A 57,671-nucleotide genomic window follows, 5' to 3' on the forward strand; every position below is an offset into this window, starting at 1 on the left:
AAGCAGGCGGTGGCGGTGGCCAACAAAGTGATCAACGACGGTATTCGCTATGTAATCGGCCACCTGTGTTCGTCATCCACCCAGCCGGCGTCGGATATCTATGAAGACGAAGGGATGATTATGATTACCCCGGCGGCCACCAATGCCGATCTGACGACCCGTGGTTACCAGATGATCATGCGCACCACCGGGCTGGATTCCGACCAGGGGCCGACCGCCGCCAAATACATTATGGAAACCCTGAAGCCGCAGCGCATCGCCGTGGTGCACGATAAGCAGCAGTACGGCGAAGGCCTGGCGCGCGCGGTGCGCGACAGCCTGCAGAAAGCGGGGGTGAAACCGGTCATGTTTGAAGGGATCACCGCCGGCGATAAGGACTTCTCCACGCTGGTCGCCCGCTTGAAAAAAGAGAACGTGGACTTTGTCTACTTCGGCGGCTATTACCCGGAAATGGGGCAGATTCTGCGCCAGGCCAAACAGGCCGGGCTGAAGACCCGTTTTATGGGGCCGGAAGGGGTGGGCAACTCCTCGCTGTCGAATATCGCCGGCGCGGCGTCGGAAGGCATGCTGGTAACGCTGCCGAAGCGTTACGATCAGGTGCCGGCCAACAAAGCGGTTGTCGATGCGCTGAAGGCCAAGAAGCAGGATCCTACCGGTCCTTTCGTCTGGACCACCTATGCGGCGCTGCAGGCGCTGACGACCGGCATGGAGCGCAGCGGCAGCCAGGAGCCGGAGGATATCGTCAAGGATCTGAAGGCCAAGCCGGTGGATACCGTGATGGGGCCGCTGAGCTGGGATGAGAAGGGCGACCTGAAAGGCTTCGAGTTCGGCGTTTTCGAATGGCACGCCGACGGCACCTCGACGCCGGTGAAGTAACCGACCTTTCGTCTTTCACGTTGCAGTCTTGCCGGGGAAAGGCGCATCCCGGCGGGCGTGGGCGCGGCATGCCGCGCCCTGCACTCAACGCGCAGCCGAGGGTCCGCGTATGTCTGAGCAGTTTCTCTATTTCCTGCAGCAAATGTTCAACGGGGTGACGCTGGGCAGCACCTATGCCCTGATCGCCATCGGTTACACCATGGTGTACGGCATTATCGGCATGATTAACTTCGCCCACGGCGAAGTGTATATGATCGGCAGCTATGTCTCGTTTATCGTCATCGCCGCGCTGATGATGTTCGGCATCGACGCCGGCTGGCTGCTGATCGGCGCGGCGTTTTTGGTGTCGATCGTGATCGCCAGCGCGTACGGTTGGAGCATCGAGCGGGTGGCCTATAAGCCGGTGCGTTACTCCAAACGGCTGATCGCGCTGATCTCCGCCATCGGCATGTCGATCTTCCTGCAAAACTACGTCAGCCTGACGCAGGGCTCGCGCGATCTGGCGCTGCCGAGCCTGGTGACCGGCCGCTGGGTGCTGGGGGAAAGCAACGGCTTCGCCGCTACCGTCAGCACCATGCAGCTCACCATCTGGGTGGTCACCTTCCTGGCGATGCTGGCGCTGACGCTGTTTATCCGCTATTCACGCATGGGGCGTGCCTGTCGCGCCTGTGCGGAAGATTTAAAAATGGCCAGCCTGCTGGGCATCAACACCGATCGGGTGATCTCGCTGACCTTCGTGATCGGAGCGGTGATGGCGGCGGTGGCCGGCGTGTTGCTGGGGCAGTTCTATGGCGTGATTAATCCGTATATCGGCTTTATGGCCGGGATGAAGGCCTTTACCGCCGCCGTGTTGGGCGGCATCGGCAGCATTCCGGGGGCGATGATCGGCGGTCTGGTGCTGGGGGTGGCTGAAGCGCTGACCTCGGCCTACCTGAGCGCCGAATATAAAGACGTGGTGTCATTCGCCCTGCTGATCGTGGTGCTGTTGGTGATGCCGACCGGGATTCTGGGCCGTCCGGAGGTTGAGAAGGTATGAAACTCAATCTGCTTAATGCCCTGCTCGCCGCGGCGGTGCTGTTTGTGATGGCGGCCTTTCTGATGGGGATGCAGCTGGGCCTGGACGGCACCAAACTGGTGGTGCGCGGCGCGGCAGAAGTGCGCTGGATGTGGATTGGCATCGGCTGCGCGGTGGTGTTTGTTTTTCAGCTGCTGCGTCCGCTGTTGCAGCAGGGGCTGAGTAAAGTGAGCGGCCCGGCCTGGGTATTGCCGAGCTTTGACGGCAGCACGCCGCGACAAAAGCTACTGGCCGCGCTGCTGATCGCCGCTGCCGTCGCCTGGCCGTTTCTGGTGTCGCGCGGGACGGTGGATATCGCCACCCTGACGCTGATCTACGTCATGCTGGGGCTGGGGCTGAACGTGGTGGTGGGGCTGTCCGGCCTGCTGGTACTGGGCTACGGCGGCTTTTATGCCATCGGCGCCTACACCTATGCGCTGCTCAACCACTATTACGGCTTTGGTTTCTGGGAGAGCCTGCCGCTGGCGGGGATGGTGACCGCGGCGTTCGGTTTTCTGCTGGGGTTCCCGGTTCTGCGGCTGCGCGGCGACTATCTGGCGATCGTCACGCTCGGCTTCGGGGAGATCGTGCGCATTCTGCTGCTGAACAACACCGAGATCACCGGCGGGCCGAACGGCATCAGCCAGATCCCGAAGCCGACCCTGTTCGGGCTGGAGTTCAGCCGCAGCGCACGCGACGGCGGCTGGGATACCTTCCATAACTTCTTTGATCTGAAATATGACCCCAGCGACCGCATTATTTTCCTCTATCTGGTGGCGCTGCTGCTGGTGGTGCTGACGCTGTTTGTGATTAACCGTCTGCTGCGCATGCCGCTGGGGCGCGCCTGGGAGGCGCTGCGTGAGGATGAGATCGCCTGCCGCTCGCTGGGGTTAAGCCCGACCAAAATTAAGCTGACGGCATTTACCATCAGCGCCGCCTTCGCCGGTTTTGCCGGCACGTTGTTCGCCGCGCGTCAGGGGTTTGTCAGCCCGGAGTCCTTTACCTTCGTCGAATCGGCGTTTGTGCTGGCGATCGTGGTGCTGGGCGGTATGGGCTCGCAGTTTGCGGTGATCCTGGCGGCGGTTCTGCTGGTGGTGTCGCGGGAGATGATGCGTGATTTAAATGAGTACAGCATGCTGCTGCTGGGGGCGCTGATGGTGCTGATGATGATCTGGCGGCCGCAGGGGCTGCTGCCGATGAAGCGTCCGCAGATGAAGCTGAAAGCGGCGGATATTCAGGCGGCGAAGGAGGAGCAGCCATGAGCGCGCAACCTTTGCTGACGGTCGAAGGACTGTCGATGCGTTTTGGCGGACTGCTGGCGGTGAATAACGTCGGCCTGACGCTCAATCAGGGAGAGATTGTCTCGCTGATTGGCCCGAACGGCGCGGGCAAAACCACCATCTTTAACTGCCTGACCGGCTTCTACCGCCCGACCAGCGGCACGGTTCGCCTGCGTGAACGTCAGTTGGCGGGGCTGTCCGGCCAGGCGATCGCCCGGCTGGGCGTGGTGCGCACCTTTCAGCACGTGCGCCTGTTCCGAGAAATGACGGTGGTGGAAAACCTGCTGGTGGCGCAGCACCAGCATTTACGCAGCGGGGTGTTCGCCGGGCTGCTGAAAACGCCGGCCTTTCGCCGCGCCGAAGCCGACGCGCGTGAGCGGGCGGCGGTGTGGCTGGAGCGCGTCGGCCTGCTGGAGATGGCCAACCGTTCGGCGGGCAATCTGGCCTACGGCCAGCAGCGGCGGCTGGAGATCGCCCGCTGCATGGTGACGCGCCCTGAACTGCTGATGCTGGATGAACCGGCGGCGGGGCTGAACCCGAAGGAGACCGCCGAGCTGGATCGGCTGATTGTCGAACTGCGCAATCAGCATCAGGTCTCGGTGCTGCTGATTGAGCATGATATGAAGCTGGTGATGGGGATTTCCGACCGGATCTATGTGGTGAATCAGGGCGCGCCGTTGGCGCAGGGGACACCGGAGCAAATTCGCCATAACCCGGATGTGATCCGGGCATACCTGGGGGAAGCGTAATCATGATGCTGTCGTTTAATCAGGTTTCCGCCCATTACGGAAAAATTCAGGCGCTGCATCAGGTCAGCCTGACCATCCGCCAGGGGGAGATTGTCACGCTGATCGGCGCCAACGGCGCCGGCAAAACCACCTTACTGGGCACGCTGTGCGGTGAACCGCGCGCCAGCGAGGGAACGGTCACGCTGCTGGATCAGGACATCACCCGCTGGCCGACCTCGCGGATTATGCGCGAAGCGGTGGCGATCGTGCCGGAAGGACGGCGGGTGTTTGCACGCATGACGGTGGAAGAGAATCTGGCAATGGGCGGCTTCTTCGCCGCACGTCCGCAGTATCAGCAGCGGCTGGAGCGGGTATTCCAGCTGTTCCCGCGCCTGCGGGAGCGCCGCGGGCAGCGCGCCGGCACCATGTCCGGCGGCGAGCAACAGATGCTGGCTATCGGCCGGGCGCTGATGAGCCAGCCGAAACTGCTGCTGTTGGATGAACCGTCGCTCGGTCTGGCGCCGATCGTTATCCAGCAGATTTTCGACACCATAGAACAGCTGCGCGCGGAGGGGATGACCATCTTCCTGGTGGAGCAGAACGCCAATCAGGCGCTAAAGCTGGCGGATCGCGGTTATGTACTGGAAAACGGCCGCGTGGTGTTGGAAGATACGGGAGCTGCATTGTTAGCAAACGAAGCAGTTCGCTCCGCCTATCTGGGGGGCTGACCCCGGTGATTGCCCGGGGCGTCGGGGCGCCTGTCGCGCGCCCCTTTTCTTACCGATTACGAGATAAAAAGATAAATCATGAACGCTGAAGGACTTCTCGCCCAACGTATTATCAATGTTAAAAGCTCTGCCATTCGTGAATTACTCAAACAAAGCAAAATGCCGGGCGTCATCTCACTGGCGGGCGGCATTCCTTCCGATGCGCTGTTCGACTTCGAGGGGTTGAGCATCGCCACCCGGCAGGCGATCGATGAACAGCCGAAAAGCGCGTTCCAGTATGGCCTGACGGAGGGCAGCCCGCTGCTGCGCGAACGAATCTGCACGCTGTGTGCCGAACGTGGGGTGCAGGCGCGGCCGGAAGATGTGATGGTCACCGCCGGCTCGCAGCAGGCGCTGGATCTGGTGATGCGCACCGTGGTGAACCCGGGTGACGTGTTTGTGGTGGAAAGCCCGACCTATCTGGCGGCGCTGCAGACGCTGGAGCTGGCGGAAGCCACGGTGATGTCGGTCTCCTCCGACAGCGACGGCATGGTGGTGGACGAACTGGCCGAGCTGCTGAAAACGCAGCGCATCAAAGGGGTATACGTGGTGCCGACCTTCGGCAACCCGAGCGGCCTGACGCTGAGCGCCGCGCGCCGTGAACAGCTGGTCCGGCTGGCGGCGGAGCATAACTTCCTGATTATTGAAGATGACCCCTACGGCGAACTGCGCTTTACCGAAGAGCGCAACGCCACGCTGTATCAGGTGGCGCAACGGTTGCTGGGGCATACCGATAACGTGATTTACACCTCAACCTTCTCGAAAATCCTGGCGCCGGGCCTGCGTCTGGGCTGGGCGATCCTGCCGCCGCTGCTGCTGCAGAAGGTGGCGATTATCAAGCAGGCGGCGGATCTGCACGCCAGTGCGCTGTCGCAGAGCATCGTCGAATGTTATCTGGGCCTCGGCCGCCTGCCGGCGCAGATCGACACCATCCGTCGTGCTTACCAGCAAAAAGGCGAGCTCCTGGCCGAACTGGTGCGCAGTGAACTGGGTGAGGTTATCGACTTCGATATGCCGAAAGGCGGCATGTTCCTGTGGGCGCGTTTCCGTCAGCCGTTCAACGCCACCGAATGGCTGAACGCGACGCTGGCCAACGGTGTGGTGTTTGTGCCGGGGGAATATTTCTTCGCCAACCGTCCGGATCGTTCTACGTTCCGTCTGTCGTTCGCCACCGCCAGCGAACAGGAGATGCAGGAAGCGGTGGCGCGTCTGCGCCGTTCGCTGTAACCCTGCCTGGCGGTGCGCATCATGCGCGCCGCCGACATTAAAACGCCATCTGCACTTAACCCTGCTGTCATCCCGCCGTCACCCAATCATTATTATTTTGTCATCTGCGCATGACATGTTTGCTGCCGAACAATAATCAATTCCTTTGCGCTCAGGCGCTTTTACACCAGTTTTCAGGAGCAAGGCATGATCACCATGAAAAAAGCGGCGCTGTGCGTGGCGCTGACGCTGGCGGCCGGCGCGCAGGCGCAGGCGGCGACCGAAATTCCGTTCTGGCACTCGATGGAAGGGCAGCTTGGTAAAGAAGTGGATTCGTTGGCCGAGCGTTTTAACCAGACGCACAGCGACGTCAAGATCGTGCCGGTTTACAAGGGCAACTACGAACAGAGCCTGGCGGCGGGCATTGCCGCCTACCGTTCCGGCAAGGCGCCGGCGATCCTGCAGGTGTATGAGGTGGGCACCGCCACCATGATGGCGAGCAAGGCGATTAAGCCGGTGTATCAGGTGTTTAAAGAGGCGGGTATCAGCGTTGATGAGTCGGCGTTCGTGCCGACGGTAGCCGGTTACTACACCGACAGTCAGAGCGGTCATCTGCTGTCGCAACCGTTCAACAGCTCCACCCCGGTGCTGTACTACAACAAGGATGCGTTTAAACAGGCGGGGTTGGATCCGGAACAGCCGCCGAAAACCTGGCAGCAGCTGGCGGAATACAGCAGCAAGCTGCGTGCGGCCGGCATGAAGTGCGGCTACGCCAGCGGCTGGCAGGGCTGGATCCAACTGGAAAACTTCAGCGCCTGGCACGGCGTGCCGTTCGCCAGTGAGAACAACGGTTTTGGCGGCGCCAGCGCCAAACTGCTGTTCAACCAGCCGCTGCAGGTCAAACATATCCAGCTGCTGGAAGCGATGAACAAGAAGGGGGATTTCACCTACTTCGGCCGTAAAGATGAATCCACCGAGAAGTTCTACGGCGGCGACTGCGCCATTACCACCGCTTCCTCCGGTTCGCTGGCGGATATCAAACACTACGCCAAATTCAATTATGGCGTCGGCATGATGCCGTATGACGCCGACAGCAAAAATGCGCCGCAAAACGCCATTATCGGCGGCGCCAGTCTGTGGGTGATGAATGGCAAAGACGCCGCCACCTATAAAGGCGTGGCCGAATTCCTGCAGTATCTGGCGCAGCCGGCGATCGCCGCCGAATGGCACCAGAAAACCGGCTATCTGCCGATCACTACCGCAGCCTACGAACTGACCAGGCAGCAAGGGTTTTATGACAAAAACCCGGGCGCCGATGTGGCGACGCGTCAGATGTTGAACAAGCCGCCGTTGCCGTTCACCAAAGGCCTGCGTCTGGGCAATATGCTGCAGATCCGCAGCGTGGTGGATGAGGAGCTGGAAAGCGTGTGGACCGGTAAGAAAACGCCGCAGCAGGCGTTAGACGCCGCGGTGCAGCGCGGCGATGCGCAGCTGCGCCGGTTTGAGGCGTCTACCCGCTAATAAGCAAATGACGGGCGCCGCCGCTGCGCCCGCGTCCGGCGTGTGCGCTGACGCACGCCGGGCCCGTTCCTGCTGCTGATAAATGGGTTAATCCTATGTCTTCTTCTCGTACCGGTTTCGGCTGCAGCTGGCTGCCCTATGCGTTGGTGCTGCCGCAGCTGCTGATTACCGCGATATTTTTCCTGTGGCCTGCCGGTGAGGCGCTGTGGTACTCGGTGCAGAGCCTCGATCCGTTCGGCCTCTCCAGCCGGTTCGTCGGGCTGGAGAACTTTAGCCAGCTGTTCCAGGACCCGTATTACCTGGACTCGTTCTATACCACGCTGATTTTCAGCGGACTGGTGGCCGGCATCGGTCTGGCGCTGTCGCTGTTTTTCGCCGCGCTGGTCGATCACGTGGTGCGCGGCAGCCGTCTCTATCAGACGCTGATGATCCTGCCCTATGCGGTGGCGCCGGCGGTAGCGGCGGTGCTGTGGATTTTTCTGTTCAACCCCGGCCTGGGGCTGATCACCCATCTGCTCAGCGCGCTGGGCTACGACTGGAACCACGCGCAGAACAGCGGCCAGGCGATGTTCCTGGTGGTGCTGGCGTCAGTGTGGAAGCAGATCAGCTATAACTTCCTGTTCTTCCTGGCGGCGCTGCAGTCGATTCCCCGTTCGCTGGTGGAAGCGGCGGCGATCGACGGCGCCGGCCCGGTGCGGCGCTTTTTCCATCTGGTGCTGCCGCTGATCTCGCCGGTCAGCTTCTTCCTGCTGGTGGTGAATCTGGTTTATGCCTTTTTCGACACCTTCCCGGTGATTGACGCCGCCACCAGCGGCGGGCCGGTGCAGTCGACCACCACGCTGATCTACAAAATCTACCGCGAAGGCTTCGCCGGTCTGGATCTGTCCAGCTCCGCCGCCCAGTCGGTGGTGCTGATGCTGCTGGTGATCGGCCTGACGGTGATCCAGTTCCGCTTTGTTGAGCGTAAGGTGCGTTACCAATGATTGAGAACAGACGCGGGCTGGATATTTTCTGCCATGTGATGCTGATTATCGGCGTGCTGCTGATCCTGTTTCCGCTGTATGTGGCGTTTGTCGCCGCCACGCTGGACGACCGGCAGGTGTTTCAGGTGCCGATGAGCCTGATCCCCGGCGATCATTTGTGGGAGAACCTCAGCCACATCTGGCGGGATGGGATCGGCAATGTTAAAGCACCGTTCGGGCTGCTGCTGCTCAATAGCCTGGTGATGGCGCTGGCGATCACCATTGGCAAAATCTCGGTCTCGATGCTGTCGGCCTATGCGATCGTCTATTTCCGCTTCCCGCTGCGCAGCCTGTTTTTCTGGCTGATCTTTCTGACGCTGATGCTGCCGGTGGAAGTGCGTATTTTCCCCACGGTGCAGGTGATCGCCGATCTGAAGCTGCTGGACAGCTATACCGGCCTGACGCTGCCGCTGATGGCGTCGGCCACCGCCACCTTCCTGTTCCGCCAGTTCTTTATGACGCTGCCGGATGAACTGCTGGAGGCGGCGCGCATCGACGGCGCCGGGCCGCTGCGCTTTTTCTGGGATATCGTGCTGCCGCTGTCGAAAACCAACCTGGCAGCGCTGTTCGTGATCACCTTTATCTACGGCTGGAATCAGTATCTGTGGCCGTTGCTGATCGTCAGCGATGCCGATATGGGTACCGCAGTGGCGGGGATTAAAAGCATGATCTCCACCTCCGGCGCGCCAACGCAGTGGAATCAGGTGATGGCGGCGATGATTCTGACCTTAATCCCACCGGTGGCGGTGGTTCTTCTGATGCAGCGCTGGTTTGTGCGCGGTCTGGTAGACAGTGAGAAATAAATGGCAGGTTTAAAACTACAGGCAGTCACCAAGTCTTATGACGGCAAAAATACCGTCATCCAGCCGTTCGATCTGGACGTCGCCGACGGCGAGTTCATTGTGCTGGTGGGGCCGTCGGGCTGCGGCAAATCGACGCTGCTGCGCATGGTGGCCGGGCTGGAGCGTATCTCCAGCGGCGATATTTACATTGACCATCAGCGGGTCAGCGAGCTGGAGCCGAAAGATCGCGGCATCGCCATGGTGTTCCAGAACTATGCGCTGTATCCGCATATGAGCGTGTACGACAATATGGCCTACGGGCTGAAAATCCGCGGCTTCGGTAAACAGCATATTCAGCAGCGGGTGAACGATGCGGCGCGTATTCTGGAGCTGGGGCCGTTGCTGCAGCGCAAACCGCGCGAGCTGTCCGGCGGGCAGCGCCAGCGGGTGGCGATGGGGCGCGCCATCGTGCGCGAGCCGGCGGTGTTTCTGTTTGATGAGCCGCTGTCCAATCTGGATGCCAAACTGCGGGTTCAGATGCGTCTGGAGCTGCAGCAGCTGCACCGGCGGCTAAAAACCACCAGTTTGTATGTAACCCACGATCAGGTGGAGGCGATGACGCTGGCGCAGCGGGTGATCGTGATGAATAAAGGCGTGGCGGAGCAGATCGGCACGCCGACGCAGGTGTATCAGCGTCCGGCGTCGCTGTTTGTCGCCAGCTTTATCGGTTCGCCGGCGATGAATCTGTTGCCCGGCGTTATCAGCGTTGACGGCGGCAGCCTGCAGCTGGAGGACGGCTTCAGCCTGCCATTGCCGCAGGCGCGCCCTGCGTGGAGCGGCCGCCGGCTGACGCTGGGGATTCGGCCGGAGCATATCGTGCTGGCGCAGGATGCACGCGGCGCGATTCCGCTGACCCTGCAGACGCTGGAGCTGTTGGGGGCCGATAATCTGGCTCACGGGCAGTGGGGCGGCGCGGGGATAATCGTGCGTCTGGCGCATCAGCACTTGCCGACGCCGGGCAGCACGTTATATTTACAGCTGCCAGCGCAGGCGCTGCACTTTTTTGATACTCAAAGCGGATTACGGATGGAATGATGACCCAAGCCTGGCCTTATCCTCATATCGTCGCCCATCGCGGCGGCGGCTCTCTGGCGCCGGAAAATACTCTGGCGGCGATCGACGTCGGCGCACGCCACGGCCATACAATGATTGAGTTCGACGCCAAGCTGGCGCAGGACGGACAGATCTTCCTGCTGCACGACGACACGCTGGACAGAACCAGCAACGGCTGGGGCGTGGCCGGCGAGCTGCCGTGGGACAAGTTGGCGCAGCTGGATGCCGGCACCTGGTACAGCGCGGCGTTTAAGGGGGAACGGCTGCCGCTGCTGGCCGAGGTGGCGCAGCGTTGCCGGCAGCACGGCATGATGGCCAACATTGAAATTAAACCCACCCGCGGCGCGGACGAGGAAACCGGTCGGGCGGTGGCGCAGGCGGCGCGCCTGCTGTGGCAGGGGCAGCCCGATCCGCTGCTCTCTTCTTTCTCCGTGGGAGCGTTGGCGGCGGCACAGGCGGCGGTGCCGGAGCTGCCGCGCGGCCTGCTGCTGGAACGCTGGCGGGATGACTGGCGTGCGCTGACCGAACAGTTGGGCTGCGTGTCGCTGCATATTGCGCATCAGGCATTGACCGCCGAGCGGGTGCAGGCGCTGAAGCAGGCCGGCCTGCGGATTCTGGCGTATACCGTCAACCGCCCAGAGCGGGCGCGACAGCTGTTGGATTGGGGCGTAGATTGCATCTGCACCGATCGTATCGATCTGATCGGCGCAGATTTTTAACTTAACGCGCGCCGGCCGGCCGCGGCGCGACGGGCACCGCCGGCGTGGTGCGATCGAACGGGTTGCGGGGCTGATTGCCGTTTGGCAGCGTTTGGCTGCCGTTCGGCGTCATTTGCCGCAAGCGCTGCTGATTGTTGTCAAATTGCCGCTGCTGCTGTAGGCGGCGCTGATCCAATTGCTGATTGTTCAGCATACGTTGCTGCTGCTGTTGCTGCGCGCGCTGATTGAGAAACTGCTGCTGCCCGCTCAGCGTCGTGACGCCGTTTTCCGCCGCCGCTGAGGCAGACGCCAGCATCAGGAACACCATGCTCCAGAATTTGCCTTTCATCATTCACTCCTCCTGTGTTTTAAGCTTAACGCAAAGCGGTAAAAATGCTGCGCGTTCTATTATTGACCAGATGTAAACCCGATTCGTGCCGCATCGGGCGCTGCCATCCGTTACAATCGCTGTTTTACCGTGCATAGGAAATTCCCGACGTGCTACTGCTGGTTATTACTACCATTTTATGGGCATTCTCTTTTAGCCTGATTGGCGAATATCTCGCGGGTCAGGTGGACAGTTGGTTTTCGGTGCTGATTCGTATCGGCCTGGCGGCCGTGGTATTCCTGCCGTTTCTGCGCTGGCGCAACATCAAGGGGCGGGTGATCCTGCTGTATATGTTGGTGGGAGCCTGCCAGCTGGGCATTATGTATCTGTTCAGCTTCCGCGCCTTTTTGTATCTGACGGTGCCAGAGTTTCTGCTGTTTACCGTGCTGACGCCGCTGTACATCACGCTGATCTACGATTTGCTCAGCCGCCGGCGCCTGCGTTGGGGTTATATGTTCAGCGCTCTGCTGGCGGTGCTGGGGGCGGCGATTATCCGCTATCACCAGCTGAGCGAACACTTCTGGCTGGGGCTGCTGCTGGTGCAGGCGGCCAATATCAGCTTCGCCATCGGCATTGTCGGCTATAAGCGCCTGATGGAAGTGCATCCGCTGCCGCAGCATACCGCGTTTTCCTGGTTCTATCTGGGGGCGCTGGTGGTGGCCGTTGCGGCCTGGCTGCTGTGGGGTAACCCGCAACAGTTGCCGACCACCGGTCTGCAGTGGGGCATTCTGGTCTGGCTGGGCGTGGTGGCGTCGGGGCTGGGCTATTTTATGTGGAACTACGGCGCGACGCAGGTGGATGCCGGTACCCTCGGCATTATGAACAATATGCATGTGCCGGCCGGGCTGCTGGTTAACCTGGCTATCTGGCAGCAGCAGCCGCACTGGCCGAGCTTTATTATCGGCGGCGCGGTAATTTGCGCCTCGCTGTGGGTGCACCGGCGCTGGGTGGCGGTGAAAGAAGCACTTTAAGACAGACGCGCTGCGAACAGAATTCAATATTTTTTCGTTCGTGGCGCCGTCTTTTCCGTTATTACATCCTTCACGTTTATTTATCGCTTCAGGTTATTTCTCATATTTCTCGCTTAACTAAGTATATTCCCGTTGTTTTCTGTATTAATTCCGTTTATTTTTTTATTATTCGCGGCTAATTCGGTTTATTCCCAAATATATTTTATCTTTGGCAATATATAATGACTTAATATTCAAGGGATATATATTTGTTTGTGAATAACAATTGATGATTTTCATTCCTGACTCTGGCGGCGTTATCTGAGCGAATGAACGTTAGGCTAAAAAACAATAAAGGTGACGTATGGAATGCGGTAAACCTATTAGAATTGTGCTGTATTCGCATGATGCTGTCGGTCTGGGACACTTACGGCGAAACCTGGCGCTTTCATACAGCCTGAGCCGCGGTTTGTCCGGGCCTGTAACCGGATTATTGATCTCAGGCAACCACCATGCAGGCCGTCTGAGTCGGCCGGATAATTGGGATCTCCTGGTGCTGCCCGGTTATGAAAAACTCGGCGGTAATTACCGCTCACGTCAATTAGTGATGCCGCTGGCGGAATTGGCGGCGCTGCGCGCAAAAATTATCGCTTCCGCACTGGAGGCGTTTGAGCCGGATATTTTAATTGTTGATAAACATCCTGCAGGTTTACAGGGTGAGCTGTTGCCGGCATTAAAGACGCTGACGACAACCCGGCTGGTGCTTGGCCTGCGGGATATATTGGACGCGCCAGAAACCGCGCTGGCCCAATGGTATGCCAGCGGCAGTCATCAGGCGGTCAGAGAATATTATCATCGGATCTGGATTTATAGCGATCCGCGCATTCATTCCCCGTTTGATTCCGGCGAGTTGCCCGAAGAGTTACGCGCGATAAGCGATTTCACCGGTTATCTCGCCAAAGGGCGGCGTACGCTGGGCGAACCTGACGCCGCGATGAAAAATCAGTGGGGACGGCAGTTCCTGACCTTTGTCGGCGCAGGGTCGGACGGTTTTCCCGTCGCTCAGGCCGCCGTCAGAGCCAGGGTGCCGGCGGGGTATCAGCATCTTGTCTGCACCGGCCCTGATATGCCGGCAGAAGACGTTGCAGCCCTGCGCCTGATGGTCTCTTCGCCGGCCATCAGCGTGACATCGTTTATCGAACATGCGGCCACCCGTATCGCCTACGCTGCTGGTCTGCTGACCATGGGGGGATACAACACGCTGTGCGAAGCGTTGGCGACCGACACGCCGACGCTGGTGGTGCCGCGTCGTTCGCCGCGCCTGGAGCAGCAAATCCGGGCTCAGGTGCTGGCAGAATGCGGCCTGATCGATATGTGCCCGATTGACCGGATCACGCCGGCGTTCGTCGGTGACTGGCTGGAGCGGTGCAGCGGACGGCGCGTTGTACGGAGCAGGATAGATCTGGATGGCCTGCAGCATGTGCCGGCTCTGGCCAGCTCATTATTAACCACCAAGGAAGGAACTGCTGATGCAACGGACACCGCGCACAGGATATGTGCTGAAAACCTATCCCAAGCTGTCTGAAACCTTTATCTCAACGGAGATTCTGGCGCGTGAAGCGGCGGGAGAAACGCTGGACATCTTTTCCCTGCGCACGCCTGATGAGGCGTTGATTCATGATGCGGTGCGGCGAGTCAAGGCGCCGGTGTGTTATCCGATACGGCCGCAAACGGCGGATGCGTTATGGGCACTGCTGCGCCAGGCGCAGCAGCAGCTACCTGCGCTGAATTCATTGCTGCCCGTTTTATTCAGCCAGCCAATGGAGGTGGCGGCGCAGGCCTGCGCAATTGCATGCCAGGTGCGGGCGCACAAAATCGACCATCTGCATGCGCATTTCGCCACGGTGTCCGCCGATACGGCGGCGCTGGCGGCGCGTTTGGCGGGGGTGCCGTTCTCGGTAACCGCCCATGCTAAAGACCTGTTCCATCAGTCGGTATCTCACACACATTTGCGGCAGCTGTTTTCCCAGGCGCACCATGTGGTCGCTATCAGTGATTACAACGCTCGCTGGTTGGAAACGCGCCTGGGCGCCGCGGATCCGCACGGCGGTTTTCGGATCCGGCGTATCTACAACGGGCTGGATCTAAAAACCTTTACTTTCCAGGCGCCCAGCGCTCTGCCGGATGCGTCGCCACGTTTTATCGCCGTAGGGCGTCTGGTGCCGAAAAAAGGCTTTGCGACCCTGATTGACGCCGCCGGACTGCTGCGCGATCGGGGTGTCGGCTTTCAAGTGGACATTATCGGCAGCGGCGTGGAGCAGGCTCGGCTGCAGGCGCAGATTATGCGCCTCGGTCTGGCGCAGCAGGTGGTGCTGCGCGGCGCGTTGCCGCAGGAGCAGGTGATCCCGCTGTTGCGGCAGGCGACGGCGTTTGCCGCGCCCTGCGTGGTGGCGGAAGACGGCAATGCGGACGGACTGCCGACGGTGCTGCTGGAGGCGATGGCGCTGGGTATTCCCTGCATCGCGACGGATGTGACCGGCATTCCCGAGGCGATCCGCCATGAGGAAACCGGTTTGCTGGTGCGGCAGCATGATGCAGAGGCACTGGCGGAGGCGATGCTGCGGCTGGCTCGGGATCGGGCGTTGAGTTGCCGCCTGGCCGATGCCGGCCGCAGTCTGATCGAACGCAACTTCGACGCCGCCGTGCAGGCGCAGCTGCTGGCGCAGGCGCAGGCGGAGCCGTCGCCCGCCGGGGGGACGCACCGATGAGGATTGCCTATGTGTGTGCGGATCCCGGCATTGCGCTGTTCGGCACCAAAGGAGCCAGCGTTCATGTGCAGGAGGTCATCCGCGCCCTGCGCCGCGCCGGGCATCAGGTTAATGCGTTATGCCTGCGGCGCGGCGATGCGGTACCTGCTGACCTGGCGGATCTGCCGGTTGAGGTGTTCCCGCTGCCGCCGGGGGCGCAGACGCCCCGCGAACGCGAGGAGGCGGTGTGGCGAGCCGGCCGCCGGATGGCGGAGGCAATTGCCGTTCAGCGTCCGGAACGGGTGATTGAACGTTATTCATTATTCAGCGCCGACGTGATGCTGACGGCCAGCGAGCTTGGCATCCCCTGCGCGCTGGAGGTGAATGCGCCGCTGCTGGAGGAGCAGCGTAAATATCGCAGCCTGATCTATTACGACCGGGCGCTGGCGACACTGCAGGCGGCGGCGCGGGCGGCCAGCGTAGTGGTGGCGGTTTCTTCCGCCGTTGCCGACTGGGTGCTGCATCATGCGCCGGCCGCCAGGGTGTTGATATTGCCCAACGGCGTTAATACCGAACGTATCGTTCCGCCGCCGCGGCGCGATGCGGCAAACCCGCTGACCATCGGCTTTGTCGGCACGTTGAAGCCTTGGCACGGGGTGGAGGTGCTGCTGCAGGCCGCCGCGCAGGCGGGACGGCCTGCATGGCGGCTGTGCATCGTCGGCGACGGCCCGCAGGCCGAGAGTCTCCGTAGCCTGGCCGCCAGGCTGGCGCTGCAGGTTGACTTTACCGGCGCGGTGACGCCGGAGTCTATTCCAGCACTGTTGCAGCGGATGGACATTGCGGTCGCGCCCTATACCGCCGAGGCGGAACCCTATTTCTCCCCGCTCAAGGTGTTTGAATATGCCGCCGCCGGGCTGCCGATCGTGGCGGGCGCGCACGGGCAACTGACGGATATTCTGCTGCACGGTGAAACGGCGCTGATGTTTACCCCGGGCGACAGCCAGGCGCTCACGCGCCACCTGCTGGCATTGGCGGATGACCCGGCGTTGCGCGAACGGCTGGGGCAGGCGGCGCGCCGCTGGGCGCTGGGTCAAAGCTGGCAGCGGGTGACGGCGCGTATGCTGCAGGCGATGGCGACCGGCGTGACGCCAGGAGGACGGCGATGACGTCAGCGACAGGGCCTGAGGCGTACGCATTCGCGTCGTCGCTCGGACGGATGGTGCGCCATATGCTGCCTTACCTGCGCCAGCAGAAGAAGCTTGCCGCCGGCGGCGTACTGGCGATGTTGACGGAGGTAGTGCTGCGCGTTGCCGAGCCGTGGCCGGTGAAATATGTGATTGACGCGCTGTCGGTTTCGCTGGGCGCTCGTCTGGACGGCGATCTGGCGCCGGCGACGCTGTGGCTGCTGCTTGTCTGCGGCGGCTGTGCGCTGGCGCTGGCGATGTTGCGCGCGATGGCGAGCTTTCTGACCACGCTGGCCTTTGCGCTGACCGGCAGCCGCATCGCCACCCGGCTGCGCGCCGATCTGTATCAGCACGTGCAGCGTCTGAGCGTACAGTATCACCGTACTACGCCGCAGGGCGATCTGGTGCAGCGGCTGGTGGCGGATATCGGCCGTCTGCAGGAGGTGGCGGTCACCGCCGGCCTGCCGCTGATGGGCAACCTGCTGACCCTGGTGGCCATGAGCGGCGTGATGCTGTGGCTCAACCCGCCGCTGGCCCTGTGTGTCTTGGGCTGTGCTGCGGCGTTTGTGCTCGCCACCCGCTATTCTGCCCCGAAAATCACCGCCGCAGCGCGGAAAACCCGAAAGCAGGAGGGGGCGCTGGCTTCGCTGGCGCATGAAACGCTGGGGGCGATTGCGGTGGTGCAGGCTTATGGCCTGGAGTCGGCGTTCAGCCGACGTTTTGCCGGCGCTAATCAAAAATCGCTGACTGAAGGCGTGCGGGCGCGGCGGCTGGCCGCGGCACTGGAGCGCGCCACCGATGTGCTGGTGGCCCTTGCCGTAGGGGCGGTGTTGTTTTTCGGCGGGCTGCAGGTGCTGCGCAGCGAGATGACGCCAGGCGATTTGGTGCTGTTTCTGACGTACATGAAAACCACCATGAAACCGTTGCGCGACGTGGCGAAATATAGCGGCAGGATCGCGCGCGCCGCCGCCTCGGGCGAGCGGGTGATGCAGGTGCTGCGGCAGCAGCCCGCAATCAGCGATGCTGCCGATGCGCGGCCCTGTTCCGAACCGGTGCGCGGCGAACTGCATTTTGACCATGTCTGGTCAGACTACGGCGGTGCGCCGGTGTTGAAGGGCGTTGAGCTGCATATTCGGGCCGGCGAGCATGTCGCGCTGGTCGGCGCATCCGGAGCCGGGAAGTCCAGTCTGGCGGCGCTGGTGATGCGTCTGCAGGATCCTGCCCGGGGTGAGGTGCGCCTTGACGGGCGGCCGTTGCGCGGCCTGATGCTGGCTTCTCTGCGTGCGCAGGTGGCGGTGGTGCATCAGGAGCCGGTGCTGTTCGCCATGAGTATTCGCGACAACATCCGCATGGGCAATTTGGCCGCAGACGATGCGGCCATTGTCGCCGCCGCCCGGCAGGCCGACGCCCTGGCCTTTATTCAGGCGCTGCCGGCCGGTTTTGATACGGTGCTCGGGGAGCGCGGCGAGACGCTGTCCGGCGGCCAGCGTCAGCGTATTGCCATTGCCCGGGCGCTGTTGCGCGATGCGGCGGTGGTGGTGCTGGATGAGGTGACGTCCGGGCTGGACAGCCGGGCGGCGCAGGCGGTGCTCAATAGCCTTGACCGCTTGATTCGCGCCAGAACCACGCTGGTGATCACCCATGACTTTGACGTCGCGATGCGCTGTGAGCGCATCATCTGGCTGGAGGACGGCAGGGTGGTTGAGTCCGGACAGCGGGACGCCTTGCTGGCGGCCGATGGTCGTTTTGCTCGCTGGGGGGCAGAGCGCGCCGGCAGCCACTCGCAGCACGGAGGGGAAATAGGATGATTAATCTGGCGGATCCGCAGGCTATCCGGCGTGCGTTGAGCGATCAGGCGTTAACCCAGATGGCCGGGCAGCCCATCGGCTGCCATTACCTGCGCGTCAAGCCCGGCACCTCGGTGTGGGGAGAGATTTCGGGCGACTTCGGCGACGGCCTCGGCAGAGGCTGGCTCTATGTCCACGCCGATCCACTGAAGGCGAATAAATTCAGGCAGCGCGCTGAGCGGTACGGCCTGCCGCTGCTCGCACTGGGATCCGGAGCGATCATGGGCAGCATGGCGCTCGATCCGGTGCTGCACCGCGGCTGGCGGGTATTGCGTCGCCGGCTGTCTGGCGAGGCGACGACAGGCTGGTCGCTGCTGAAATATCGACCGGGGCGGCGGATGGTGTTGCGGGTGGAAGAGCGGCATGGCGGTTCTTCGTTGGTCAGAGTGCTGGCCCGCTGCACGCCGGCTTATGCAGCGGTGGTGAGGCTGGTTCATCAGGCAGGGTTGGGGGCGGCGTTGCAACGGATGGACACACGGCATCATATCGTCAGCCTGCAGTGGCTGGAAGGTGAAACCGCCGGGAGCGTGCCGGCCGATAGGCTGGAGGAGTCCTTGTTTGCTGTGGCCCGGCTGCATGCGCTGCACGCCGACGGCCTGGATCTGCCACATTATGACGCAAGCTGGTTCGCGCAGACGCTGGCGCAGGCTGAACGCACGCTGTGCTGGCTGCTGCCGGCGCTGCACCATCAGGTGCGGCGGTTGACGGAACGCTTATCGGCGGCTGTTGCGGACTCGCTGAACCGGCCGCCGGGGTTGGTGCACGGCGATTTTTCCGCCGACCAGATTGTGTGGCACGCCCGGCGACCGCCGCGTTTGATCGATGTCGATCGCGCCGGCTACGGGCAGCCGGTGATGGACATCGGCTCGCTGTTGGCGGTTGAGATGCTGCAGGGCAACTTACGCAGCCTGCCTGCGCTGCCTTACCCTGCGCTGTCGGCGTGGGTGGCGTATGCGCTGCTTCAGCGGGCGGCCGAACCGTATCGTTATGGCGATGAGAACTGGCAGGGTGCACTGCAGGCGCGCATTCAACAGGCGTGGGCGGTGCTGGAATGAAACTACCGGAGATCATGTTTGCTCTGTCAGGCGGCGTCTGGCGTCTGCAGCGCTGCTGGCCGTCGCTGGACGATAGTCTGCCGCCGGCGGTGAAGCGCATCATCGTGGAGGCGACGCCGATGCACGGCGATCGCAGCCGTCGTCATGCAGCGCTGCTGAGTGTCAATCCGCTCCTGCCGGAGGAGGCGCAGTGGCTGCGACTTCATCCCTATGGTCAGGATGCGGCGTTGCCGGCGCTGACGGGGCATTTACAGCACGCGCTGCGGGACGACCCCAGCGCCGTGGTCGTGGCGCACCGCAGGGGAAAGCGGGCGGTGATCCGTTCCGTCCACGGCTTTATCAAGGTGCTGCGGCCGGGGAAAGCGCCGGCGCTGGTGCATCGTCAGGCGTGCGCCGCACGCTATTACGGCGGACACGCCGTGTTGGCGGCGCTGTTGCAGCATGACGATGCGGCGTTAATCACCGCCCCGCTGGCGGGCCGGACGCTGGCCGAACTGGGAAATGACCCGTCGCTGGATGACGGTGGGCTGGCCGGTTGCTGGTTCGCCTTCGGCAGCATGATGCGCCGCTGTCAACGTGAACTCCCTGCCGACTGGTGTGGTTTGCCTCAGCATCGCCTTGAGGATGAGTGGCGCATCGTTGATGACTGGCTGATGCGCATGATGCTGTCTGGGCAGGTGCCGCCGGAGCGCGTGCTGGTTCTGCACCAGCGCAGTCAGCAGCTTTGCGGCGCGCTGGCCGGTGAGGGCGTCGTACCGCTGTCTCTGCTGCATCGTGATTTGCACGACAAACAGGTGTTGTTCACGCCGGACGGGCCGGCGCTGCTGGATTTTGACACGCTGGCGCTGGGCGATGCGGCGCTGGATCTGGGCAACGTATTGGCACATCTGCGGTTGCGGGCCTATCAGCATGCCTGGTGCAGCGGACTGGAGCCCTCGCTCAGTTTTACTCGTTTTCGTCTGGCGCGACAGGCCTTGCTGAACGGTTGGGCGCCGGATGAGGCGTCGATGGCGCGTGCGAACTTATTTACCGAACTGAGCTGGATCCGCCTGACTGGCGTTTATCAGTGGCGGCCTGCCTGGCAAAAAATGGCTAAGCATATGGTGCAGGCTGACGACCATCAGGGGCTGTAAGCCGTCTGTATCGGCGACGGGGTATGAACAAGCGGGAGAGAAGGATGATAAGGAATTCATGTTTAGCGGCAGTACCGTTGTTATTCCTTTCTGGTGCGGCTGAGGCGATAACGCTGTATGAAGAAAAGGGCACCACGCTGGATTTTTCCGGTTCAATTCGCCTGATGTTCGAAAATGCGAAGAAAACCGACGCGGGGCAAAACAGCACGCATATCAAGGATGAGAGTTCGCGTTTCGGTATTGGCATTTCACACCAAATCGACAGCGACCTGCGCGGTTTCGGTTATTTAGAGTTTGGCAACGATACCCAGTCGGCGGAGAACAAATTCAAACTGGGCAACCGCCAGGCGTATGTCGGTCTGGCGCGGCGCAGTCTTGGCGATATCGCCATTGGTCGCGTCCTGTCGCCGTTCGATAAGGTGGCGCGTTCAGACTATACCTACGAATATGGCGGCGTATTGGATTTCGGCGATAGGTATATTGGCCGTTCCACCGGCAGCTCCGATGACGGTAAAAATGACTTTATCGGCCGCGTGTCCAATTCTGTGCGCATGATGTCCGCCGAGTTTGCCGGTTTCAGCGCCGGCGCAACCTACACCCTGCAAAACGGCGATGAGATTAACGATATCAATAACGCCTACACGCTGGCGGCCTTTTTCCGTCAGGCGAACCTGCGGCTGGCCGCAGGATACGGTATGGCGGAAGGCAACGGCGAACGCGCGAAGAAACCCCAGAATTATATGGACAGCAAGGAGCGGGTGAAGGCGATCAAAGAAGAGATCTGGGGCATCGGCGCAGAGTATACCCTGGCGGATCTCGATCTCTCTCTGGCGGTTGACTACGGGCGGTTGCGCATCAAAAACGACAACCAGCGCTCGGGAGATGCGTATAAAAAAGTCAACGGGACGCCGAAGGCTGAACTGCTGGGGCTGGGAGCAAACTGGGACTGGGGCCGGGGTAATCTCTACGGCGGCTATTACCGGAAGGCGGGCAACCATGATGCCAATAACTGGCGGGAGCAGCGTTATGTGATAGGCGCAGATTATGAACTGACGAAAAAGGTCGTTACCTGGGTCGAGCTGGCCCATGAAGATCAACGCGCTGACCGGTACGACAAAGTGACTGACAGACTGCTGGGGCTGGGGCTGCGCATCTATTTCTAAAGCGCCCGGCCGGACGCCGACGATCGGGCGTCCGGCCGGCATGGGTTCAGGGCTGTGACGTCAGCGGTTGAGTGACGGGCGGCACCGCGTTGGGGCGTGCGGCGTCGCGCACGAACGGCAGATGATCGCAGGCATGCTGACGGGCGGAACGAATAAACGCTTCGGTGATCGCCTGGCGCTGTTCGCCGTCGCGCACCGCGGCGTACAGCCGGCTCCACAGGCCGTCGCCCAGGGTTTTGGTGATCACCAGCCCCTGACGTTCAAAGCTCTCCACCACCCAGTGCGGTAGCGCGGCAATGCCCATGCGCGCCGCCACCATCTGAATCAGCAGCAGCGTATTATCGACGCTTTTTAATGCCGGACTGATGCCGGCCGGCTGCAGGAAGTAACGCCAGATATCCAGCCGTTGACGCTGCACCGGGTAAATCATCAGCGTTTCATCGCTCAAATCTTCCGGTGTGATCTGCGTTTTACCGGCCAGCGGGTGATCTGGCGCCAGCACCAGACGCACCTCAAAATCAAACATCGGCGAATAGTGCAGACCGCTGCGCGGCAGAATATCGGAGGTCATCACCAGATCCAGCTCGCCCTGCTGCAGGGCCGGCTGCGGGTCGAAGGTGACGCCGGATTTAAAATCCATCACCACCTGCGGGTAGCGCTGGCGGAAGTTATCCAGCGCCGGCGTCAGCCATTGGATGCAGCTGTGACATTCGATGGCGATGCGCAGCGTGGTCTGATGCGGTTCATGGCAGGCCTGCAGCGCCTGTTGGATCTGCGGCAGCACCTGCTCCGCCAGCTGCAACAGGATCTCTCCCTGCGCGGTAAAGCGCAGCGGCTGGCTTTTGCGAACGAACAGCTTGAAACCCAGACGCTGTTCCAGATCGCTGAACTGATGCGAAAGGGCAGACTGGGTCTGATGGAGTTGGGCTGCCGCGGCGGCTAACGAGCCGGTATTACGCAGTGCCTGCAGCGTCCGTAAGTGTTTCAGTTCGATCATGAGAGTCCTTCACGGTGACAGTGAATAATTTGCGCTTGTGGTTACTACAGTACCTGTTGATTATGGATGTGTAAACATCTAGACGGCTAAGTGCCCATTTGTCCGGGCCACAATGGGGGAAAGACGATGACAATTTTGAATCACACTCTGGGTTTTCCGCGTGTTGGGCTACGTCGTGAGCTGAAAAAAGCGCAGGAAAGCTACTGGGCAGGTAACTCAACGCAGGAAGAACTGCTGGCCGTGGGGCGTGAGCTGCGCGCGCGTCACTGGCAGCAACAACGGCAGGCCGGAGTAGATTTGGTGCCGGTCGGCGATTTCGCCTGGTACGATCACGTACTGACCACCAGCCTGCTGCTGGGCAACGTGCCGGCACGTCATCAGAACCAGGATGGTACCGTCGATCTGGATACGCTGTTCCGCATTGGCCGCGGCCGCGCTCCGAGCGGCGAGCCGGCAGCGGCGGCGGAAATGACCAAATGGTTTAACACCAACTATCACTACATGGTGCCGGAATTCCATCAGGGCCAGCGGTTCAAGCTGGGCTGGACGCAGCTGCTGGATGAAGTGGACGAGGCGCTGGCGCTGGGACATCAGATCAAGCCGGTGCTGCTGGGGCCGCTGACTTACCTGTGGCTGGGCAAGGTTAAGGGTGAGCCGTTTGACCGCCTGACGCTGCTGCAGGATATTCTGCCGGTGTATCAGCAGGTACTGGCGGAGCTGGCCAAACGCGGCGTGAAGTGGGTGCAAATTGATGAGCCAGCGCTGGTGCTGGAGCTGCCGCAGGCGTGGCTGGATGCTTACCAGCCGGCGTATCAGGCACTGCGGGGCCAGGTAAAACTGCTGCTGACTACCTATTTCGACAGCGTCGGCCATAACCTAGACACCATCCGCGCGCTGCCGGTGCAGGGGCTGCATGTCGATCTGGTGGCGGGCAACGACGATATTGCCTCGTTGAACAATGCATTGCCGAAAGACTGGCTGCTGTCGCTGGGTGTGATCAACGGCCGCAACGTATGGCGCGCCGATCTGAGCCGCTGGTTCGATAATCTGCAGCCGCTGGTGGGCAGCCGTCCGCTGTGGATTGGCTCTTCCTGTTCGCTGTTGCACAGCCCGATCGACCTGAGTGTGGAAACGCGCCTCGATGAAGAGGTGAAGAGCTGGTTTGCTTTCGCCCTGCAGAAATGTGCGGAGCTGTCGCTGCTGAGCGCGGCGCTGAATGCCCCGGATGCGGATAAACAAGCGCAGTTGGACGCCTACAGCGCGCCAATCCGTGCCCGTCGTCACTCCAGCCGCGTACATAACGCGCAGGTGGAACAGCGCCTGGCGGCCATCGTCGCGCAGGACAGCGAGCGCAACAGCCCGTATCCGCAGCGCGCCGACGCGCAACGCGAGCGCTTCAACCTGCCGGCCTGGCCGACCACCACCATTGGCTCATTCCCGCAGACCACTGAAATCCGCGGCCTGCGTCTTGATTTCAAACAGGGGAGGCTGGACGGCAGCAACTACCGCACCAGTATCGGCGAACATATCAAACAGGCGATTGCCGAGCAGGAGCGCCTGGGCCTGGACGTGCTGGTGCACGGTGAAGCTGAACGTAACGACATGGTGGAATACTTTGGTGAAAACCTCGACGGCTTTGTGTTTACGCAAAATGGCTGGGTGCAGAGTTACGGCTCCCGCTGTGTGAAACCGCCGGTGATTATCGGCGATGTCAGCCGTCCGCAGGCGATTACCGTCGAGTGGGCCAAGTTTGCCCAGTCGCTGACCGACAAGCCGGTTAAAGGCATGCTGACCGGGCCGGTGACCATTCTGTGCTGGTCGTTCCCGCGCGAAGACGTCACGCGTGAAACCATCGCCAAGCAGATTGCGCTGGCGCTGCGCGACGAAGTGGCAGATCTGGAAAAGGCCGGTATCGGCATTATTCAGATTGACGAACCGGCGCTGCGCGAAGGGCTGCCGCTGCGTCGCTCCGACTGGGCCGCTTACCTGAACTGGGCGGTGGATGCCTTCAAGCTGAATGCCGCAGTGGCACGTGACGATACGCAGATTCACACCCATATGTGTTACTGCGAGTTTAACGACATCATGGATTCGATCGCGGCGCTGGATGCGGATGTGATCACGATCGAAACCTCACGTTCCGATATGGATCTGCTGGAAGCCTTCAAGGAGTTCGAATACCCGAATGAAATCGGGCCGGGCGTATACGATATCCACTCGCCTAACGTGCCGAGCGTGGAATGGATTGAAGCGCTGCTGCGCAAGGCAGCGCAGAACATTCCGGCGGAGCGCCTGTGGGTGAACCCGGACTGCGGCCTGAAAACCCGCGGCTGGCCGGAGACCCGTCAATCGCTGGCGAACATGGTGCTGGCGGCGCAGCGCCTGCGTGAAAACGCATAAGCCAGACAGCAACAGGATTGAGGGCGCTTCGGCGCCCTCAGACTGCTGACAAAGTTAGTTATTAGGGAGAGCGTGGCGATGAGGTCGTAGCGGCGTAAGCCGCCGGAGTGCCCCTCGTTACGCTAGGCCCGGGTATCTCCGGCCATCAGACGACTTTGTCATCAACTTCAGGGCGCTTCGGCGCCCTTTTTTATTATTACGGTGCTAAAGGGGATTGCGGGCTGTGCCCTCATTCGATATTGTTATGTTATAACATATTATTTGAGGTGCTTCTCATTGTTTGTTCAATCTGATGGCCCTGCGTTATTGCAATTACGGCGGCTGTCGTTGTCCATCGGCGGTAAACCGCTGCTGTCCGATATCAGTCTGAGCCTGCGGCAGGGAGAGCGGCTGGCGATCATCGGCCCTAACGGCAGCGGCAAAAGCACGCTGCTGCGTATTCTGACCGGCGAGCTGCAGCCGACGTCCGGTGACGTGCGGTTTACCGGACGCGCCCTGTCTCAGCTTAGTCGCATGCAGCGCGCCCGCGCGATTGCGCTTCTGGCGCAAAATGACAGCGCTCATCCGCACCTTACCGTCGATGAATACGTCTCTTTGGGGCGCTTGCCCTATCAGGGAGAGGGGAGCATGCGGCAACACCGGCAGATTGTCGAACAGGCGCTGCTGGAAACCCGCATGCAGGCGCTGAGGCAGCGCCGCTTTGCCCGGCTTTCCGGCGGCGAGCGACAGCGGGCGGCGCTGGCGCGCGTTTTCGCTCAAACGCCGCAGCTGTTACTGCTGGATGAGCCGACCAATCATCTTGACCCGCTGGCGCGTGCCAGCCTGTTGTCATGGGTGAAACGCAAGGGGATTACGGTGATTGCAGTGCTGCATGATTTACCGCTGGTTGCACCGTTTGCCGACCGGGTAGCGGTGATTGAACGCGGTCGTCTGGTGCGCTGCGATGTGCCGGAGCGCGCGCTGGCCGCCGACTGTATCCGCGCGGTATTCGGGTTGGACAGCTTTGTTATCCCGCATCCGCAAACCGGCCAGCCATTACATATTTTTGAAGCGCCGCCATGCGCAGGGTGAGGGTGTTTATGAGCAGGGCAGTATTGCATGCGTTATTGCTGCTGGCGTGGCCGGCGTTGGGTGCGGCGTTTCCGGTGACGGTCGACAGCTGCGGCGAACCGCTGACCTTCAACGCTGCGCCGCAGCGGGCGGTAATCAACGATTTAAACATGGCCGAGATGGCATTTGCGCTGGGGCTGCAGCCGCATATCGTCGGGCTGACCGGCATATCCGGCTGGTATCAGGTCGATGCCGAATTCAAACGTCAGCAGGGAACGATTCCCGAGCTGGCGGACAAGTATCCGTCACTGGAAACGCTGTTGGCAGCCAATCCGGATTTCTTCTTCGCCGGCTGGAACTATGGCATGAAAATCGGCGGCGAGGTTACGCCGCAGTCGCTGGCGAAATATGGCATTAAAACCCTGGTGTTGAGCGAAAGCTGCATCTGGACTCAGCGGTCACGGCCGCGCGCCAGTATGGCGCTGCTGTATGACGATATGCTGAAACTGGGGAAAATCTTCGGTCGTGAAACGCAGGCTGTCCAGTTGGTTAATCTGTGGCGACAGCGGCTGGAAACGCTGCGTCAACGTATCGGCCAGCGGCCGGCGCCCAAGGTCTTTGTCTATGACTCTGGTGAGGATAAACCTTTCACCAGCGGGAAATATGCCATGCCGACCGCGCTGATTGAGGCCGCCGGCGGCAAAAACGTGATGGATACCTTGGCGGCCAGTTGGGCGACCACGTCGTGGGAAGAAGTGGCGCGACAGCAGCCGGATGTGATTGTGCTGCTGGATTATCAACATGGGGGAGGCGCGGCGCACTTGCAGCAGTTTCTTGCCGCGCATCCGTTAATGAAACACACCCCGGCAGTGCGTCATCAGCGTTATCTGCGCCTGAAGTATGCCGAGTTGACGCCCGGGCCGGCCAATATCGCGGCGATAGAGAAACTGGCGCGCGTGCTGTATCCGGAGGTCTTTGATTGATTAACGGCAGGCTGCGCTATGTCGTAGCGATCGTACTGCTGTTGGCATTGCTGGCGGTGCTGATGCTGGTCGGTATCGCTATCGGTGCGACCCGTTTACCTGATGGACAGCTGATGGCGGTATTAGGGCTGGGCGATCGACCGGCGTCGCCGATGATCGCCCGGATCGTGTTTGAGCTGCGTGTGCCGCGGGTGTTGCTGGCGGCGCTCACCGGCGCGGGGCTGGCGCTGGTTGGCGCGTTGCTGCAGACCGCCACGCGCAATGAGCTGGCGGACCCGTTTTTATTTGGCCTTTCGTCCGGCGCGTCGGCCGGGGCCGTTGCGGTGATTACGCGTCTGGGCGACCGTCTGGGGAACTGGACATTACCCATTGCAGCCTTTATCGGCGGCCTGGTGTCCGCCATTGCCGTCATGCTGCTGTTGCGTTTGCAACAGCATAAAGGCGCGGAGCGTATTGTGATCAGCGGCCTGGCGATCTCTTTTTTGTTCGGCGCGCTGACGAATTACCTGGTGTTCACCGGCGATCAGCGTGCGGCAAGCGCGATTCTGTTTTGGTCATTGGGCGGTCTGGGGCTGGCAAGCTGGCAAAATCTTTGGCTGGCGGCCGCCGCCAACCTGCTGCTGATAAGCTTTATCTGCTTACGCTGGCGGTCACTGGACGCTTTGCTTGGCGGGGAACAGACCGCCGTTTCGCTGGGAGTCCAGCTGACGCGGTTACGCAGTGAGGTATTTCTTTGCTGCGCGCTGGCGACGTCTGCATTGGTGGCGCTAACCGGGGTGATTGGCTTCGTCGGCCTGATGGTGCCGCACTTGGCGCGGCCGCTGTGCGGCGTGCGTCATTTGCCATTGTTGCCGCTGAGCGCCGTTATCGGCGCACTGTTGCTGACCGCCGGCGATGTGCTCAGCCGCACCCTGATGGCGCCGCAGGAGCTGCCGATTGGCGTGATTACCGCCGGGTTAGGCGGCGTGTTTGTGCTGATGATTCTGTTTAAACGCTAAGTGCTAAGTCAGAGCCACCGCCGTGCCGGCGTCGTGATTGGGCCCAGCCGTTGCGCTGAGCCCGTACGCCGTTTACTTCACCCCGACCACGCCGTGCTGTACAAACCAGTTCAGCATGCGCTGCCAGCCGTCCTGCGCGGCTTCGGCGTTATAGCTCGGGCGGTAATCCGCGTTAAAGGCGTGACCGGCTTCGGGGTAGACTACGATCTCCGCATCGGCGTTGGCGGCGCGGATCGCCTGGCGCATGCTTTCCACGCTTTCCAGTGAAATACCGCTGTCCTGCCCGCCGTACAGCCCCAGCACCGGGGTCGACAGATGGCTGGCAATATCAACCGGATGCTTGGGCGAATTCAGCGTCTTTTCCCCCACCAGTTTGCCGTACCAGGCTACCGCAGCCTTGAGCTGCGGGTTATGCGCGGCATACAGCCAGGTGATGCGTCCGCCCCAGCAGAAACCGGTGATGGCCAGTTTGCTGGTGTCGCCGCCGTGCCGGGTCGCCCAGTGGGCGACGTGGTCCAGATCGGCCAGCACCTGATTGTCCGGCACTTTGCTGACCAGTTTTTGCAGCAGTTCGCCAATCTCTCTGTAGTCGGTAGCATCGCCCTGGCGGAAGTACAGCTCCGGCGCAATCGCCAGGTAGCCCTCTTTCGCCAGCCGGCGGCAGAGATCCTGAATATGCTGATGGACGCCGAAAATTTCCTGCACCACCAGGACCACCGGGAAAGGGCCCTGATGGTTAGCCGGCTTGGCAATATAGGCCGGCAGATCATCGCCCTGCGAGGGAATGGTGGTTTCCCCGGCGTGAATGCCCTGATCGTCGGTGTAAATTGTCGTATCGGCCAACGGCTCGGCGGCAGGGGCGAAGCTTCCCTGTACCGGTTCTAGTGTCATTGCGTGTTCGGTTTTCATGGCGGTCTCCATCCAAGAGAAGCGGAGCAAAGATTAACTATAGATAACAAGATGGTCGGTTGTCATCGCCGTTTTGTGGCGTTTGTCGGCTATGCTTGAGCCAGTGAAAACATGGCTCTTTGGGGTTATTAATGTGATTTAAATCACATAAAATATGTCGATCGCTGCCTGTTTCTTCCTTTGTGGTGATGTTAGTCACGAAAAATGGCGAAGATTTTCAGTAGAGTGCTTTTTTGTTCCTCCCAATAATCCTGATTTATGAGGAGTCTCGTATGTCTCAGTCTGATGTTTTTCATCTCGGCCTCACCAAAAACGATTTACAAGGGGCTCAGTTGGCAATTGTTCCCGGCGATCCGCAGCGCGTAGAAAAAATTGCCAAACTGATGGAGAACCCGGTGCATCTGGCGTCCCATCGTGAGTTCACCACCTGGCGCGCGGAGCTGGACGGCAAAGCGGTGATCGTCTGTTCCACCGGTATCGGCGGGCCGTCGACCTCCATCGCGGTGGAAGAACTGGCACAGCTGGGGATTCGTACGTTTTTGCGTATCGGCACCACCGGCGCCATTCAATCGAATATCAACGTCGGCGACGTGTTGGTGACCACCGGGGCGGTGCGTCTTGACGGCGCCAGCCTGCACTTTGCGCCGATGGAGTTCCCTGCCGTGGCCGATTTCGCCTGTACCACCGCGCTGGTCGAGGCGGCCAAGGATAACGGCGCTGTGACCCATATCGGCGTTACCGCCTCTTCTGACACCTTCTACCCGGGACAGGAGCGTTACGACACCTATTCCGGCCGCGTGGTCAGCCGCTTCAAAGGCTCGATGGAGGAGTGGCAGGCGATGGGCGTAATGAACTATGAAATGGAATCTGCCACGTTGCTGACCATGTGCGCCAGCCAGGGACTGCGTGCCGGCATGGTGGCCGGCGTGATCGTCAACCGTACCCAGCAGGAAATCCCGAACGCGGAAACCATGAAGCAGACCGAAAGCAAAGCGGTGCAGATCGTGGTGGACGCGGCGCGTCGCCTGCTGTAATCCGCTGTTTTTACGGGCCGTCGTGCGGCCCGTTTCTCCCTTCCTGCGCGTTAAATTCTGCATCAGTACGTAAGCTGCGGCGCTGCCGGCGGTAAAAAGTTTTGCGCCTTTTCAGTCATACTCCCTTGTCTGTTGCCGCAACTTGAATTATTTAGGGTATAACCTTCAGCGTCCGCCCGCTTTGTCCACTCACTGCGTTGGCGCTTTCTCAGACAATAATCAAGAGGATGTCTATGACCGCCCAAATTCTGCTCCACCCCTCGCTTGCGCCCCTGGATGGCGGCATCAACTTTCGTGATTTAGGCGGCAACAGCGCTGCCGACGGACGGCGCATCAAGCGCGGCCTGCTGTTTCGTTCCGGCTCGCTGGAACGCCTGACGGAAAACGACTGTACGTTCCTGGCGGGCGTCCCGGTGCGTTCGGTGCTGGACTACCGCGATACCGATGAGGTGCAGGCCAAGCCGGATATTTTATGGCAGGGGGCGCAGTACCACCATTTCCCTGCCAACCCGCTGAGCAATGAAGTGAACGCCAACCTGGAAAAACTCACCAGCGAGACGCTGGCGACGTTTGATGCGCGTGCTTTTATGCTGGAGCTGTATCGCCGTCTGCCGTTTGGCAATGCGGCCTATCAGCAGCTGACGAGCCTGCTCGGCAACCCGGCGGAAGGGGCCATTGTGCAGCACTGTGCGGTTGGCAAGGACCGTACCGGGGTCGGCTCTGCGCTGGTGCTGTTTGCGTTAGGCGCGGATGAAGCGACGGTGGTGGAAGATTACCTGCTGACGGAAACCACGCTGGCCGCCTTCCGCGAACAGATGCTGGATCAGCTGTCGGTACGTCTGAATGAGTCTGCGCTGGCGCAGTTTGCCTATGTGCTGAGCGCCCGTGAAGAGTTTCTGATGACGGCGCTGGGCTGTATCCGCGAACAGTACGGCAGCACCGACCGCTGGCTGGAGGCGGAGTATGGCCTGGGCGCCAGCCAGCGTGCCGCTCTGCAGGCGCACTATCTGGAGTGAGGCGGCTATCGCCGCCGCGTTTAGCCGGGGTTTAATCAGCCCCGGCGAGCATAGGATCTAACTATCACAGCGCCGTAAAGGAGCCTGTCTTTGAGTCTCAGCGACGTTATTCACTGGGTCAGCGACGTCGTGCGGCAGCACGAGGGCTGGGCCATTCCGATTATTTTCTTCCTGGCCTTCGGCGAATCGCTGGCGTTTCTTTCCCTGCTGCTGCCGGCGACGGTGATCCTGCTGGCGCTGGGCGCGCTGATCGGGGAAAGCGGCATCGCCTTCTGGCCGATCTGGGCGGCGGCGGCAGCCGGCGCATTCTTTGGCGATTGGCTCTCTTATTGGATCGGCTACCGCTATCAGGATCGCGTGGCCCATATGTGGCCGCTGTCGCGCAATCCGCAATTACTGGTGCGCGGCCATGCGTTCTTTGAACGCTGGGGCGTGCTGGGCATTTTCTTCGGCCGTTTCTTCGGCCCGCTGCGCGCGGTGGTGCCGCTGGTCGGCGGTATCTGCGCCATGCCGCAGCGCTATTTTCAATTGGCCAACCTGACCTCGGCGATGATCTGGGCGTTTGGCATTCTTGCGCCGGGGGCGTTCGGTATCAAGTGGTTAAGTCAGTGGTTTGCCTAGTTTGCGCAGCGTTGCGCATAATTGCACGGCAGATAAAATTCTGACTGGACATCCATACAGTCTCCCCTTAACGTGACGGGCAGCGGGCGCGAAGCGCCAGACGGTACGGGTTAACGGGAGGCAGGGTGGATACCAGCTTGGTGTACGGTATTGGCGGCGTGGTCATCGGCATGCTGCTGGGGTGGTTGATCGCCAACCTGAGGCAGCAGCAGAACCAGGCGCATCACGAAACGGAACTGCGTTTGCTGGAGCAGTCGCTGCAGCAGGCGCAGCAGGAGATTGCGGCGCGCCAGGAGGCGGCGCAGCGGCAGGAGCAGCAGCTGCGGCAAAACGATTTGGACCTGCGTAATCTGCACGGGCAGTTCGCCGCAGCGCGGGAGAAGCTACAACAGCTTGAACACTGGCGTGGCGAGTGCGAGCAGCTCAACCAGGAGCTGCGCGCCCAGCGCGAGGTCAACAGCATGCAGGAGGCCGAATTGCGCGAGGTGACGATTCGCCTGGAAGAAACGCGCATGGCGGCCGAAGAGAAACAGCGGCTGCTGATCAACAGCGAGCAGCGGCTGACCACCCAGTTTGAGAATCTGGCCAACCGCATCTTCGAACACAGCGGCCGCAAGGTGGATGAACAGAACCGGCAGAGTCTGGATCGGCTGCTGCTGCCGCTGCGCGAACAGTTGGACGGCTTCCGTCGTCAGGTACAGGACAGCTTTGGCCAGGAAGCGCGGGAGCGCCACACCCTGACTCACGAGATACGTAATCTGCAGCAGCTGAATGCGCAGATGGCGCGTGAGGCGATCAATCTGACCAAAGCGCTGAAAGGCGATAACAAAACTCAGGGCAACTGGGGCGAGGTGGTGCTCAGCCGGGTACTCGAGGCCTCCGGCCTGCGGGAAGGGCATGAGTATGAAACACAGGTGAACGTGCGGCTGGACCATCAGAGCCGTATGCAGCCTGATGTGATCGTACGTCTCCCGCAGGGGAAAGACGTGGTGATCGACGCCAAAATGTCGCTGGTGGCCTATGAGCGATACTTCAACAGCGAAGATGAGGCGGAGCGCGAAGCCGCGCTGAGTGAGCATATCGCCTCCCTGCGCGGACATATCCGGCTGCTGGGACGGAAGGATTACCAGCAACTGCCGGGGCTGCGCTCGCTGGACTACGTTCTGATGTTTATTCCGGTAGAGCCGGCGTTCTTGCTGGCTATTGACCGCGAGCCTGAGCTTATCAGCGAAGCGCTGAAGCACAATATCATGCTGGTCAGCCCGACAACGCTGCTGGTGGCGTTACGTACCATCACCAACCTGTGGCGCTATGAGCACCAGAGCCAGAACGCCCAGCGCATTGCCGACCGCGCGGCGCGGCTGTACGACAAAATGCGCCTGTTCGTTGATGATATGTCGGCGTTGGGGCAAAGTCTGGATAAAGCGCAGGGCAGCTATCGGCAGGCGATGAACAAACTCAGCGAAGGCCGTGGTAATCTTATCGGTCAGACCGAAGGCTTCCGCGCCTTGGGGGTTGAGGTGAAGCGGCCGATAAACCCGCAGCTGGCGCAGCAGGCCAGCGAGCAGGATCGGCAAGGCGCACAGGCAACCGATGACGCCGCCGGTGCGCTGCCAGGGGCAGAGGCAAAAGATGCTACCGACCAGACGTCGCAGGGATGAACGCTGCGGCGAGGTGGGGTATTTCGTGGGGTTCTGGTACACTCCACAACTACAAAATTGACTGAATAGCAGGCAAGACAATGGCAGATCAATCGCAGGAAACCACAGATTTCGGTTTTCGTACCGTAGCACGTGAAGAAAAACAGGCCATGGTGGCCGATGTTTTTCACTCGGTAGCGGCCAAATATGACGTAATGAATGACCTGATGTCATTCGGCATTCATCGGGTCTGGAAGCGTTTTACCATTGATTGCAGCGGCGTGCGCCGCGGTCAGCGCGTTCTGGATCTGGCCGGCGGCACCGGCGATCTGGCCGCCAAGTTCTCGCGCATGGTCGGGGAACAGGGGCAGGTGGTGCTGGCGGATATCAACGAATCCATGCTGAAGATGGGGCGTGATAAGCTGCGCGATCGCGGCATTGTCGGCAACATCAACTACGTGCAGGCCAATGCTGAGGCGCTGCCGTTCCCGGATAACTATTTCGACTGCATCACCATCTCTTTCGGCCTGCGTAACGTCACTGATAAAGACAAGGCGCTGCGTTCGATGTTCCGCGTGCTGAAGCCGGGCGGCCGTCTGCTGGTGCTGGAGTTTTCCAAACCGCTGTTGGCACCGCTGAGCAAAGCCTACGACGCCTACTCCTTCCATGTACTGCCGAAAATCGGCGAGCTGGTGGTGAAGGATCCGGAAAGCTACCGCTATCTGGCGGAATCCATCCGTATGCATCCCGATCAGGAAACCCTGAAAGGCATGATGCAGAACGCCGGCTTCGACAACGTCAGCTACTTCAACCTGACCGGCGGCATCGTCGCACTGCACCGGGGCTTTAAGTTCTGATATGGACATGCCGATGCTGTTAACCCCGCTGCTGACCGGCGTGTTGGAAACGTCGCTCAATAGCCTGCTGTTCCGCGATCGCAGCATGAAGGCCGCGCGTCAGCGTTTGGCCGGCAAGGTGCTGCGGATTGAACTGCAGGAGTTTTCTGCGCCGCTGGTGCTGATTTTCAGCGAACAGCGGGTCGATGTGCTGGGGCAATCCGAAGATGCAGCCGACTGCACGGTGCAGACGCGTATTCCGGTGCTGCTGAAATTGCGTGACCGTCAGCAGCTGTCGCCGTTGATGCGCAGCGGCGAGCTGGTTGTCGAAGGCGATATTCAGGTGGTGCAACAGCTGGTCGGGCTGCTGGATTTGGCGGAGTGGGATCCGGCAGAGTGGCTGGCGCCCTACATCGGCGATATTGCCGCACAGGGTATTACGCAGGTGATGGGCAAAGGCGCCTGTCTGCTGAAGTCCGGTCTGCAGAGCCAGCAGCGCTACGTGGCGGAAACGCTGACCGAAGAGTGGCGCGTTGCGCCGGGGCCGCTGGAAGTGGTGTGGTTCAACGAAGAAGTGGACGCCGCAACCCGCAGTCTGGAAGCCTTGTTGGCCCGCATGGACAAGTTGGAGGGTAAGCGATGACCCCTGGCGAATTACGCCGCCTGTACTTTATCGTTCGCGTTTTTCTTAGCTACGGCCTGGATGAGCTAATCCCTAAAATGCGTCTGACCCTGCCGCTGCGTTTTGGCCGGCGTTTACTGTTCTGGATGCCGAACAAACACAAGGATCAGCCGCTGGGCGAACGTCTGCGTTTGGCATTACAGGAACTGGGCCCGGTGTGGATCAAGTTCGGCCAGATGATGTCGACGCGGCGCGATCTGTTCCCGCCGCACATTGCCGACCAGCTGACGCTGCTGCAGGACCGCGTAGCGCCGTTTGACGGCGCGCTGGCGCGCAAGCATATCGAATTGGCGCTGGGCGGGCCGCTGGAAGAGTGGTTTGACGATTTTGAACAACAGCCTTTGGCGTCGGCGTCGATTGCGCAGGTACATACCGCCCGCCTGAAAACCACCGGCAAGGAAGTGGTGCTGAAGGTGATCCGGCCTGATATCGGGCCGATTATCAAAGCCGACGTGCGCCTGATGTACCGCCTGGCCGGTTGGGTGCCGAAACTGTTGCCGGACGGTCGCCGCCTGCGCCCGCGCGAAGTGGTGCGCGAGTATGAGAAGACCCTGCTGGACGAATTGAACCTGCTGCGTGAAGCGGCGAATGCCATTCAGCTGCGGCGTAACTTCGACGGCAGCCCGATGCTTTACGTGCCGGAAGTCTATTCCGATTACTGCCGCGAGAGCCTGCTGGTGATGGAGCGTATCTATGGCATACCGGTGTCGGACATCCCGACGCTGGAAGCGCAGGGCACCAACATGAAACTGCTGGCCGAACGCGGCGTGCAGGTGTTCTTTACCCAGGTGTTCCGCGACAGCTTCTTCCATGCCGATATGCACCCGGGCAATATCTTTGTCAGCTATGAGCATCCGGAAGATCCCCGCTATATCGGCATTGACTGCGGTATCGTCGGTTCGCTGAACAAAGACGATAAACGTTACCTGGCGGAAAACTTTATCGCCTTCTTCAACCGCGACTACCGCAAGGTGGCGGAACTGCACGTCGATTCCGGCTGGGTGCCGCGCGATACCAACGTGGAAGACTTTGAATTCGCCATCCGCACCGTGTGCGAGCCGATTTTTGAAAAGCCGCTGGCGGAAATTTCGTTCGGCAACGTGCTGTTGAACTTGTTTAACACCGCGCGCCGTTTCAATATGGAAGTGCAGCCGCAGCTGGTGCTGTTGCAGAAGACCCTGCTGTACGTTGAAGGCCTGGGGCGGCAGCTTTACCCGCAGTTAGATCTGTGGACCACGGCGAAACCCTTCCTGGAAAGTTGGCTGCGCGATCAAGTGGGCATTCCTGCGGTTGTCCGCGCCCTGAAAGACAAGGCGCCGTTCTGGGCGGAGAAGCTGCCTGAACTGCCGGAATTATTTTATGATAGTTTGCAGCAGCATAAGCTGTTGCAACAAAGCGTTGATAAGCTGACCCATCAGATGCAGGCGCAGCGCGTCCGGCAGGGACAGTCGCGGTATTTGTTCGGCGTTGGCGCTACACTATTAGTAGGCGGTTCCATCCTGTTGCTGGGCGGTATCGAGGTACTGCCGGCCTGGATGATGGCCGGAGGGATCGTCGCCTGGATCGTGGGCTGGAAGCGCGCGAGCTGAATCTGTTTTTCGTGGACCCTGTTTACGCTTGTCAGCGTAATGTAAAAGTCGACGAGGAACTCGTAACCCGGTTAAAAGTTGCCGTATAATGCGGCAACGTTGAATAACCCCTGTAAATCTAGAGGTAATTGGAATGGGCGGTATTAGTATTTGGCAATTGTTGATCATTGCGGTGATCGTGGTGCTGCTGTTTGGTACCAATAAGCTCCGTACGCTGGGCTCCGATCTCGGCGCATCGATCAAGGGCTTCAAAAAGGCGATTGGCGACGACAACAACACCTCGTCAACCAACACGACGGAAAAAACCAGCCACGATGCTGACTTTGCGGCCAAGCCTATCGCGGATAAGCAGCCGGAAGTGAAAACTGAAGAGTCGAAGAACAAAGAGCAGGTATAAACCGTGTTTGACATTGGGTTTAGTGAGCTGCTGCTGGTACTGGTGATTGGTCTGGTTGTGCTGGGGCCGGAACGGTTGCCGGTTGCGGTAAGAACGGTTGCGGGCTGGATCCGTGCTCTGCGTTCTCTGGCGGCATCGGTGCAAAATGAACTCTCTCAGGAGCTGAAGCTGCAGGAACTGCAGGACAGCCTGAAGAAAGCGGAAAGTGCCGGTCTGCAAAATCTGACGCCGGAGCTGAAGGCGTCGATGGACGAGCTGAAAGAAGCGGCCGACTCGCTGAAGCGTTCGTATCAGCCTGGTGCTGATGCTGAAGCCAACACTATCCATAATCCACGGACTGACGAGCCTGAGGCGACGCATGACGACGTCATTACCGCAGAGGCGGCGAACAGCGCCGCGCCGGCCGCCATTGCGAAAGCTGTGCCGCCGGAAGCGCCAGCGACCTCGTCTGCGGCCAAGGCTCCCGTCACGTCTGCTGCGGACCACACCCCGGCATCCCACTCATCTAATGGCGATCGTTAAAACATGGCTGTGGAAGACACCCAACCGCTTATCAGTCATCTGATCGAACTACGTAAGCGGCTGTTGAACTCAATCATCAGCGTACTGGTGATCTTTATTGCGTTGGTATTCTTTGCCAATGATATTTATCAGCTGGTTTCTGCGCCGTTAATCAAGCAGTTGCCGGCCGGGGCGAGCATGATAGCCACCGACGTGGCTTCTCCTTTCTTTACCCCGATTAAACTGACGATGATTGTCTCGGTGTTCGTTTCGGCGCCGGTCATCCTGTATCAGGTCTGGGCGTTTATTGCGCCGGCACTGTATAAGCATGAGCGTCGCCTGATGATGCCGCTGCTATTTTCCAGCAGCGTCCTGTTCTATCTGGGTATGGCGTTTGCCTACTTTATCGTGTTCCCGCTGGCGTTCGGCTTCTTTGCCAAAACCGCGCCGGCCGGCGTATTGATTGCTACCGATATTAACAACTACCTCGACTTTGTGATGGCGCTGTTTATGGCGTTTGGCGTGGCGTTTGAGGTACCGGTTGCGATAATTCTGCTGTGCTGGAGTGGCGTCACCTCGCCGGAAGACCTGAAGAAGAAGCGTCCTTATGTGCTGGTCGGCGCCTTTGTGGTGGGGATGTTGCTGACGCCGCCGGACGTGTTCTCGCAGACGCTGCTGGCTATCCCGATGTATCTGCTGTTTGAAGTCGGCATCTTCTTTGCCCGCTTCTACGTCGGCAAGCGACGGCCGCAGCCGGAAGAAGAGGATGAGGGTGAAGAACACCCGACGTCTTGAGTTATTGTTATCGCCAAGCCGCCCTGATGGGCGGCTTCTGTTTTGGAAAAGCCATGTTTGATATCGGTGTTAACCTGACCAGTTCACAATTTGCCAAAGATGCCGCTCAGGTGGTTGAACGCGCCCGGGAAGCCGGCGTCACGGGGATGCTGATTACCGGCACCGACCTGCCGGAAAGTGAGGCGGCCAGCGCGCTGGCGCAGCATTACCGCGACTTCTGTTGGTCCACTGCGGGCGTGCATCCGCATCAGGCCAGCGGCTGGAACGACGATGTCGCTCAGCAGATAGGCGCATTGGCCGCCAGGGAGGAAGTGGTGGCTATTGGTGAGTGCGGGCTGGATTTTAACCGCAATTTCTCTACGCCGCAGGAACAAGAGGCGGCCTTTAGCGCGCAACTGGCGCTGGCGGCGGAGCTGGCGATGCCGGTGTTTTTACACTGCCGTGATGCGCACGCACGTTTTGTCGCATTGCTGGAGCCTTGGCTGGATAAGCTGCCGGCCGCCGTCGTGCACTGTTTTACCGGCAACGAAGAGGAACTGGCAGGCTGCCTGTCGTTGGGCTTATCCGTCGGCATTACCGGCTGGGTGTGTGATGAGCGTCGCGGCCTGGCGCTGCGCGCGCTGTTGCCGAAAATTCCCGTTGACCGGTTGCTGCTGGAAACCGACGCGCCGTATTTGTTACCGCGGGATTTGCAGCCAAAACCTGCGTCGCGTCGTAATGAACCCTGTTTTCTGCCCCATATCGTCCGTCAGGTGGCGACCTGGCGTCAGGAAGATGCGCAATGGCTGGCGCAGGAAACCGATCGTAACGCCCGCCGGTTATTCCGGTTGGCATGAGTCAGGAGAAGAGTATGAGCTATGCGTTTCCGGGCACTTTCCCGGGGCGTCGCATGCGTCGCGTGCGTCGCCATGATTTCAGCCGCCGCCTGGTGGCTGAAAATCAACTGAGCGTTAACGATTTGATTTATCCGGTTTTCGTGATGGAAGGCAGCCAACGTCAAGAGGCGGTCAGCTCCATGCCGGGTGTGTCACGTATGTCTATCGATCTGCTGGTCAAAGAGGCGGAAGCCATCGCCAAGCTTGGCGTGCCGGTGATATCGTTATTTCCGGTGATTGAGTCCGCGCAGAAATCTTTGCATGCGGAAGAAGCCTATAACCCGGATGGCCTGGTGCAGCGTACGGTGCGCGCCCTGAAAGATGCGGTGCCTGAGCTGGGGATCCTGACCGATGTGGCGCTGGATCCCTATACCACACACGGTCAGGACGGCGTGATTGATAGTGACGGCTATGTGATTAACGATGTCACCAAAGAGATTTTGGTGCGCCAGGCGTTGTCACACGCAGAAGCCGGCGCAGAAATCGTCGCCCCGAGCGATATGATGGATGGTCGCATCGGCGCCATTCGCGACAGTCTGGAGCAGCAGGGGCTGATCAATACGCAGATCATGGCCTACTCTGCCAAATATGCCTCTTGCTATTACGGCCCGTTCCGCGATGCGCTGGGCTCCAGCGGCAATCTGAAAGGCGGCAACAAAAAAACCTATCAGATGGATCCGGCCAATAGCGACGAAGCGCTGCAGGAAATTGCGCAGGACCTGCAGGAAGGCGCGGATATGGTGATGGTGAAGCCTGGCATGCCGTATCTGGATGTGGTGCGACGCGTTAAGGATAACTTTGGCGTGCCGACATTCGCCTATCAGGTTTCCGGTGAGTATGCGATGCATATGGCTGCAATCCAGAATGGTTGGCTGCAGGAGCAACCGGCCATTATGGAATCGCTGATGTGTTTCAAACGCGCCGGTGCCGATGGTGTGCTGACCTATTTCGCCAAGCGCGTGGCGCAGTGGTTGCATGACGAAGCGATGCAGCGCTGACAGAGCATAAAAAGGCGCCCTGCGGCGCCTTGTTTACATCTTTTCGAACTGGCGGTTATCCAGGCTTTGCGTCACCTGTTTGTTAATCAGGTTGAGCAGCAGCATGGAGCGCGCCTCGCCGTCTGGCTCGGTATAGATAGCCTGCAGGCCCTCGAACACACCGTCGGTAATCAGCACGGTATCGCCCGGCTGCGGCGTTTCCGGGTCGACATAGGTGTCGCTGGTATGGGTGCGCAGTTCTTCGATAACCGTCTGTGGAATGATCGTTGGCAGCGAACCGAAGCGGACAAAATGGCTGACGCCGCGGGTTGCGCTGATGGTTGTGGTGTGGATCCGCTCAGGATCGAACGCCACAAACAGGTAGTTGGGAAACAGCGGTTCGTTCACCGTGGTGCGCTTGCCGCGCACAATCTTTTCCAGCGCGATAACCGGGCTGAAGCAGCCCACCGCCTGTCGTTCCAAGTGTTCCTGTGCCCGCAAGAGCTGGCCGCGTTTACAATAGAGTAAATACCAAGATTCCATAATTTCACATGCCTTTCTGTCAGCCGTTAAGCATAGCAAAAGCCATTACGGATACCTAGGCCAAGCCCCACAATCGTGAAATGGGGTTAATCAGATATAACCAACGCCGCTGGCGTAGATCGTACTTAACCTGCGGCGTTTGATGTGCCGTCACACACATATCTGCCGCACCCGGGTATAACTGTAGGCGCAAAATTTGTTACCGTGAGCAGTATGGCAAAGCGCGGCGAGCGCCAATGTGATGTTATTCATCCTTCTTAGATAAGAGAGAGCAATGGAACTATTTCTACTGAGCAACGGTAAGCTTTCCGGGGAAGCGGAGCTGCTGGGCTACGCCAAAGAACAACTGCTGGAGATGGTTGCCCGTCGTCATCTCACCTCAGCGCTGCTGATTCCTTACGCGCTGATCCGCAGTGATTATGATGAGCGCGCGCAGGAGCTGACGCAGACGCTGGGCATTCCCGTCGCCAGCATTCACCACTCGTCATCGCCGGCGGCGGCGGTTGAACAGGCTGAATGCATTCTGGTCAGCGGCGGCAACAGCTGGCTGCTGAATCAGCTGCTGCATGAAAATGGACTGATCGTCCCCATTCAGCGAGCAGTGCGTGAGCGCAATGTGCCGTACGTCGGCTGGAGCGCCGGCTGTAATGTGGCGACGCCAAGCATTCGCACCACCAATGATATGCCGGTACGCAACAGCGTCGTATTGCCGTCGTTAGGGTTGTTCCCGCTGCAGATTAATCCGCACTATATCGATGCGCATATCAGTGGTCATATGGGGGAGACGCGCGATGAACGCCTGGCTGAATTCTGTGCGGTCAATCCGAGCGAATCCGTAGTCGCGCTGCGAGAGGGCAGTTTGCTGCACGTCCGTGATAATACACTGCGTTATGTCAGCGCCCGCAGCCAGGGCTACAAGCTGTTCCGCCATAACACGGCGACGCAGGAATTTCAGGATACGCTGGCGCTGCAGGCGCTGGTGCCGTTCGATTGCCACTGACAGCGCTGCGGCTCTGTTTAACAAAATTGCAGCATCAACCGTGAAGAGGGCTTATAATGCCCGCCTCACTGGCCGTTATAATGAACAGTATGAAATACCGTGACTTACGCGATTTCCTCTCATTGCTGGAAAAGAGAGGGGAACTAAAACGCATCAGCCAGCCCATCGATCCCTATCTGGAAATGACGGAAATTGCCGATCGCACTCTGCGTGCGGGCGGCCCGGCGCTGCTGTTTGAAAACCCGAAAGGCTATGACATGCCGGTGCTGTGCAACCTGTTCGGCACGGCGAACCGCGTGGCGATGGGCATGGGCCAGGAAGACGTCAGCGCGCTGCGCGACGTGGGCAAACTGCTGGCGTTTCTGAAAGAACCTGAGCCGCCAAAAGGCTTCCGCGATCTGTTCGACAAGATGCCGAAGTTCAAGCAGGTGCTGAACATGCCGACCAAAGTCTTGGGTTCAGCGCCGTGCCAGGAGCAGGTTTGGCAGGGTGATGATGTCGATCTTGGCCGCATCCCGGTGATGCATTGCTGGCCGGAAGACGCTGCGCCGCTGATTACCTGGGGGCTGACCGTGACCCGCGGACCAGAGAAAGAGCGGCAGAATCTGGGGATTTATCGTCAGCAGGTATTGGGCAAGAACAAGGTGATTATGCGTTGGCTGTCGCACCGCGGCGGCGCGCTGGACTTTCAGGAGTGGTGTCAGGCGCACCCCGGTGAGCGCTTCCCGGTTTCCGTCGCGCTGGGGGCCGACCCGGCCACCATTCTCGGCGCGGTGACGCCGGTGCCGGATACGCTTTCTGAATACGCCTTCGCCGGGCTGCTACGTGGCAATAAGACCGAAGTCGTCAAATGTATTTCCAACGATCTGGAAGTGCCCGCCAGCGCGGAAATCGTGCTTGAAGGCTATATTGAGCCGGGCGAAATGGCGCCGGAAGGGCCATATGGCGACCACACCGGTTACTACAATGAAATCGACCATTTCCCGGTATTCACCGTTACGCATGTGACGCAGCGTCGCGATGCCATTTACCATTCCACCTATACTGGCCGTCCGCCTGATGAGCCGGCGGTATTGGGCGTGGCGTTGAACGAAGTGTTCGTGCCGATTCTGCAAAAACAGTTCCCGGAAATCGTCGACTTCTACCTGCCGCCGGAAGGCTGCTCCTACCGCCTGGCAGTGGTAACCATGAAGAAGCAGTATCCGGGTCATGCCAAACGTGTGATGATGGGCGTTTGGTCGTTCCTGCGTCAGTTTATGTATACCAAGTTCGTGATTGTTTGCGATGACGACGTCAACGCGCGTGACTGGAATGATGTGATTTGGGCAATTACCACACGAATGGATCCGGCAAGGGATACCGTTATGGTGGAAAATACGCCGATTGACTATCTGGACTTCGCCTCGCCGGTTTCCGGGCTGGGTTCGAAGATGGGGCTGGACGCCACTAATAAATGGCCGGGGGAAACCCAGCGCGAGTGGGGCCGTCCGATCGTAATGGATGAAAAGGTGCGTGCGCGCATCGATGAGATCTGGGACGAGCTCGCAATCTTCAGTGACAGGGAACCGACGCTGTAACGTCAGCGCCCTGTTCTCAGTTTTGCATTGATGACCCGACAGAGGGAACGCATGACAATATTGAGCTGTAAAGTGACCTCCGTAGAGGCCATTACCGATACCGTTTATCGGGTACGTTTGGTGCCGGAAGCGCCGTTTTTATTCAAGGCCGGGCAGTATTTGATGGTGGTGATGGACGAACGCGACAAGCGTCCGTTCTCATTGGCGTCTACCCCGTCGCAGCAGGAATATATTGAGCTGCATATCGGCGCTTCAGAGCTGAACCTGTACGCCATGGCGGTGATGGATCGTATTTTGAAAGAGCAGGCGATTACCGTTGACGTACCGCATGGCGACGCCTGGCTGCGTGAAGACGGCAGCCGTCCGCTGGTGCTGATCGCCGGAGGAACCGGCTTCTCGTACGCACGATCCATTTTGCTGACTGCGCTGGAGCAGCAGCCGGAGCGCGATATCGCGATTTACTGGGGCGGCCGTGAGCTACAGCATCTGTACGACCTGAGCGAGCTGGAAGCGCTGTCGTTGCAGCATCCGAACCTGAAGGTGATCCCGGTAGTAGAACAGCCGGAACCTGAATGGCGCGGCCGCAGCGGCACGGTATTGAGCGCGGTGCTGCAGGATTACGGTTCGCTGGCCGAGCACGATATTTATATCGCCGGCCGCTTCGAGATGGCGAAAATTGCCCGCGAGCGCTTCTGCGCGGAACGTGGTGCACAGGCGTCGCGCATGTTTGGCGATGCCTTCTCGTTTATTTAAGCGGGATGCGGTACAGGTTGTAATATGGGGTGGCGCAAGCCGCCCTATTTTTTTGCTGGTTAAGCAGGGTGATAAAAAACCCGCCCCTGACAGGCGGGAAGCACGGCAACTAAACTGAGATGCCGACCCGGCGGGCCGGCAAAGGGTGTGTTATACGCGTTCGAACACGGTGGCGATGCCTTGTCCCAGGCCGATGCACATGGTGGCCAGGCCAAACTGCGCGTCGCGACGTTCCATCAGGTTCAGCAGGGTGGTGGAGATACGCGAACCGGAACAGCCCAAAGGGTGACCCAACGCAATGGCGCCGCCGTTCAGGTTCACTTTGTCGTCCAGGCTGTCCAGCAACCCCAGATCCTTGATGCAGGGCAGCGACTGTGCGGCGAAGGCTTCGTTCAGTTCAAACAGATCGATATCCTGCGTGGTCAGCCCGGCTCGCTTCAGCGCCAGCCGGCTGGCCGGCACCGGGCCGTAGCCCATGATGGACGGATCGCAGCCCACCACCGCCATAGAGCGGATGCGCGCACGGGCTTTCAGCCCCAGGGCTTTGGCGTGCGATTCGCTCATCAGCAGCATGGCGGAAGCGCCGTCTGACAGGGCGGAGGAGCTGCCGGCGGTGACCGTGCCGTTCACCGGGTCGAAGGCCGGGCGCAGCGCCGCCAGCGTTTCCACCGTGGTTTCCGGGCGGATCACTTCATCAAAATCATAGCGGGTCAGTACGCCATCGGCATCGTGACCGGTGGTGGCGACGATCTCCTGGTTAAAATGCCCGGCCTGGGTGGCGGCATAGGCGCGCTGGTGTGAACGCGCGGCGAACTCATCCTGCATCTGACGGCTGATGTTATGCATCTTGGCCAGCATTTCGGCGGTCAGCCCCATCATGCCGGCGGCCTTGGCGACCGAACGGCTGAGGCCGGGGTGAAAATCAATGCCGTGGTTCATCGGCACGTGGCCCATATGCTCGACGCCGCCGATCAGGCTGACCTGCGCATCGCCGACCATAATGGCGCGAGCGGCGTCGTGCAGCGCCTGCATGGAGGAACCGCACAGGCGGTTAACGGTAACGGCGGGCACCGTATGGGGAATTTCCGCCAGTAGTGCGGCGTTGCGCGCCACATTAAAACCTTGCTCCAGCGTTTGCTGTACGCAGCCCCAGTAAATATCGTCAATTGCGCCGGGTTCCAGCGCCGGATTGCGACTGAGCAGCGTACGCATCAGGTGGGCGGACAGATCTTCGGCGCGTACCTGACGGAAGGCGCCGCCTTTTGAGCGGCCCATCGGCGTACGGACGGCGTCAACAATAACTACGTTTTCCATCTTTTATGACCTCATGCCGGTTGGCCCGTGGAGACATCCGCGATTGGCGCCGTCACCGGGTAGTAGGTTTCATTACGTTCGGCTTTGGCGCGCAGGCCGGCCGGAACCTGATACAGCGCGCCCAGATGTGCGTAACGTTGCGCCATTTCAACGTAATGGGCCGTGCCCATGGTATCCAGATAGCGGAAGACGCCGCCGTGGAACGGTGGGAAGCCGATGCCGTAAACCAGTGCCATATCGGCTTCCGCCGGGCTGGCGATGATGCCTTCTTCCAGACAGCGCACCACTTCGTTAATCATTGGAATCATCATGCGCGCGATAGTTTCCTCGGCGCTGATGTTCTGACGCGGCTGGCTGACCGCCGCTAACAGCGCATCGGTCTGTTCGTCGTTCTCTTTACGCGGTCTGCCTTTGTTATCCTGGCTATAGCGGTAGAAACCCACCTGATTTTTCTGGCCGAAGCGCTGGTTGTCGAACATCACGTCGACCGCGTCGCGGTAGTCCTTGCTCATGCGTTCTGGGAAGCCGGCGGCCATCACGGCCTGGGCGTGATGTGCAGTATCAATGCCGACCACGTCAAGCAGGTAGGCCGGACCCATTGGCCAGCCGAATTGTTTTTCCATCACTTTATCGACCTGACGGAAATCAGCGCCGTCCCGCAACAGCAGGCTGAAGCCGGCAAAGTAAGGGAACAGCACGCGGTTGACGAAGAAGCCCGGGCAGTCGTTGACCACGATCGGCGTTTTCCCCATGCGTGACGCGTAGGCCACCACGGCGGCGATGGTTTCGTCGCTGGTGCGTTCACCGCGGATGATTTCTACCAGCGGCATGCGATGCACCGGGTTAAAGAAGTGCATACCGCAGAAGTTCTGCGGCCGTTGCAGCGATTTTGCCAGTTCATTAATCGGAATAGTCGAGGTATTGGAGGCCAGAACCGTATCTTCGCCGATGAGCCCTTCAACTTCGGCCAACACTGCGGCTTTGACCTTCGGATTCTCCACCACCGCTTCCACAATCACCTGAGCGCGTTCAATGCCGGCGTAGTCCAGCGTGGGCTGAATGGTTGCCAGCACGCCGGCCATCTTCATGCCGTCGAGCTTGCCGCGCTCCAACTGTTTGTTCAGCAGCTTGGCGGCTTCGCCCATGCCGAGCGTCAGCGATTTTTCACTGATATCTTTCATCAGTACCGGCACGCCTTTTAATGCGGACTGGTAGGCGATGCCACCGCCCATAATACCGGCGCCCAGCACTGCGGCCTGCTTCGGCGCGGCGCGATCTTTCGCCAGTTTTTTCGCCTGACCTTTCACAAACTGATCGTTGAGGAAAATACCGACCAACGCCCGGGCTTCATTGGAACGCGCCAACGGCACAAAGCTGGCGGTCTCCAGCTTCAGTGCTTCATCGCGTCCCAATCCGGCGGCGGCTTCTATCGTCTTCACCGCGGTCATTGGCGCCGGATAGTGTTTGCCGGCCGTTTGCAGAACCATGCCCTTGGCGGTAGTGAAGCTCATGGCTGCTTCAATCGGGCTGAGCTTCAGCGGCTCCAGCTTCGGCTGACGACTGGCGCGCCAGTCTAACCGCCCGTCAATGGCCTGTTGCAGCATCTGACGCGCGGCATCCGCCAATTTTTCCGGCGCGACGATCGCATCGACTAGGCCGACTTTCAGCGCTTCTTTGGCGCCGATGTCTTTACCTGCGGCGATGATCTCCAGTGCGCTGTCGTTGCCGAGCAGACGCGGCAGACGTACCGAGCCGCCGAAGCCCGGCATAATGCCGAGTTTGGTTTCCGGCAGGCCGATGCGCGCATCCGGCGTCGCGACGCGGAAGTCCGTCGCCAACACGCACTCGCAGCCGCCGCCTAGCGCATAGCCGTTGATGGCGGCAATGGTCGGCACCGGTAAATCTTCCAGGCGGTTGAAAATGGAATTGGCGAAAGTCAGCCAATGTTGCAGTTTTTCCGCCGGGGCGGCGAACAGCGACAGGAATTCGGTGATATCGGCACCGACGATAAATGCGTTTTTGTTGGAACGCAGCAGCAGCCCTTTCAGCTCGGTCTGTTTTTCCAGTACGTCGAGCGCTTCGCCCAGCGCTGCAACGGTGCGGGTATCCAGCTTGTTGACGGAGCCTGGGGCATCAAACACCAGCTCGGCGATACCGTTCTCGAGCCAGTGTAGTTGTAATGTTTCGCCTTGGTAGAGCATGTCTATCTCCTGAATCAGCGCCTCTGATCTGGTATGACCAGATGAAAGTGAGTGTGGTTTTAATGTTAAAAATATGCAAATTAGAAATTGATTTTTTGCTGCGCCGATCACAGCGAATAACTTTATCTCATTGATATTAAATGTGATTATATTTTGTGTGGTTTGGCCGTTCGGTGCAGGTTGACATCAAATCAGCGTGGACAGTGTGGCAATGGTTGCCTTGATAGGGTCTGTGTCGTTAACAGTTTGCGAGGTGTTTCGCATGCCTGATGGGGCGGGGTTGGAGTGCGTAATCAGTGTGTTAAGATGGCGCATTCCGTTCTAAGGGCATAAAGGTACTGTGATGGAAACGCTGGCTTCTTTGTATAACGAACATCTGAATGAACTGCAAAACCGCGCACGCGATGTGTTGGCGCGCAATAAACTGGACGCGCTGCTGATTCATTCCGGCGAGTTGTTGCGGGTCTTTCAGGATGACCACCACTATCCGTTCAAGGTCAACGCGCATTTTAAAGCGTGGGTGCCGGTGACGTCGGTGCCGAACTGCTGGTTATGGATTGATGGCGTTAACAAACCGAAGCTGTGGTTCTATTCGCCGGTGGATTATTGGCACAGCGTCGAGCCTCTGCCGAACAGCTTCTGGACGCAATCCGTCGATCTGATGCCGCTGGCTAATGCCGGCGATATTGGTCAGCTTCTGCCGGCACAGCGCGAGCGCGTCGGCTATCTCGGCTATGCCCAGCAGCGGGCGCGGGAGTTGGGCATTGCGGAAGATAATATCAATCCGCAGGCGGTGCTGAACTACCTTGATTTCCATCGTTCGATCAAAACCGGTTACGAACAGGCCTGCATGCGCGCCGCGCAGAAAACGGCGGTGACGGGCCATAAGGCGGCGCGTGAAGCTTTTCTATCCGGCATGAGCGAGTTTGATATCAACCAGGCTTATCTGACTGCGACCGGCCACCGCGACACTGACGTGCCTTACGGCAATATCGTGGCGCTGAATGAACACGCCGCCGTGCTGCACTACACCACGCTCGATCATCAGCCGCCGTCCGACATGCGCAGCTTCCTGATCGATGCCGGTGCGGAATATAACGGTTATGCAGCGGACTTGACGCGCACCTATGCGGCGGACGGCGATAGCGATTTCGCCGCCCTGATTAAAGACCTCAATGCTGAACAGCTGGCGCTGATCGGCACGCTGAAGCCCGGCGTGCGTTATACCGATTACCACGTGCAGATGCATCAGCGTTTGGCCAGCCTGCTGAAGAAACACCGCCTGGTGAATGACATCAGCGAAGAGGCGATGGTTGAACAAGGGCTGACCTGCCCGTTCCTGCCGCATGGTCTGGGCCACCCGTTGGGGTTGCAGGTGCATGACGCCGCCGGCTTTATGCAGGATGAAAACGGCACCCATCTGGCGGCGCCGGCCAAATATCCGTTCCTGCGCTGTACGCGGGTGCTGCAGCCGGGCATGGTATTGACCATTGAGCCGGGGCTGTATTTTATTGAGTCTCTGTTGGCGCCGTGGCGCAGCGGCGAGTTCGCCAAACACTTTGCCTGGGAGCGCATTGATATGCTGAAGGCTTACGGCGGCATCCGCATTGAAGACAACGTCGTGATTCATGAAAAGCGGGTGGAAAACATGACGCGCGATCTTAATTTGGCGTGATGGAAGCATACCCGGTTCCTGCAGAGGCTATCAGCGTCAGTGAGGAGATAAAGAAAAGCCGCTTTATTACGCTGTTGGCACCGACCTGCGGTGTGGAAGCGGCTAAAGCTTTTATTCAGCGGGTCAGAGAAGAGCATCCAACGGCCCGGCACCACTGCTGGGCTTTTGTCGCCGGCGCGCCGGGGGATTCGCAGCAGTTGGGGTTTTCCGACGACGGCGAGCCTTCCGGCACAGCAGGGAAACCGATCCTGGCCCAGCTGATGGGCAGCGGCGTGGGGGAGATAACCGCAGTGGTGGTACGCTACTACGGCGGGATTAAATTAGGCACCGGTGGCCTGGTCAAGGCCTATGGCAGCGGGGTACAGCAGGCGTTAAAGCTGCTGCCGTTGGTCAGCAAAGTGCCGCAGTTGGAATATACTTTGCAATGCGACTATGCGCAGCTGGCGTTGGTTGAGAACCTGCTACAGCAAATGGAAGGGCGGATTCTGCACGGCGAATACGGTGCGGATGTCGTGTTGCATCTGGCCTTGCCGGCAACGGAAACCGAGACCTTTGGGAATAAATTACGTGATCTGAGTCGCGGTAATTTGCAATTAACCCCCATTTCGCAATAATTCCCTCCAATTAAATTGCTAAGGATCGTGTGAAATGCATTTTCGCGCCATAACCCGTATCGTAGGTGTATTGGTCATCTTATTCTCCGGGACAATGTTCCTCCCTGGGCTGGTGGCGTTGATTTACCGCGATGGCGCGGGACGGGCATTTACGCAGACCTTCTTTGTCGCTGTCACTATCGGCCTACTGCTGTGGTGGCCGAACCGTAAACAAAAGCATGAGCTGAAGCCGCGCGAAGGATTTCTGATCGTGGTGCTTTTCTGGACGGTGCTGGGCAGCGTGGGGGCTTTACCCTTCCTGTTTTCTGAGCGGCCCAATCTCTCGCTTACCGATGCATTTTTCGAATCCTTTTCCGGTTTGACCACCACTGGCGCAACGACGCTGGTCGGGTTGGACTCGCTGCCAAAAGCCATTTTGTTCTACCGGCAGATGCTGCAGTGGATGGGCGGGATGGGGATCATCGTGCTGGCGGTCGCTATTTTACCTATTCTCGGCGTCGGCGGGATGCAGCTGTACCGTGCAGAAATGCCGGGGCCGTTGAAAGACAATAAAATGCGTCCGAGGATTGCGGAAACGGCGAAAACACTGTGGCTTATCTATGTGCTGTTGACCTTAGCCTGCGCATTGGCACTGTGGGGGGCCGGGATGTCGGCGTTCGACGCTATTGGTCATAGCTTTTCAACCATCGCCATTGGCGGTTTCTCCACCCACGACGCCAGCATCGGCTATTACGCCAGTCCGACAATTAACACCATCATCGCCGTGTTCCTGCTGATTTCCGGCTGTAACTATGGTTTGCACTTTGCGTTATTGAGCGGCCGCAGCCTTAAAGTGTACTGGCGCGACCCTGAATTCCGCATGTTTATCTTTGTGCAATTGACGCTGGTGGTGGTGTGTTCGGTGATCCTGTGGGGGCATGGCGTCTATCAGTCAGGTATGGAAACGATCAACCAGGCGTTTTTCCAGGTGGTGTCCATGGCGACGACGGCAGGTTTCACGACTGACAGCATCGCCAAATGGCCGCTGTTCTTGCCTATGTTGCTGCTGTGTTCCGCCTTTATCGGCGGCTGCGCCGGTTCTACCGGCGGTGGCTTGAAGGTAATCCGCATTTTACTGCTGTATCTGCAGGGGTCGCGTGAACTGAAAAGGCTGGTGCATCCCAATGCGGTGTATACCATTAAGCTGGGTAACCGTGCGTTACCCGAACGTATATTAGAAGCAGTATGGGGGTTCTTCTCCGCTTACGCGCTGGTGTTTATCGTCAGCATGCTGGCGATTATCGCTACCGGTGTAGATGATTTCTCCGCCTTTGCTGCCGTGACCGCCACGCTGAACAACCTGGGCCCGGGTCTGGGGGTTGTCGCCGATAACTTTACGACTATGCCGCCGCCGGCGAAGTGGATACTGGTGTTGACGATGCTGTTCGGGCGCCTTGAAGTTTTCACACTGCTGGTTCTGTTTACGCCGACCTTCTGGCGTGAATGATCCTAGATAAGGAGTAACGCCATGAAGGCACTGATTCTCTATTCAAGTCGCGATGGGCAGACTCACGCAATCGCTTCTTATATTGCGAACAAACTGCAAGAGGCGATGTGCTGTGATGTGGTCGATCTGCTTCAGGCGGAAAACGTCGATCTCAGGCAGTATCAACGCATCATGATCGGCGCCTCGATTCGCTACGGGCATTTCCATCCTGGGTTGGATAAGTTTGTAAAACGTCATGCTGAACGCCTGAACCAAATGCCGAGCGCCTTTTTCTCAGTCAACCTGACGGCGCGCAAGCCAGACAAGCGTTCACCCCAAACTAATCCTTATACCCGTAAGTTCCTGCTGTCTTCGCCATGGCAACCGACACAGTGTGCGGTCTTTGCCGGCGCGCTGCGTTATCCGCGTTATCGCTGGTTCGACCGTATTATGATTCAGTTCATTATGCGTATGACCGGGGGAGAAACGGATAGCAGTAAAGAAGTGGAGTACACGGATTGGCGTGAGGTCGAGCGATTTGCCCAGGAGTTTCGCCAGCTTTAGTATGAAAAGTGACAAAAACGCTGGCTTGAGCAGCGTTTTGTTGAAAAAGAAGGCAGTTGAAAAGTTTTTTGAAATTAGGGGTTGCGGCGTTCTGAGAACTCCCTATAATGCGCCTCCACTGACCGGGAACAACGACTGACAAGCCGCCGGGTCAGCGAGAAGAAAGCGAAATAAACGCTTGACTCTCCGGGCGAAAAGCGTAGCATACGCAGCCCGCGCCAATGAGAATTATCTCCGGCGATGCTCTTTAACAATTTATCAGACAATCTGTGTGGGCACTCACAAGACGATATCCAGCATCCTCGGATGCAAAAAAATATCAAGTCTTGAAGAGTGACTAACTGAAGTAAAATTCATGCAGTAAATCTTTGAGCAACAGCTATTAACTTAGCGAATCAAGCTTTTAATTGAAGAGTTTGATCATGGCTCAGATTGAACGCTGGCGGCAGGCCTAACACATGCAAGTCGAGCGGCAGCGGAAAGTAGCTTGCTACTTTGCCGGCGAGCGGCGGACGGGTGAGTAATGTCTGGGAAACTGCCCGATGGAGGGGGATAACCACTGGAAACGGTGGCTAATACCGCATAACGTCTTCGGACCAAAGTGGGGGACCTTCGGGCCTCACACCATCGGATGTGCCCAGATGGGATTAGCTAGTAGGTGGGGTAATGGCTCACCTAGGCGACGATCCCTAGCTGGTCTGAGAGGATGACCAGCCACACTGGAACTGAGACACGGTCCAGACTCCTACGGGAGGCAGCAGTGGGGAATATTGCACAATGGGCGCAAGCCTGATGCAGCCATGCCGCGTGTGTGAAGAAGGCCTTCGGGTTGTAAAGCACTTTCAGCGAGGAGGAAGGGTAGTGTCTTAATACGGCATTACATTGACGTTACTCGCAGAAGAAGCACCGGCTAACTCCGTGCCAGCAGCCGCGGTAATACGGAGGGTGCAAGCGTTAATCGGAATTACTGGGCGTAAAGCGCACGCAGGCGGTTTGTTAAGTCAGATGTGAAATCCCCGAGCTTAACTTGGGAACTGCATTTGAAACTGGCAGACTAGAGTCTCGTAGAGGGGGGTAGAATTCCAGGTGTAGCGGTGAAATGCGTAGAGATCTGGAGGAATACCGGTGGCGAAGGCGGCCCCCTGGACGAAGACTGACGCTCAGGTGCGAAAGCGTGGGGAGCAAACAGGATTAGATACCCTGGTAGTCCACGCCGTAAACGATGTCGATTTGGAGGTTGTGCCCTTGAGGCGTGGCTTCCGGAGCTAACGCGTTAAATCGACCGCCTGGGGAGTACGGCCGCAAGGTTAAAACTCAAATGAATTGACGGGGGCCCGCACAAGCGGTGGAGCATGTGGTTTAATTCGATGCAACGCGAAGAACCTTACCTACTCTTGACATCCAGAGAACTTAGCAGAGATGCTTTGGTGCCTTCGGGAACTCTGAGACAGGTGCTGCATGGCTGTCGTCAGCTCGTGTTGTGAAATGTTGGGTTAAGTCCCGCAACGAGCGCAACCCTTATCCTTTGTTGCCAGCGGTTCGGCCGGGAACTCAAAGGAGACTGCCAGTGATAAACTGGAGGAAGGTGGGGATGACGTCAAGTCATCATGGCCCTTACGAGTAGGGCTACACACGTGCTACAATGGCGTATACAAAGAGAAGCGAACCTGCGAAGGCAAGCGGACCTCATAAAGTACGTCGTAGTCCGGATTGGAGTCTGCAACTCGACTCCATGAAGTCGGAATCGCTAGTAATCGTAGATCAGAATGCTACGGTGAATACGTTCCCGGGCCTTGTACACACCGCCCGTCACACCATGGGAGTGGGTTGCAAAAGAAGTAGGTAGCTTAACCTTCGGGAGGGCGCTTACCACTTTGTGATTCATGACTGGGGTGAAGTCGTAACAAGGTAACCGTAGGGGAACCTGCGGTTGGATCACCTCCTTACCTAAAGATATCCTGACTGTGCAGTGTCCACACAGATTGTCTGATGAAAAAGTAACGAGCAGAAATACCTTTATAGGCTTGTAGCTCAGGTGGTTAGAGCGCACCCCTGATAAGGGTGAGGTCGGTGGTTCAAGTCCACTCAGGCCTACCACTTCTCTCCTATGCTGCGTTATGGCGCCGCTCGCATATTTCAATATGCGTCGCGACACCACGCCTTGCCTAGAAGAGAAGTAGTAAACCGAAGGTCTCTGTCAGTGACTGTATGGGGCTATAGCTCAGCTGGGAGAGCGCCTGCCTTGCACGCAGGAGGTCAGCGGTTCGATCCCGCTTAGCTCCACCATATAAGTCCGAAAATCAATACTTCAGAGTATATTGGCAACAGTATGCTGCGAAGTATTTTGCTCTTTAACAATCTGGAACAAGCTGAAAATTGAAACATGGCAGCTGAAACTTGTCCCCCGTAGACGTTCGGGATGAGGAGTAACCTGTCATAGAGTCTCTCAAATGTAGCAACACGATGATGTCGGAAGACACCTTCGGGTTGTGAGGTTAAGTGACTAAGCGTACACGGTGGATGCCTAGGCAGTCAGAGGCGATGAAGGGCGTGCTAATCTGCGAAAAGCGTCGGTAAGGTGATATGAACCGTTATAACCGACGATACCCGAATGGGGAAACCCAGTGTGTTTCGACACATTATCATGTCATGAATACATAGTGGCATGAGGCGAACCGGGGGAACTGAAACATCTAAGTACCCCGAGGAAAAGAAATCAACCGAGATTCCCCCAGTAGCGGCGAGCGAACGGGGAAGAGCCCAGAACCTGAATCGGCTTGTGTGTCAGTGGAAGCGTCTGGAAAGTCGCACAGTAAAGGGTGATAGTCCCGTACACGAAGATGCACAGGTCGTGAGTTCGATGAGTAGGGCGGGACACGTGTTATCCTGTCTGAATATGGGGGGACCATCCTCCAAGGCTAAATACTCCTGACTGACCGATAGTGAACCAGTACCGTGAGGGAAAGGCGAAAAGAACCCCGGCGAGGGGAGTGAAATAGAACCTGAAACCGTGTACGTACAAGCAGTGGGAGCACCTTCGTGGTGTGACTGCGTACCTTTTGTATAATGGGTCAGCGACTTATATTTTGTAGCAAGGTTAACCGAATAGGGGAGCCGTAGGGAAACCGAGTCTTAACTGGGCGTCTAGTTGCAAGGTATAGACCCGAAACCCGGTGATCTAGCCATGGGCAGGTTGAAGGTTGGGTAACACTAACTGGAGGACCGAACCGACTAATGTTGAAAAATTAGCGGATGACTTGTGGCTGGGGGTGAAAGGCCAATCAAACCGGGAGATAGCTGGTTCTCCCCGAAAGCTATTTAGGTAGCGCCTCGTGAACTCATCTTCGGGGGTAGAGCACTGTTTCGGCTAGGGGGCCATCCCGGCTTACCAAACCGATGCAAACTCCGAATACCGAAGAATGTTATCACGGGAGACACACGGCGGGTGCTAACGTCCGTCGTGAAGAGGGAAACAACCCAGACCGCCAGCTAAGGTCCCAAAGTCATGGTTAAGTGGGAAACGATGTGGGAAGGCACAGACAGCCAGGATGTTGGCTTAGAAGCAGCCATCATTTAAAGAAAGCGTAATAGCTCACTGGTCGAGTCGGCCTGCGCGGAAGATGTAACGGGGCTAAACCATGCACCGAAGCTGCGGCAGCGACACTTAGGTGTTGTTGGGTAGGGGAGCGTTCTGTAAGCCGTTGAAGGTGTGCTGCGAGGCATGCTGGAGGTATCAGAAGTGCGAATGCTGACATAAGTAACGATAATGCGGGTGAAAAACCCGCACGCCGGAAGACCAAGGGTTCCTGTCCAACGTTAATCGGGGCAGGGTGAGTCGACCCCTAAGGCGAGGCTGAAAAGCGTAGTCGATGGGAAACAGGTTAATATTCCTGTACTTGGTGTTACTGCGAAGGGGGGACGGAGAAGGCTAGGCTAGCCGAGCGACGGTTGTCTCGGTTTAAGCGTGTAGGGGGAGTGACCTGGTAAATCCGGTTGCTTGTCAACCCTGAGGCGTGATGACGATGCACTACGGTGCAGAAGTAGTTGATGCCAAGCTTCCAGGAAAAGCCTCTAAGCTCCAGGTAACACGAAATCGTACCCCAAACCGACACAGGTGGTCAGGTAGAGAATACCCAGGCGCTTGAGAGAACTCGGGTGAAGGAACTAGGCAAAATGGTGCCGTAACTTCGGGAGAAGGCACGCTGGCGCGTAGGTGAAGTCCCTTGCGGATGGAGCTGAAGCCAGTCGCAGATACCAGCTGGCTGCAACTGTTTAATAAAAACACAGCACTGTGCAAACACGAAAGTGGACGTATACGGTGTGACGCCTGCCCGGTGCCGGAAGGTTAATTGATGGGGTTATGGGTAACCAGAAGCTCTTGATCGAAGCCCCGGTAAACGGCGGCCGTAACTATAACGGTCCTAAGGTAGCGAAATTCCTTGTCGGGTAAGTTCCGACCTGCACGAATGGCGTAATGATGGCCAGGCTGTCTCCACCCGAGACTCAGTGAAATTGAACTCGCTGTGAAGATGCAGTGTACCCGCGGCAAGACGGAAAGACCCCGTGAACCTTTACTATAGCTTGACACTGAACATTGAGCCTTGATGTGTAGGATAGGTGGGAGGCTTTGAAGTGTGGACGCCAGTCTGCATGGAGCCAACCTTGAAATACCACCCTTTAATGTTTGATGTTCTAACTCGGCCCCCTGATCGGGGGTGAGGACAGTGTCTGGTGGGTAGTTTGACTGGGGCGGTCTCCTCCCAAAGAGTAACGGAGGAGCACGAAGGTTAGCTAATCACGGTCGGACATCGTGAGGTTAGTGCAAAGGCATAAGCTAGCTTGACTGCGAGAGTGACGGCTCGAGCAGGTGCGAAAGCAGGTCTTAGTGATCCGGTGGTTCTGAATGGAAGGGCCATCGCTCAACGGATAAAAGGTACTCCGGGGATAACAGGCTGATACCGCCCAAGAGTTCATATCGACGGCGGTGTTTGGCACCTCGATGTCGGCTCATCACATCCTGGGGCTGAAGTAGGTCCCAAGGGTATGGCTGTTCGCCATTTAAAGTGGTACGCGAGCTGGGTTTAGAACGTCGTGAGACAGTTCGGTCCCTATCTGCCGTGGGCGTTGGAAGATTGAGAGGGGTTGCTCCTAGTACGAGAGGACCGGAGTGAACGCACCACTGGTGTTCGGGTTGTCATGCCAATGGCATTGCCCGGTAGCTAAGTGCGGAAAAGATAAGCGCTGAAAGCATCTAAGCGCGAAACTTGCCTCAAGATGAGTCTTCCCTGGGCCTTTAAGGCCCCTGAAGGAACGTTTAAGACTAAGACGTTGATAGGCTGGGTGTGTAAGTGCAGCGATGCATTGAGCTAACCAGTACTAATGAACCGTGAGGCTTAACCTTACAACACCGAAGGTGTTTTAGAGACGCGATTTGATTTTCAGCGAAGTTCCGAGATTGGATTGACTGGCGGCGTGGAAACGTTGCGGGTTGATTGAAACAGAATTTGCCTGGCGGCAATAGCGCGGTGGTCCCACCTGACCCCATGCCGAACTCAGAAGTGAAACGCCGTAGCGCCGATGGTAGTGTGGGGTCTCCCCATGCGAGAGTAGGACACTGCCAGGCATCAAACAAAGTAAGAAGCCTCATGCGAAAGCATGAGGCTTTTTGCGTTATTCATCGCTAAATAATCTGTAATATCCATGCCTGGTGACCCAGTAATAATACGTATAGTTGGGTTATTGTTTATTCAGTCGATGTTTATCCATTGGGAAAGCATATAAAGCTGAAATAAATTACTACGCTAATAAACAATGTATTTATACGTTTCCTCTACGACTGTGTTATTAGTCTGATCGCGTGCAGAATAATTTTCTATTGCCATGAGTCTGGAATTATTGCGATATTTCATCCAGATAGATTGAGAGTCACCTTGATTTGTTTCATGATTTTGCCTGCTACTACGCATTATCAAAAAACAAATAATAGCCACAAAAATTTATTCGAGTAGACTAAGTGCAATTATTCCGGAATGGGTATTCAATATCATGTCTACTGAAAGCGCGTCTTTAAAAAATCACAATACCTTTGCGCTCCCGGTCAATGCAGCGCAATTGGTCATTGCAGAGAACATCGAGTTAATGATTAAGGTCT

49 protein-coding genes, 2 tRNA genes and 3 rRNA genes (2 of these 54 only partly in view) are annotated in these 57,671 nt (G+C 58.8%); 48 read left to right on the forward strand and 6 right to left on the reverse strand.

The annotated features are described in order from the left end of the window. From CLM71_RS01060 to ugpQ, 11 genes are all read left to right on the forward strand, one after another. Positions 1–876: the 3' portion of a branched-chain amino acid ABC transporter substrate-binding protein gene (locus CLM71_RS01060; protein WP_105229380.1), read on the forward strand. Its footprint begins 237 nt before the window's first position; only the last 876 of its 1,113 coding nucleotides appear in the window; its start codon lies off the left edge, out of view; the stop codon is at positions 874–876. A 109-nt stretch (positions 877–985) separates the two neighbouring features. Further along, complete coding sequence (gene livH, locus CLM71_RS01065) at positions 986–1,912, forward strand: high-affinity branched-chain amino acid ABC transporter permease LivH (protein WP_105229381.1); 927 nt, start codon at positions 986–988, stop codon at positions 1,910–1,912. Further along, positions 1,909–3,192 (forward strand): high-affinity branched-chain amino acid ABC transporter permease LivM, encoded by a 1,284-nt coding sequence (locus tag CLM71_RS01070; RefSeq protein WP_105229382.1) that lies wholly within the window; start codon positions 1,909–1,911, stop codon positions 3,190–3,192. The genes livH and CLM71_RS01070 overlap by 4 nt, the downstream gene beginning before the upstream one ends. Further along, positions 3,189–3,959 carry a high-affinity branched-chain amino acid ABC transporter ATP-binding protein LivG gene (gene livG, locus CLM71_RS01075; protein WP_105229383.1) on the forward strand — a complete coding sequence of 257 codons (771 nt, stop codon included), beginning with the start codon at positions 3,189–3,191 and terminating at the stop codon, positions 3,957–3,959. The genes CLM71_RS01070 and livG overlap by 4 nt, the downstream gene beginning before the upstream one ends. Positions 3,960–3,964: 5 nt before the next feature. Further along, the gene (gene livF / locus CLM71_RS01080; protein ID WP_105233184.1) at positions 3,965–4,666 is read left to right on the forward strand and encodes a high-affinity branched-chain amino acid ABC transporter ATP-binding protein LivF; all 702 of its coding nucleotides are present in this window, start codon (positions 3,965–3,967) and stop codon (positions 4,664–4,666) included. Between the two features lie 78 nt (positions 4,667–4,744). Beyond that, on the forward strand, positions 4,745–5,932 hold the full coding sequence (locus tag CLM71_RS01085) for a PLP-dependent aminotransferase family protein (protein WP_105229384.1): 1,188 nt from the start codon (positions 4,745–4,747) through the stop codon (positions 5,930–5,932). A gap of 186 nt (positions 5,933–6,118) precedes the next feature. Next, positions 6,119–7,432, forward strand: coding sequence for a sn-glycerol-3-phosphate ABC transporter substrate-binding protein UgpB (gene ugpB / locus CLM71_RS01090; protein WP_105229385.1), 1,314 nt, complete (start codon positions 6,119–6,121; stop codon positions 7,430–7,432). Between the two features lie 95 nt (positions 7,433–7,527). Continuing rightward, positions 7,528–8,415 carry a sn-glycerol-3-phosphate ABC transporter permease UgpA gene (gene ugpA, locus CLM71_RS01095; protein ID WP_105229386.1) on the forward strand — a complete coding sequence of 296 codons (888 nt, stop codon included), beginning with the start codon at positions 7,528–7,530 and terminating at the stop codon, positions 8,413–8,415. Next, complete coding sequence (gene ugpE, locus CLM71_RS01100) at positions 8,412–9,257, forward strand: sn-glycerol-3-phosphate ABC transporter permease UgpE (protein WP_105229387.1); 846 nt, start codon at positions 8,412–8,414, stop codon at positions 9,255–9,257. Before ugpA ends, ugpE begins: the two co-directional genes overlap by 4 nt. Beyond that, positions 9,258–10,331 (forward strand): sn-glycerol-3-phosphate import ATP-binding protein UgpC, encoded by a 1,074-nt coding sequence (locus tag CLM71_RS01105; RefSeq protein WP_105229388.1) that lies wholly within the window; start codon positions 9,258–9,260, stop codon positions 10,329–10,331. After that, positions 10,331–11,068 carry a glycerophosphodiester phosphodiesterase gene (gene ugpQ / locus CLM71_RS01110; protein ID WP_105229389.1) on the forward strand — a complete coding sequence of 246 codons (738 nt, stop codon included), beginning with the start codon at positions 10,331–10,333 and terminating at the stop codon, positions 11,066–11,068. Before CLM71_RS01105 ends, ugpQ begins: the two co-directional genes overlap by 1 nt. Position 11,069: 1 nt before the next feature. Here the strand turns inward: ugpQ and CLM71_RS01115 are convergent, their stop codons facing one another. After that, positions 11,070–11,399 carry a hypothetical protein gene (locus tag CLM71_RS01115; RefSeq protein WP_105229390.1) on the reverse strand — a complete coding sequence of 110 codons (330 nt, stop codon included), beginning with the start codon at positions 11,397–11,399 and terminating at the stop codon, positions 11,070–11,072. Positions 11,400–11,545: 146 nt separating this feature from the next. Between CLM71_RS01115 and CLM71_RS01120 the strand changes: the two genes are divergently transcribed. The 8 genes from CLM71_RS01120 to CLM71_RS01155 all read left to right on the forward strand — a co-directional run bounded on the left by CLM71_RS01120 (position 11,546) and on the right by CLM71_RS01155 (position 21,514). Further along, a complete protein-coding gene (locus CLM71_RS01120; protein ID WP_105229391.1) occupies positions 11,546–12,406 on the forward strand; it encodes a carboxylate/amino acid/amine transporter in 861 nt (286 codons plus the stop codon). A gap of 532 nt (positions 12,407–12,938) precedes the next feature. Continuing rightward, positions 12,939–13,970 (forward strand): glycosyltransferase family protein, encoded by a 1,032-nt coding sequence (locus tag CLM71_RS01125; RefSeq protein WP_158684774.1) that lies wholly within the window; start codon positions 12,939–12,941, stop codon positions 13,968–13,970. After that, positions 13,915–15,153 carry a glycosyltransferase family 4 protein gene (locus tag CLM71_RS01130; RefSeq protein WP_105229393.1) on the forward strand — a complete coding sequence of 413 codons (1,239 nt, stop codon included), beginning with the start codon at positions 13,915–13,917 and terminating at the stop codon, positions 15,151–15,153. The genes CLM71_RS01125 and CLM71_RS01130 overlap by 56 nt, the downstream gene beginning before the upstream one ends. Next, positions 15,150–16,298: a glycosyltransferase family 4 protein gene (locus CLM71_RS01135; RefSeq protein WP_105229394.1), complete on the forward strand. Its 1,149-nt coding sequence runs from the start codon at positions 15,150–15,152 to the stop codon at positions 16,296–16,298. The genes CLM71_RS01130 and CLM71_RS01135 overlap by 4 nt, the downstream gene beginning before the upstream one ends. Then, positions 16,295–18,124: an ABC transporter ATP-binding protein gene (locus CLM71_RS01140; RefSeq protein ID WP_105229395.1), complete on the forward strand. Its 1,830-nt coding sequence runs from the start codon at positions 16,295–16,297 to the stop codon at positions 18,122–18,124. The genes CLM71_RS01135 and CLM71_RS01140 overlap by 4 nt, the downstream gene beginning before the upstream one ends. Beyond that, a complete protein-coding gene (locus CLM71_RS01145) occupies positions 18,121–19,218 on the forward strand; it encodes an aminoglycoside phosphotransferase family protein (protein ID WP_105229396.1) in 1,098 nt (365 codons plus the stop codon). Before CLM71_RS01140 ends, CLM71_RS01145 begins: the two co-directional genes overlap by 4 nt. Before the next feature lie 14 nt (positions 19,219–19,232). Further along, complete coding sequence (locus CLM71_RS01150) at positions 19,233–20,351, forward strand: phosphotransferase (RefSeq protein WP_158684775.1); 1,119 nt, start codon at positions 19,233–19,235, stop codon at positions 20,349–20,351. A gap of 44 nt (positions 20,352–20,395) precedes the next feature. Beyond that, complete coding sequence (locus tag CLM71_RS01155; protein ID WP_158684776.1) at positions 20,396–21,514, forward strand: porin; 1,119 nt, start codon at positions 20,396–20,398, stop codon at positions 21,512–21,514. A gap of 46 nt (positions 21,515–21,560) precedes the next feature. On the opposite strand, the gene metR is transcribed toward CLM71_RS01155, so the two are convergent. Beyond that, positions 21,561–22,511, reverse strand: coding sequence for an HTH-type transcriptional regulator MetR (metR, locus tag CLM71_RS01160; RefSeq protein WP_105229399.1), 951 nt, complete (start codon positions 22,509–22,511; stop codon positions 21,561–21,563). Positions 22,512–22,637: 126 nt separating this feature from the next. On the opposite strand from metR, the gene metE reads away from it, so the two are divergent. The 4 genes from metE (at position 22,638) to CLM71_RS01180 (ending at position 27,942) form a co-directional block, all read left to right on the forward strand. Beyond that, positions 22,638–24,911 carry a 5-methyltetrahydropteroyltriglutamate--homocysteine S-methyltransferase gene (metE, locus tag CLM71_RS01165; RefSeq protein ID WP_105229400.1) on the forward strand — a complete coding sequence of 758 codons (2,274 nt, stop codon included), beginning with the start codon at positions 22,638–22,640 and terminating at the stop codon, positions 24,909–24,911. A gap of 276 nt (positions 24,912–25,187) precedes the next feature. Further along, positions 25,188–25,982, forward strand: coding sequence for an ABC transporter ATP-binding protein (locus CLM71_RS01170; protein WP_105229401.1), 795 nt, complete (start codon positions 25,188–25,190; stop codon positions 25,980–25,982). 8 nt (positions 25,983–25,990) lie between these two features. Next, positions 25,991–26,944 carry an ABC transporter substrate-binding protein gene (locus tag CLM71_RS01175; protein ID WP_105233185.1) on the forward strand — a complete coding sequence of 318 codons (954 nt, stop codon included), beginning with the start codon at positions 25,991–25,993 and terminating at the stop codon, positions 26,942–26,944. Continuing rightward, positions 26,941–27,942 carry an iron ABC transporter permease gene (locus CLM71_RS01180; protein WP_255414266.1) on the forward strand — a complete coding sequence of 334 codons (1,002 nt, stop codon included), beginning with the start codon at positions 26,941–26,943 and terminating at the stop codon, positions 27,940–27,942. The genes CLM71_RS01175 and CLM71_RS01180 overlap by 4 nt, the downstream gene beginning before the upstream one ends. 72 nt (positions 27,943–28,014) lie before the next feature. Here CLM71_RS01180 and CLM71_RS01185 read toward each other — a convergent pair whose 3' ends face one another. Next, positions 28,015–28,851: a dienelactone hydrolase family protein gene (locus CLM71_RS01185; protein ID WP_105229402.1), complete on the reverse strand. Its 837-nt coding sequence runs from the start codon at positions 28,849–28,851 to the stop codon at positions 28,015–28,017. A 272-nt stretch (positions 28,852–29,123) separates the two neighbouring features. Here CLM71_RS01185 and udp point away from each other — a divergent pair, with 272 nt between their 5' ends. The 12 genes from udp (at position 29,124) to hemB (ending at position 39,835) form a co-directional block, all read left to right on the forward strand. Then, complete coding sequence (gene udp, locus CLM71_RS01190; protein WP_105229403.1) at positions 29,124–29,885, forward strand: uridine phosphorylase; 762 nt, start codon at positions 29,124–29,126, stop codon at positions 29,883–29,885. A 233-nt stretch (positions 29,886–30,118) separates the two neighbouring features. Beyond that, the gene (locus tag CLM71_RS01195; protein ID WP_105229404.1) at positions 30,119–30,901 is read left to right on the forward strand and encodes a tyrosine-protein phosphatase; all 783 of its coding nucleotides are present in this window, start codon (positions 30,119–30,121) and stop codon (positions 30,899–30,901) included. Between the two features lie 90 nt (positions 30,902–30,991). Further along, positions 30,992–31,522, forward strand: coding sequence for a DedA family protein (locus tag CLM71_RS01200; RefSeq protein WP_105229405.1), 531 nt, complete (start codon positions 30,992–30,994; stop codon positions 31,520–31,522). 125 nt (positions 31,523–31,647) lie between these two features. Further along, positions 31,648–33,183 (forward strand): DNA recombination protein RmuC, encoded by a 1,536-nt coding sequence (gene rmuC / locus CLM71_RS01205; protein ID WP_105229406.1) that lies wholly within the window; start codon positions 31,648–31,650, stop codon positions 33,181–33,183. An 80-nt stretch (positions 33,184–33,263) separates the two neighbouring features. Beyond that, the gene (ubiE, locus tag CLM71_RS01210) at positions 33,264–34,019 is read left to right on the forward strand and encodes a bifunctional demethylmenaquinone methyltransferase/2-methoxy-6-polyprenyl-1,4-benzoquinol methylase UbiE (RefSeq protein ID WP_105229407.1); all 756 of its coding nucleotides are present in this window, start codon (positions 33,264–33,266) and stop codon (positions 34,017–34,019) included. 13 nt (positions 34,020–34,032) lie between these two features. Further along, the gene (locus CLM71_RS01215) at positions 34,033–34,641 is read left to right on the forward strand and encodes an SCP2 domain-containing protein (RefSeq protein WP_105233187.1); all 609 of its coding nucleotides are present in this window, start codon (positions 34,033–34,035) and stop codon (positions 34,639–34,641) included. Continuing rightward, entirely contained in the window at positions 34,638–36,269 is a 1,632-nt protein-coding gene (gene ubiB / locus CLM71_RS01220) for a ubiquinone biosynthesis regulatory protein kinase UbiB (protein ID WP_105229408.1), read from the forward strand. Before CLM71_RS01215 ends, ubiB begins: the two co-directional genes overlap by 4 nt. Positions 36,270–36,402: 133 nt before the next feature. Continuing rightward, positions 36,403–36,666 (forward strand): Sec-independent protein translocase subunit TatA, encoded by a 264-nt coding sequence (tatA, locus tag CLM71_RS01225; protein WP_105229409.1) that lies wholly within the window; start codon positions 36,403–36,405, stop codon positions 36,664–36,666. 3 nt (positions 36,667–36,669) lie between these two features. After that, positions 36,670–37,188 (forward strand): Sec-independent protein translocase protein TatB, encoded by a 519-nt coding sequence (gene tatB, locus CLM71_RS01230; RefSeq protein ID WP_105229410.1) that lies wholly within the window; start codon positions 36,670–36,672, stop codon positions 37,186–37,188. Positions 37,189–37,191: 3 nt separating this feature from the next. After that, a complete protein-coding gene (tatC, locus tag CLM71_RS01235) occupies positions 37,192–37,962 on the forward strand; it encodes a Sec-independent protein translocase subunit TatC (RefSeq protein ID WP_015344202.1) in 771 nt (256 codons plus the stop codon). Positions 37,963–38,015: 53 nt separating this feature from the next. Further along, a complete protein-coding gene (tatD, locus tag CLM71_RS01240) occupies positions 38,016–38,798 on the forward strand; it encodes a 3'-5' ssDNA/RNA exonuclease TatD (RefSeq protein ID WP_105233188.1) in 783 nt (260 codons plus the stop codon). Positions 38,799–38,812: 14 nt separating this feature from the next. Continuing rightward, on the forward strand, positions 38,813–39,835 hold the full coding sequence (gene hemB, locus CLM71_RS01245; protein ID WP_105229411.1) for a porphobilinogen synthase: 1,023 nt from the start codon (positions 38,813–38,815) through the stop codon (positions 39,833–39,835). A 33-nt stretch (positions 39,836–39,868) separates the two neighbouring features. On the opposite strand, the gene rfaH is transcribed toward hemB, so the two are convergent. Continuing rightward, positions 39,869–40,357 carry a transcription/translation regulatory transformer protein RfaH gene (gene rfaH, locus CLM71_RS01250; RefSeq protein WP_105229412.1) on the reverse strand — a complete coding sequence of 163 codons (489 nt, stop codon included), beginning with the start codon at positions 40,355–40,357 and terminating at the stop codon, positions 39,869–39,871. A gap of 274 nt (positions 40,358–40,631) precedes the next feature. Between rfaH and pepE the strand changes: the two genes are divergently transcribed. Genes pepE through fre form a run of 3 tightly spaced genes read left to right on the forward strand, consistent with a single transcriptional unit; the run spans position 40,632 to position 43,687 of the window. After that, the gene (gene pepE / locus CLM71_RS01255; RefSeq protein ID WP_105229413.1) at positions 40,632–41,357 is read left to right on the forward strand and encodes a dipeptidase PepE; all 726 of its coding nucleotides are present in this window, start codon (positions 40,632–40,634) and stop codon (positions 41,355–41,357) included. Positions 41,358–41,413: 56 nt separating this feature from the next. After that, entirely contained in the window at positions 41,414–42,934 is a 1,521-nt protein-coding gene (gene ubiD, locus CLM71_RS01260; protein WP_105229414.1) for a 4-hydroxy-3-polyprenylbenzoate decarboxylase, read from the forward strand. Positions 42,935–42,985: 51 nt separating this feature from the next. Further along, positions 42,986–43,687 (forward strand): NAD(P)H-flavin reductase, encoded by a 702-nt coding sequence (gene fre, locus CLM71_RS01265; protein WP_105229415.1) that lies wholly within the window; start codon positions 42,986–42,988, stop codon positions 43,685–43,687. Between the two features lie 150 nt (positions 43,688–43,837). Here the strand turns inward: fre and fadA are convergent, their stop codons facing one another. Together fadA and fadB are read right to left on the reverse strand one after the other, a co-directional pair. Then, complete coding sequence (fadA, locus tag CLM71_RS01270; RefSeq protein ID WP_105229416.1) at positions 43,838–45,001, reverse strand: acetyl-CoA C-acyltransferase FadA; 1,164 nt, start codon at positions 44,999–45,001, stop codon at positions 43,838–43,840. Between the two features lie 11 nt (positions 45,002–45,012). Continuing rightward, positions 45,013–47,202: a fatty acid oxidation complex subunit alpha FadB gene (gene fadB / locus CLM71_RS01275; RefSeq protein ID WP_105229417.1), complete on the reverse strand. Its 2,190-nt coding sequence runs from the start codon at positions 47,200–47,202 to the stop codon at positions 45,013–45,015. Positions 47,203–47,545: 343 nt separating this feature from the next. Here fadB and pepQ point away from each other — a divergent pair, with 343 nt between their 5' ends. From pepQ to murB, 10 genes are all read left to right on the forward strand, one after another. After that, positions 47,546–48,877, forward strand: coding sequence for a Xaa-Pro dipeptidase (pepQ, locus tag CLM71_RS01285; protein ID WP_105229418.1), 1,332 nt, complete (start codon positions 47,546–47,548; stop codon positions 48,875–48,877). Next, the gene (locus CLM71_RS01290; protein ID WP_105229419.1) at positions 48,877–49,491 is read left to right on the forward strand and encodes an IMPACT family protein; all 615 of its coding nucleotides are present in this window, start codon (positions 48,877–48,879) and stop codon (positions 49,489–49,491) included. Before pepQ ends, CLM71_RS01290 begins: the two co-directional genes overlap by 1 nt. 34 nt (positions 49,492–49,525) lie before the next feature. Further along, positions 49,526–50,977, forward strand: a complete 1,452-nt coding sequence (gene trkH / locus CLM71_RS01295; RefSeq protein ID WP_105229420.1) for a Trk system potassium transporter TrkH — start codon at positions 49,526–49,528, stop codon at positions 50,975–50,977. 21 nt (positions 50,978–50,998) lie between these two features. Beyond that, the gene (hemG, locus tag CLM71_RS01300) at positions 50,999–51,520 is read left to right on the forward strand and encodes a menaquinone-dependent protoporphyrinogen IX dehydrogenase (RefSeq protein WP_105229421.1); all 522 of its coding nucleotides are present in this window, start codon (positions 50,999–51,001) and stop codon (positions 51,518–51,520) included. 404 nt (positions 51,521–51,924) lie between these two features. Further along, positions 51,925–53,466, forward strand: a 16S ribosomal RNA gene (locus CLM71_RS01305). 74 nt (positions 53,467–53,540) lie between these two features. Next, positions 53,541–53,617: transfer RNA gene (locus CLM71_RS01310), tRNA-Ile, on the forward strand. 113 nt (positions 53,618–53,730) lie between these two features. Further along, positions 53,731–53,806: transfer RNA gene (locus CLM71_RS01315), tRNA-Ala, on the forward strand. Positions 53,807–54,013: 207 nt separating this feature from the next. Next, a 23S ribosomal RNA gene (locus CLM71_RS01320) occupies positions 54,014–56,921 on the forward strand. Between the two features lie 106 nt (positions 56,922–57,027). After that, positions 57,028–57,143, forward strand: a 5S ribosomal RNA gene (rrf, locus tag CLM71_RS01325). Together the 16S, 23S and 5S rRNA genes with 2 tRNA genes alongside form the textbook arrangement of a ribosomal RNA operon. Before the next feature lie 422 nt (positions 57,144–57,565). After that, positions 57,566–57,671 carry the beginning of a UDP-N-acetylmuramate dehydrogenase gene (gene murB, locus CLM71_RS01330; protein WP_105229422.1) on the forward strand. 932 nt of this gene lie beyond the right edge of the window, so only the first 106 of its 1,038 coding nucleotides appear in the window; the start codon lies at positions 57,566–57,568; its stop codon lies off the right edge, out of view.

It is taken from the genome of Serratia sp. MYb239, assembly GCF_002966855.1.
In the GTDB taxonomy this organism is placed as follows: Bacteria; Pseudomonadota; Gammaproteobacteria; order Enterobacterales; family Enterobacteriaceae; genus Serratia_B; species Serratia_B rhizosphaerae.

Coding starts and splice junctions, on each gene's coding strand:
- hemB (WP_105229411.1), top strand. CDS start 38,813: ATGAGCTATGCGTTTCCGGGCACTTTCCCGGGGCGTCGCATGCGTCGC.
- ugpE (WP_105229387.1), top strand. CDS start 8,412: ATGATTGAGAACAGACGCGGGCTGGATATTTTCTGCCATGTGATGCTG.
- CLM71_RS01215 (WP_105233187.1), top strand. CDS start 34,033: ATGCTGTTAACCCCGCTGCTGACCGGCGTGTTGGAAACGTCGCTCAAT.
- ugpB (WP_105229385.1), top strand. CDS start 6,119: ATGATCACCATGAAAAAAGCGGCGCTGTGCGTGGCGCTGACGCTGGCG.
- hemG (WP_105229421.1), top strand. CDS start 50,999: ATGAAGGCACTGATTCTCTATTCAAGTCGCGATGGGCAGACTCACGCA.
- CLM71_RS01155 (WP_158684776.1), top strand. CDS start 20,396: ATGATAAGGAATTCATGTTTAGCGGCAGTACCGTTGTTATTCCTTTCT.
- CLM71_RS01150 (WP_158684775.1), top strand. CDS start 19,233: ATGTTTGCTCTGTCAGGCGGCGTCTGGCGTCTGCAGCGCTGCTGGCCG.
- livH (WP_105229381.1), top strand. CDS start 986: ATGTCTGAGCAGTTTCTCTATTTCCTGCAGCAAATGTTCAACGGGGTG.
- CLM71_RS01085 (WP_105229384.1), top strand. CDS start 4,745: ATGAACGCTGAAGGACTTCTCGCCCAACGTATTATCAATGTTAAAAGC.
- CLM71_RS01115 (WP_105229390.1), bottom strand. CDS start 11,399: ATGATGAAAGGCAAATTCTGGAGCATGGTGTTCCTGATGCTGGCGTCT.
- ubiD (WP_105229414.1), top strand. CDS start 41,414: ATGCCCGCCTCACTGGCCGTTATAATGAACAGTATGAAATACCGTGAC.
- ubiE (WP_105229407.1), top strand. CDS start 33,264: ATGGCAGATCAATCGCAGGAAACCACAGATTTCGGTTTTCGTACCGTA.
- ubiB (WP_105229408.1), top strand. CDS start 34,638: ATGACCCCTGGCGAATTACGCCGCCTGTACTTTATCGTTCGCGTTTTT.
- CLM71_RS01105 (WP_105229388.1), top strand. CDS start 9,258: ATGGCAGGTTTAAAACTACAGGCAGTCACCAAGTCTTATGACGGCAAA.
- metE (WP_105229400.1), top strand. CDS start 22,638: ATGACAATTTTGAATCACACTCTGGGTTTTCCGCGTGTTGGGCTACGT.
- pepQ (WP_105229418.1), top strand. CDS start 47,546: ATGGAAACGCTGGCTTCTTTGTATAACGAACATCTGAATGAACTGCAA.
- fadA (WP_105229416.1), bottom strand. CDS start 45,001: ATGGAAAACGTAGTTATTGTTGACGCCGTCCGTACGCCGATGGGCCGC.
- fre (WP_105229415.1), top strand. CDS start 42,986: ATGACAATATTGAGCTGTAAAGTGACCTCCGTAGAGGCCATTACCGAT.
- CLM71_RS01140 (WP_105229395.1), top strand. CDS start 16,295: ATGACGTCAGCGACAGGGCCTGAGGCGTACGCATTCGCGTCGTCGCTC.
- ugpQ (WP_105229389.1), top strand. CDS start 10,331: ATGACCCAAGCCTGGCCTTATCCTCATATCGTCGCCCATCGCGGCGGC.
- CLM71_RS01195 (WP_105229404.1), top strand. CDS start 30,119: ATGACCGCCCAAATTCTGCTCCACCCCTCGCTTGCGCCCCTGGATGGC.
- CLM71_RS01185 (WP_105229402.1), bottom strand. CDS start 28,851: ATGAAAACCGAACACGCAATGACACTAGAACCGGTACAGGGAAGCTTC.
- pepE (WP_105229413.1), top strand. CDS start 40,632: ATGGAACTATTTCTACTGAGCAACGGTAAGCTTTCCGGGGAAGCGGAG.
- CLM71_RS01070 (WP_105229382.1), top strand. CDS start 1,909: ATGAAACTCAATCTGCTTAATGCCCTGCTCGCCGCGGCGGTGCTGTTT.
- CLM71_RS01135 (WP_105229394.1), top strand. CDS start 15,150: ATGAGGATTGCCTATGTGTGTGCGGATCCCGGCATTGCGCTGTTCGGC.
- tatA (WP_105229409.1), top strand. CDS start 36,403: ATGGGCGGTATTAGTATTTGGCAATTGTTGATCATTGCGGTGATCGTG.
- CLM71_RS01130 (WP_105229393.1), top strand. CDS start 13,915: ATGCAACGGACACCGCGCACAGGATATGTGCTGAAAACCTATCCCAAG.
- CLM71_RS01145 (WP_105229396.1), top strand. CDS start 18,121: ATGATTAATCTGGCGGATCCGCAGGCTATCCGGCGTGCGTTGAGCGAT.
- rfaH (WP_105229412.1), bottom strand. CDS start 40,357: ATGGAATCTTGGTATTTACTCTATTGTAAACGCGGCCAGCTCTTGCGG.
- fadB (WP_105229417.1), bottom strand. CDS start 47,202: ATGCTCTACCAAGGCGAAACATTACAACTACACTGGCTCGAGAACGGT.
- metR (WP_105229399.1), bottom strand. CDS start 22,511: ATGATCGAACTGAAACACTTACGGACGCTGCAGGCACTGCGTAATACC.
- ugpA (WP_105229386.1), top strand. CDS start 7,528: ATGTCTTCTTCTCGTACCGGTTTCGGCTGCAGCTGGCTGCCCTATGCG.
- livF (WP_105233184.1), top strand. CDS start 3,965: ATGCTGTCGTTTAATCAGGTTTCCGCCCATTACGGAAAAATTCAGGCG.
- CLM71_RS01290 (WP_105229419.1), top strand. CDS start 48,877: ATGGAAGCATACCCGGTTCCTGCAGAGGCTATCAGCGTCAGTGAGGAG.
- livG (WP_105229383.1), top strand. CDS start 3,189: ATGAGCGCGCAACCTTTGCTGACGGTCGAAGGACTGTCGATGCGTTTT.
- trkH (WP_105229420.1), top strand. CDS start 49,526: ATGCATTTTCGCGCCATAACCCGTATCGTAGGTGTATTGGTCATCTTA.
- CLM71_RS01175 (WP_105233185.1), top strand. CDS start 25,991: ATGAGCAGGGCAGTATTGCATGCGTTATTGCTGCTGGCGTGGCCGGCG.
- udp (WP_105229403.1), top strand. CDS start 29,124: ATGTCTCAGTCTGATGTTTTTCATCTCGGCCTCACCAAAAACGATTTA.
- tatC (WP_015344202.1), top strand. CDS start 37,192: ATGGCTGTGGAAGACACCCAACCGCTTATCAGTCATCTGATCGAACTA.
- tatD (WP_105233188.1), top strand. CDS start 38,016: ATGTTTGATATCGGTGTTAACCTGACCAGTTCACAATTTGCCAAAGAT.